This window comes from Desulfuromonas sp., assembly GCF_002868845.1.
Taxonomy (GTDB): Bacteria; Desulfobacterota; Desulfuromonadia; order Desulfuromonadales; family BM501; genus BM501.
In genome coordinates this window covers 1-54,719 of record NZ_PKUB01000002.1, presented here as the reverse complement: position 1 = coordinate 54,719, position 54,719 = coordinate 1, and the positions used below count along the sequence as shown (strand labels likewise).

56 protein-coding genes and 1 tRNA gene (1 of these 57 running past the window's edge) are annotated in these 54,719 nt (G+C 65.2%); 22 read left to right on the top strand and 35 right to left on the bottom strand.

Translation table 11 applies throughout. From position 1 onward, the window contains the following. Positions 1-230: the 5' end (the start) of a biosynthetic-type acetolactate synthase large subunit gene (gene ilvB, locus C0617_RS00400; RefSeq protein WP_291315038.1), read on the bottom strand. The gene continues 1,453 nt to the left of window position 1, outside the view; the window shows 230 of its 1,683 coding nt (coding positions 1-230); the start codon lies at positions 228-230; its stop codon lies beyond the left edge, outside the window. A 437-nt stretch (positions 231-667) separates the two neighbouring features. Between ilvB and C0617_RS00395 the strand changes: the two genes are divergently transcribed. Next, positions 668-1,711 carry a radical SAM protein gene (locus tag C0617_RS00395; RefSeq protein ID WP_291315037.1) on the top strand — a complete coding sequence of 348 codons (1,044 nt, stop codon included), beginning with the start codon at positions 668-670 and terminating at the stop codon, positions 1,709-1,711. 17 nt (positions 1,712-1,728) lie between these two features. Here the strand turns inward: C0617_RS00395 and C0617_RS00390 are convergent, their stop codons facing one another. After that, complete coding sequence (locus C0617_RS00390) at positions 1,729-2,073, bottom strand: helix-turn-helix domain-containing protein (RefSeq protein WP_291315036.1); 345 nt, start codon at positions 2,071-2,073, stop codon at positions 1,729-1,731. A gap of 157 nt (positions 2,074-2,230) precedes the next feature. On the opposite strand from C0617_RS00390, the gene C0617_RS00385 reads away from it, so the two are divergent. Together C0617_RS00385 and C0617_RS00380 are read left to right on the top strand one after the other, a co-directional pair. Then, positions 2,231-3,229, top strand: a complete 999-nt coding sequence (locus tag C0617_RS00385) for a YhdH/YhfP family quinone oxidoreductase (RefSeq protein ID WP_291315035.1) — start codon at positions 2,231-2,233, stop codon at positions 3,227-3,229. Between the two features lie 17 nt (positions 3,230-3,246). Further along, positions 3,247-4,029, top strand: a complete 783-nt coding sequence (locus tag C0617_RS00380) for an enoyl-CoA hydratase-related protein (RefSeq protein WP_291315034.1) — start codon at positions 3,247-3,249, stop codon at positions 4,027-4,029. Positions 4,030-4,483: 454 nt separating this feature from the next. Here C0617_RS00380 and modB read toward each other — a convergent pair whose 3' ends face one another. From modB to C0617_RS00320, 12 genes are all read right to left on the bottom strand, one after another. Beyond that, a complete protein-coding gene (gene modB, locus C0617_RS00375; RefSeq protein WP_291315033.1) occupies positions 4,484-5,170 on the bottom strand; it encodes a molybdate ABC transporter permease subunit in 687 nt (228 codons plus the stop codon). Between the two features lie 11 nt (positions 5,171-5,181). Further along, entirely contained in the window at positions 5,182-5,937 is a 756-nt protein-coding gene (gene modA, locus C0617_RS00370) for a molybdate ABC transporter substrate-binding protein (protein WP_291315032.1), read from the bottom strand. A gap of 19 nt (positions 5,938-5,956) precedes the next feature. Next, positions 5,957-7,015 carry a molybdenum ABC transporter ATP-binding protein gene (gene modC / locus C0617_RS00365; RefSeq protein WP_291315031.1) on the bottom strand — a complete coding sequence of 353 codons (1,059 nt, stop codon included), beginning with the start codon at positions 7,013-7,015 and terminating at the stop codon, positions 5,957-5,959. After that, positions 7,012-7,815, bottom strand: coding sequence for a TOBE domain-containing protein (locus C0617_RS00360; RefSeq protein WP_291315030.1), 804 nt, complete (start codon positions 7,813-7,815; stop codon positions 7,012-7,014). Before C0617_RS00360 ends, modC begins: the two co-directional genes overlap by 4 nt. 86 nt (positions 7,816-7,901) lie before the next feature. Next, entirely contained in the window at positions 7,902-8,771 is an 870-nt protein-coding gene (locus C0617_RS00355; RefSeq protein ID WP_291315029.1) for a radical SAM protein, read from the bottom strand. A gap of 440 nt (positions 8,772-9,211) precedes the next feature. Continuing rightward, positions 9,212-9,523 carry a NifB/NifX family molybdenum-iron cluster-binding protein gene (locus C0617_RS00350; RefSeq protein ID WP_291315058.1) on the bottom strand — a complete coding sequence of 104 codons (312 nt, stop codon included), beginning with the start codon at positions 9,521-9,523 and terminating at the stop codon, positions 9,212-9,214. Between the two features lie 247 nt (positions 9,524-9,770). Beyond that, positions 9,771-10,040, bottom strand: a complete 270-nt coding sequence (gene fdxB, locus C0617_RS00345) for a ferredoxin III, nif-specific (RefSeq protein ID WP_291315028.1) — start codon at positions 10,038-10,040, stop codon at positions 9,771-9,773. 90 nt (positions 10,041-10,130) lie between these two features. Then, positions 10,131-10,571, bottom strand: coding sequence for a nitrogen fixation protein NifX (gene nifX, locus C0617_RS00340; protein WP_291315027.1), 441 nt, complete (start codon positions 10,569-10,571; stop codon positions 10,131-10,133). Positions 10,572-10,670: 99 nt separating this feature from the next. Next, on the bottom strand, positions 10,671-12,131 hold the full coding sequence (nifK, locus tag C0617_RS00335; protein WP_291315026.1) for a nitrogenase molybdenum-iron protein subunit beta: 1,461 nt from the start codon (positions 12,129-12,131) through the stop codon (positions 10,671-10,673). Positions 12,132-12,228: 97 nt separating this feature from the next. Then, on the bottom strand, positions 12,229-13,671 hold the full coding sequence (nifD, locus tag C0617_RS00330) for a nitrogenase molybdenum-iron protein alpha chain (protein ID WP_291315025.1): 1,443 nt from the start codon (positions 13,669-13,671) through the stop codon (positions 12,229-12,231). 175 nt (positions 13,672-13,846) lie between these two features. Further along, complete coding sequence (gene nifH / locus C0617_RS00325; protein ID WP_291315024.1) at positions 13,847-14,728, bottom strand: nitrogenase iron protein; 882 nt, start codon at positions 14,726-14,728, stop codon at positions 13,847-13,849. 446 nt (positions 14,729-15,174) lie between these two features. Further along, complete coding sequence (locus tag C0617_RS00320) at positions 15,175-15,969, bottom strand: RMD1 family protein (RefSeq protein WP_291315023.1); 795 nt, start codon at positions 15,967-15,969, stop codon at positions 15,175-15,177. A gap of 127 nt (positions 15,970-16,096) precedes the next feature. On the opposite strand from C0617_RS00320, the gene C0617_RS00315 reads away from it, so the two are divergent. Beyond that, positions 16,097-16,534 carry a bacteriohemerythrin gene (locus C0617_RS00315; RefSeq protein WP_291315022.1) on the top strand — a complete coding sequence of 146 codons (438 nt, stop codon included), beginning with the start codon at positions 16,097-16,099 and terminating at the stop codon, positions 16,532-16,534. Between the two features lie 192 nt (positions 16,535-16,726). On the opposite strand, the gene C0617_RS00310 is transcribed toward C0617_RS00315, so the two are convergent. Next, the gene (locus tag C0617_RS00310) at positions 16,727-16,927 is read right to left on the bottom strand and encodes a dodecin domain-containing protein (RefSeq protein ID WP_291315021.1); all 201 of its coding nucleotides are present in this window, start codon (positions 16,925-16,927) and stop codon (positions 16,727-16,729) included. A gap of 646 nt (positions 16,928-17,573) precedes the next feature. On the opposite strand from C0617_RS00310, the gene C0617_RS00305 reads away from it, so the two are divergent. Further along, complete coding sequence (locus C0617_RS00305; RefSeq protein ID WP_291315020.1) at positions 17,574-18,785, top strand: GGDEF domain-containing protein; 1,212 nt, start codon at positions 17,574-17,576, stop codon at positions 18,783-18,785. A 292-nt stretch (positions 18,786-19,077) separates the two neighbouring features. Next, positions 19,078-19,728, top strand: coding sequence for a response regulator (locus C0617_RS00300; protein WP_291315019.1), 651 nt, complete (start codon positions 19,078-19,080; stop codon positions 19,726-19,728). Between the two features lie 24 nt (positions 19,729-19,752). Here the strand turns inward: C0617_RS00300 and cowN are convergent, their stop codons facing one another. From cowN to C0617_RS00270, 6 genes are all read right to left on the bottom strand, one after another. Then, positions 19,753-20,046, bottom strand: a complete 294-nt coding sequence (gene cowN / locus C0617_RS00295) for a N(2)-fixation sustaining protein CowN (protein WP_291315018.1) — start codon at positions 20,044-20,046, stop codon at positions 19,753-19,755. A gap of 25 nt (positions 20,047-20,071) precedes the next feature. After that, positions 20,072-20,500 carry an FKBP-type peptidyl-prolyl cis-trans isomerase gene (locus tag C0617_RS00290; RefSeq protein ID WP_291315017.1) on the bottom strand — a complete coding sequence of 143 codons (429 nt, stop codon included), beginning with the start codon at positions 20,498-20,500 and terminating at the stop codon, positions 20,072-20,074. Between the two features lie 128 nt (positions 20,501-20,628). Further along, a complete protein-coding gene (locus tag C0617_RS00285) occupies positions 20,629-21,072 on the bottom strand; it encodes an ADP-ribose-binding protein (RefSeq protein WP_291315016.1) in 444 nt (147 codons plus the stop codon). Beyond that, positions 21,069-21,380: a hypothetical protein gene (locus tag C0617_RS00280; RefSeq protein WP_291315015.1), complete on the bottom strand. Its 312-nt coding sequence runs from the start codon at positions 21,378-21,380 to the stop codon at positions 21,069-21,071. Before C0617_RS00280 ends, C0617_RS00285 begins: the two co-directional genes overlap by 4 nt. Before the next feature lie 33 nt (positions 21,381-21,413). After that, a complete protein-coding gene (locus C0617_RS00275) occupies positions 21,414-21,647 on the bottom strand; it encodes a hypothetical protein (protein ID WP_291315014.1) in 234 nt (77 codons plus the stop codon). Between the two features lie 208 nt (positions 21,648-21,855). Next, a complete protein-coding gene (locus tag C0617_RS00270; protein WP_291315013.1) occupies positions 21,856-22,518 on the bottom strand; it encodes a PilZ domain-containing protein in 663 nt (220 codons plus the stop codon). 488 nt (positions 22,519-23,006) lie between these two features. Here C0617_RS00270 and C0617_RS00265 point away from each other — a divergent pair, with 488 nt between their 5' ends. Next, positions 23,007-23,132 (top strand): hypothetical protein, encoded by a 126-nt coding sequence (locus tag C0617_RS00265; RefSeq protein WP_291315012.1) that lies wholly within the window; start codon positions 23,007-23,009, stop codon positions 23,130-23,132. A gap of 466 nt (positions 23,133-23,598) precedes the next feature. Here C0617_RS00265 and C0617_RS00260 read toward each other — a convergent pair whose 3' ends face one another. The 3 genes from C0617_RS00260 to C0617_RS00250 are packed head-to-tail and all read right to left on the bottom strand — an operon-like array spanning position 23,599 to position 26,578. Continuing rightward, a complete protein-coding gene (locus C0617_RS00260) occupies positions 23,599-25,746 on the bottom strand; it encodes a PEP/pyruvate-binding domain-containing protein (protein ID WP_291315011.1) in 2,148 nt (715 codons plus the stop codon). Beyond that, positions 25,731-26,165 carry a pyridoxamine 5'-phosphate oxidase family protein gene (locus tag C0617_RS00255; RefSeq protein WP_291315010.1) on the bottom strand — a complete coding sequence of 145 codons (435 nt, stop codon included), beginning with the start codon at positions 26,163-26,165 and terminating at the stop codon, positions 25,731-25,733. Before C0617_RS00255 ends, C0617_RS00260 begins: the two co-directional genes overlap by 16 nt. Before the next feature lie 26 nt (positions 26,166-26,191). Then, positions 26,192-26,578: an SRPBCC family protein gene (locus C0617_RS00250; RefSeq protein ID WP_291315009.1), complete on the bottom strand. Its 387-nt coding sequence runs from the start codon at positions 26,576-26,578 to the stop codon at positions 26,192-26,194. Positions 26,579-26,658: 80 nt separating this feature from the next. Here C0617_RS00250 and uvsE point away from each other — a divergent pair, with 80 nt between their 5' ends. From uvsE to C0617_RS00230, 4 genes are all read left to right on the top strand, one after another. Next, the gene (gene uvsE, locus C0617_RS00245; RefSeq protein ID WP_291315008.1) at positions 26,659-27,591 is read left to right on the top strand and encodes a UV DNA damage repair endonuclease UvsE; all 933 of its coding nucleotides are present in this window, start codon (positions 26,659-26,661) and stop codon (positions 27,589-27,591) included. Between the two features lie 142 nt (positions 27,592-27,733). Beyond that, positions 27,734-28,135, top strand: coding sequence for a hypothetical protein (locus C0617_RS00240; RefSeq protein WP_291315007.1), 402 nt, complete (start codon positions 27,734-27,736; stop codon positions 28,133-28,135). Positions 28,136-28,271: 136 nt separating this feature from the next. Next, positions 28,272-28,886, top strand: coding sequence for a 3',5'-cyclic-nucleotide phosphodiesterase (locus C0617_RS00235; protein ID WP_291315006.1), 615 nt, complete (start codon positions 28,272-28,274; stop codon positions 28,884-28,886). Positions 28,887-28,895: 9 nt separating this feature from the next. Next, positions 28,896-29,030 (top strand): hypothetical protein, encoded by a 135-nt coding sequence (locus C0617_RS00230; RefSeq protein WP_291315005.1) that lies wholly within the window; start codon positions 28,896-28,898, stop codon positions 29,028-29,030. Between the two features lie 7 nt (positions 29,031-29,037). Here the strand turns inward: C0617_RS00230 and C0617_RS00225 are convergent, their stop codons facing one another. Together C0617_RS00225 and C0617_RS00220 are read right to left on the bottom strand one after the other, a co-directional pair. Next, complete coding sequence (locus tag C0617_RS00225) at positions 29,038-29,838, bottom strand: sensor domain-containing diguanylate cyclase (RefSeq protein WP_291315057.1); 801 nt, start codon at positions 29,836-29,838, stop codon at positions 29,038-29,040. Between the two features lie 12 nt (positions 29,839-29,850). Next, entirely contained in the window at positions 29,851-30,090 is a 240-nt protein-coding gene (locus C0617_RS00220; RefSeq protein ID WP_291315004.1) for a hypothetical protein, read from the bottom strand. Positions 30,091-30,379: 289 nt separating this feature from the next. Here C0617_RS00220 and C0617_RS00215 point away from each other — a divergent pair, with 289 nt between their 5' ends. The 3 genes from C0617_RS00215 to C0617_RS00205 all read left to right on the top strand — a co-directional run bounded on the left by C0617_RS00215 (position 30,380) and on the right by C0617_RS00205 (position 36,481). Then, positions 30,380-32,212 (top strand): adenylate/guanylate cyclase domain-containing protein, encoded by a 1,833-nt coding sequence (locus tag C0617_RS00215; RefSeq protein ID WP_291315003.1) that lies wholly within the window; start codon positions 30,380-30,382, stop codon positions 32,210-32,212. A gap of 114 nt (positions 32,213-32,326) precedes the next feature. After that, the gene (locus C0617_RS00210) at positions 32,327-36,025 is read left to right on the top strand and encodes a tetratricopeptide repeat protein (protein WP_291315002.1); all 3,699 of its coding nucleotides are present in this window, start codon (positions 32,327-32,329) and stop codon (positions 36,023-36,025) included. Between the two features lie 51 nt (positions 36,026-36,076). Continuing rightward, positions 36,077-36,481: a hypothetical protein gene (locus C0617_RS00205; protein ID WP_291315001.1), complete on the top strand. Its 405-nt coding sequence runs from the start codon at positions 36,077-36,079 to the stop codon at positions 36,479-36,481. Positions 36,482-36,542: 61 nt separating this feature from the next. Here C0617_RS00205 and C0617_RS00200 read toward each other — a convergent pair whose 3' ends face one another. Next, complete coding sequence (locus C0617_RS00200; protein WP_291315000.1) at positions 36,543-36,803, bottom strand: hypothetical protein; 261 nt, start codon at positions 36,801-36,803, stop codon at positions 36,543-36,545. 213 nt (positions 36,804-37,016) lie between these two features. Here C0617_RS00200 and C0617_RS00195 point away from each other — a divergent pair, with 213 nt between their 5' ends. Beyond that, complete coding sequence (locus C0617_RS00195) at positions 37,017-37,682, top strand: DUF2959 domain-containing protein (RefSeq protein WP_291314999.1); 666 nt, start codon at positions 37,017-37,019, stop codon at positions 37,680-37,682. 17 nt (positions 37,683-37,699) lie between these two features. Here C0617_RS00195 and C0617_RS00190 read toward each other — a convergent pair whose 3' ends face one another. Beyond that, positions 37,700-38,230 (bottom strand): O-acetyl-ADP-ribose deacetylase, encoded by a 531-nt coding sequence (locus C0617_RS00190; protein WP_291314998.1) that lies wholly within the window; start codon positions 38,228-38,230, stop codon positions 37,700-37,702. Between the two features lie 226 nt (positions 38,231-38,456). Here C0617_RS00190 and C0617_RS00185 point away from each other — a divergent pair, with 226 nt between their 5' ends. From C0617_RS00185 to C0617_RS00175, 3 genes are all read left to right on the top strand, one after another. Further along, positions 38,457-40,514, top strand: a complete 2,058-nt coding sequence (locus C0617_RS00185; protein WP_291314997.1) for a cobalamin-dependent protein — start codon at positions 38,457-38,459, stop codon at positions 40,512-40,514. Between the two features lie 141 nt (positions 40,515-40,655). Next, positions 40,656-41,600 (top strand): Trm112 family protein, encoded by a 945-nt coding sequence (locus C0617_RS00180; protein ID WP_291314996.1) that lies wholly within the window; start codon positions 40,656-40,658, stop codon positions 41,598-41,600. Continuing rightward, a complete protein-coding gene (locus C0617_RS00175; protein WP_291314995.1) occupies positions 41,587-42,567 on the top strand; it encodes a membrane dipeptidase in 981 nt (326 codons plus the stop codon). The genes C0617_RS00180 and C0617_RS00175 overlap by 14 nt, the downstream gene beginning before the upstream one ends. 205 nt (positions 42,568-42,772) lie before the next feature. Here the strand turns inward: C0617_RS00175 and C0617_RS00170 are convergent, their stop codons facing one another. From C0617_RS00170 to C0617_RS00150, 5 genes are all read right to left on the bottom strand, one after another. Continuing rightward, positions 42,773-43,732, bottom strand: a complete 960-nt coding sequence (locus C0617_RS00170) for an aminotransferase class V-fold PLP-dependent enzyme (RefSeq protein WP_291315056.1) — start codon at positions 43,730-43,732, stop codon at positions 42,773-42,775. 201 nt (positions 43,733-43,933) lie between these two features. Next, the gene (gene draG, locus C0617_RS00165; protein WP_291314994.1) at positions 43,934-44,827 is read right to left on the bottom strand and encodes an ADP-ribosyl-[dinitrogen reductase] hydrolase; all 894 of its coding nucleotides are present in this window, start codon (positions 44,825-44,827) and stop codon (positions 43,934-43,936) included. An 80-nt stretch (positions 44,828-44,907) separates the two neighbouring features. After that, entirely contained in the window at positions 44,908-45,702 is a 795-nt protein-coding gene (locus C0617_RS00160; protein WP_291314993.1) for an NAD(+)--dinitrogen-reductase ADP-D-ribosyltransferase, read from the bottom strand. 8 nt (positions 45,703-45,710) lie between these two features. Next, the gene (locus tag C0617_RS00155; protein ID WP_291314992.1) at positions 45,711-46,274 is read right to left on the bottom strand and encodes a response regulator; all 564 of its coding nucleotides are present in this window, start codon (positions 46,272-46,274) and stop codon (positions 45,711-45,713) included. A 207-nt stretch (positions 46,275-46,481) separates the two neighbouring features. Then, the gene (locus tag C0617_RS00150; protein ID WP_291314991.1) at positions 46,482-46,946 is read right to left on the bottom strand and encodes a hypothetical protein; all 465 of its coding nucleotides are present in this window, start codon (positions 46,944-46,946) and stop codon (positions 46,482-46,484) included. A 384-nt stretch (positions 46,947-47,330) separates the two neighbouring features. Here C0617_RS00150 and C0617_RS00145 point away from each other — a divergent pair, with 384 nt between their 5' ends. Further along, entirely contained in the window at positions 47,331-49,436 is a 2,106-nt protein-coding gene (locus tag C0617_RS00145) for an ATP-binding protein (RefSeq protein WP_291314990.1), read from the top strand. Between the two features lie 89 nt (positions 49,437-49,525). On the opposite strand, the gene C0617_RS00140 is transcribed toward C0617_RS00145, so the two are convergent. Then, positions 49,526-50,041, bottom strand: coding sequence for a hypothetical protein (locus tag C0617_RS00140; protein WP_291314989.1), 516 nt, complete (start codon positions 50,039-50,041; stop codon positions 49,526-49,528). Between the two features lie 162 nt (positions 50,042-50,203). Beyond that, positions 50,204-50,280 (bottom strand) — tRNA-Met (locus C0617_RS00135). Positions 50,281-50,480: 200 nt separating this feature from the next. On the opposite strand from C0617_RS00135, the gene mnmH reads away from it, so the two are divergent. The 3 genes from mnmH (at position 50,481) to C0617_RS00120 (ending at position 54,525) form a co-directional block, all read left to right on the top strand. Next, positions 50,481-51,542 (top strand): tRNA 2-selenouridine(34) synthase MnmH, encoded by a 1,062-nt coding sequence (gene mnmH, locus C0617_RS00130; protein ID WP_291314988.1) that lies wholly within the window; start codon positions 50,481-50,483, stop codon positions 51,540-51,542. A 524-nt stretch (positions 51,543-52,066) separates the two neighbouring features. Then, entirely contained in the window at positions 52,067-53,209 is a 1,143-nt protein-coding gene (locus tag C0617_RS00125) for a hypothetical protein (RefSeq protein WP_291314987.1), read from the top strand. Beyond that, complete coding sequence (locus tag C0617_RS00120) at positions 53,206-54,525, top strand: multiheme c-type cytochrome (RefSeq protein ID WP_291314986.1); 1,320 nt, start codon at positions 53,206-53,208, stop codon at positions 54,523-54,525. Before C0617_RS00125 ends, C0617_RS00120 begins: the two co-directional genes overlap by 4 nt. Positions 54,526-54,719: the final 194 nt, after the last annotated feature.

The following is a 54,719-nucleotide window of genomic DNA, read 5'->3' as shown; positions in this document are numbered from 1 at the left end:
GCCCCCGGTCCCGAGGTGGTCAGGCACACCCCGACCCGGCCCGTGGTGCGGGCGTAGCCGTCGGCGGCGTGGGCCGCCCCCTGTTCGTGGCGCACCAGGACGTGGCGGAAGTCTTCGTTGCCGTGCAGGGCGTCGTGCACCAGCAGGGTGCGGGCGCCGGGGTAGCCGAAGATGGTGTCCACCCCCTCCTTCGTCAGGCACTCGAGCAGGATCTGGGCTCCGGTCTTCATTGTTTCCCTCCTTCTGTGTTGTTGGGTTATTCCTGCGTTCATCAAGGCTGTCCAAACGTAAAAAGCAGTCGCACCGTCGTTTCCCAAACGCCCAGAGAGAAAAAGGCCGCGGGGGATGCCCCCGCGGCCTTTTTTTTGGATAAAAAAAGGGAGCGCGGGGTTGGTGCCCGCGCTCCCTGTCGTTCTATGTCTTGGAACAGACCGAGGAGGCCGCGAGCCGTCAGGTTACGACGACTACGACGACCAGGGTCGGATTGTGGGAAAGGGAACGGATCAAGGTCTTTTCTCCTTTCGGGCAACGATAGCCGAGTCGTCGGGGGGTGTCAAGGGGTTCTTCCTCCCGGTTCGGCGTGAGCCTTCCGCCCAGGCCCGTTTTGGGGTAAGCTGTCGGCCAGACCGGGGTCGGGAGGTCCTGCCCCGGAAGGTCGGAGACCATGATGAGCAAGGCGTATCAGCCCGGCGAGCGCACTGTCTGCACCCGTCCCTTCGAGTGGTTCGAGGTCCACCCGGGGGGGGAGGTCTTCCTCTGCTGCCCGGCCTGGCTGCCCCGGCCCGTCGGCAACCTGCTGGAGGAGCCCGCCCCTGAGATCTGGAACGGGCCCCGCGCCCGGGAGCTGCGCAAGGCGGTTCTCAACGGAACCTTCCACAACTGCAGCCGCAGGCGCTGCCCGCGCCTCGCCACCGGCACCGGCCCGGTGCAGTCCCTCGCCGGGGTGCCCCGCGGCCCCGTCGGCACCGCCCTGCGGCAGGGGGAATCGGTCCTCGACTACGGTCCCCGGGTCCTCAACCTCTGCTTCGATCGCTCCTGCAACCTGGCCTGCCCCACCTGCCGGGTTGCGCCCTACCTCGCAGGAGGCGAGGAGGGAGCGCGGGCGGCGCGGATTCTGGAGACCCTCCGGGCGGAGGTCTTCCCGGGGGCGGCGGCGATCGTTCTCAGCGGCACCGGCGACCCCTTCGCCAGCCCCCTCTACCGGGACCTGCTGCGCTCGGTTCGGGCGGAGGATTTTCCCGCCCTGGAGCGCATCGAGCTGCACACCAACGGGTTGCTGTGGGACGCGGCCATGTGGCGGAGCATGGAGGCGGTCCACCCCTATGTGCGCGCCGCCGAGATCTCGGTCGACGCCGCCACCTCAGAAACCTACGCCGCCATCAGAAAAGGCGGGGATTTCCCCCGCCTCCTGCGCAACCTCTCCTATGTCGCCTCCCTGCCGCTTGACCTGAAGCTCAGCTTCGTGGTGCAGGCCGACAACTTCCGGGAGATGCCGGCTTTCGCCGAGTTGGCGCGCCGCTTCGGCGCCGCGGTCTACTTCAGCCGGCTCGTCAACTGGGGAACCTTCTCCCGGGAGGAGTTCGGCAGGCGGGCGGTGCACCGGCTCGGCCACCCCGAGCACGGCGAGTTCCTCGCGGTCCTGCGCCGGGTCGCGTCTCTTTCCCACGTCGATCCCGGCAACCTCCTGCCCCTCGTTGCAGGCGGCTCCTGAACCTTTTCCCGGCAGGCCTATTCCTCGGCGCGGCCGCGGCCCCACTCGCACATCAGGGACAGCAGGGGGCGCAGGGTCTCCCCCTCCGATGTAAGGGAGTATTCGACCCGGGGCGGCACCTCGGCATAGACCTCCCGGTGGACCAGTCCGTCCCGTTCCAGTTCCCGCAGCTGCTGGGTCAGCATCTTCTGGGTCACCCCCGGCAGGCGCAGCTGAAGCTGGCTGAAACGCAGGGTCTTGTGGAGCAGGTGCCAGAGGATCACCCCTTTCCACTTGCCGCCGATCGCCTCCAGGGTCAGTTCCACTCCGCAGCGGTAGGCGGGGGCGGGGCTCTCGATTTGCTCGGCAGGCTCAGGTTTCATGCATAGTTTCCTTTTGGGTACTACAGCACAAAAAGGTAAGTACTTGTCTTTCGGATAGTGCTTGATATTATAGGCCCTGCGTTATAATTGGCAAGGAGAAATCCGCCGGGCAGCGTCCCGGGGCCCGAAATCCCACAGACGAGAAGAGGAGCGAAACATGGCCGAGACCTTCACCGCCCTGCTGGTCGAGAAGAGCGAACCGAAGACATTCACCCGCCGGCTGACAACCCGCAGCCTGGACGACCTGCCCGAGGGGGACCTTGTCGTCCGGGTCGCCTACTCCTCCCTCAATTTCAAGGATGCCCTCTCGGCCACCGGCCACCCCGGGGTGACCCGCAAGTTCCCCCACACCCCCGGCATCGACGCTGCCGGCACCGTGGTCAGCTGCGACAGCGGCGCGTTCGCTCCCGGCGACGAGGTGATCGTCACCGGCTTCGACCTCGGCATGGAGACCGACGGCGGCTTCGGCGGGCTGATCCGCATCCCCTCGGCCTGGGCGGTGCGTCTCCCCGATGGTCTTTCCCTGCGCGAGAGCATGATCCTTGGCACCGCCGGCTTCACCGCCGCCCTTGCCGTGTTCAAACTGGAGCAGGCCGGGGTGATGCCGGGGGACGGCGAGATCCTCGTCACCGGCGCCACGGGGGGTGTCGGCTCCCTGGCGGTGGCGATCCTCGCCAAGTGCGGTTACCGGGTGACCGCCGCAACGGGCAAGGCTTCCGAGGCCGATTTCCTCAAAGGACTCGGGGCCACCGATGTGGTCGGGCGCGAGGCGGTCCTGGAGGGTGCCGAGAAGCCGATGATGAGAGAGCGCTGGGCCGGGGTGGTCGACTGCGTCGGGGGCGACACCCTCGCCGCGGCGATCAAGGCGACCCGCTACGGCGGGGCGGTGACCTGCTGCGGCCTGGTCGGCTCCCCCGACCTGCCCCTCAACGTCTACCCCTTTATCCTTCGCGGGGTCAGCCTGCACGGGGTCGATTCGGTGCAGTGCCCGATGGAGCCGCGCCTCGAGTTGTGGAAACGGCTCGCCGGGCCGTGGAATCCCGGGGGCCTGGAGGAGGTCGCCTCCGAGTGCTCCCTGGAGGGACTCGAGGAGAAGATCCAGGCCATCCTGAAAGGCCAGCTGCGCGGCCGGACGGTGGTCAACCTGAAGGCCTGACGGCAAAGGAGAAAACCATGCCCTTTAAGAACCTGCTCGTGGAGATCGAGGAGAGGGTCGCCACCCTCACCATCAACCGCCCCGCCACTCTCAACGCCCTCGACGAGGCGACCCTCGAGGAACTCGGACACGCCATGGGCGGGCTGGAGGCCGACGAGGCGATCCACGCCGTGGTCCTCACCGGCGCCGGCGAGAAGGCCTTCGTCGCCGGGGGGGACATCTTCGCCATGCAGCCGCTCGGAGCTCTCGAGGCGCGGCGCAGCGCCCTGCTCGCCCAGGGGGTGCTGAATCGCATCGAGGGGGGCAGCAAGCCGGTCATCGCCGCGGTCAACGGCTACGCCCTCGGCGGCGGATGCGAGCTGGCCATGGCCTGCGACCTGCGCATCGCCAGCGAGACGGCCCGTTTCGGACAGCCGGAGGTCAAGATCGGCATCATCCCCGGCTGGGGGGGGACCCAGCGCCTGCCCCGCCTGGTCGGCCGGGGGCGGGCCCTGGAAATGATCCTCACCGGCGAGATGATCGACGCCGCCGAGGCTTATCGCATCGGTCTGGTCAAACGGGTGGTTCCGCCCGGCGAGCTGCTGGAGGAGGCGCGGCGGCTGGCCCGGACCATCGCCGAGAAGGGGCAGGTCTCGGTGCGGCTGGCCCGGGAGGCGGTGCGCGAGGGGCTGGAGATGGACCTGGAGCGGGCCAACCTCCACGAGGCCGACCTCTTTGCCCTGTGCTTCGCCACCGAGGACCAGAAGGAGGGGATGCAGGCTTTTCAGGAGAAGCGGCCGCCGAAGTTCCGCCATCGCTGAAAATGGGGTTGTTTGGAGAGAAGAGGGCGGGGCCGGAAGGTTCCGCCCTCTTCTCTTTGGGAGGACTGTTGGAGGGCGGAAAAAATAGGGCTCATCAGGGCCTCTCCGGGAGACGTTATGTTCTTGCATCTCTTCTGGCGTGTTGCGGGGACTCGCCCCCGCAGGCGACCGGGGATTGCTCGCCCAATCCCCTGGACCCCAGGGCGCCACCATCACCTAGCCCGCTATCGCCAATGGCGATGGCGGGTTCCCTCCGCTCCGCAGGCGTCTCGGGGGCGGGCAAAAACTCGCTTCGCTGAAACATTTGCCCGCCTCTTTCCCGAAACGCCCGCTCCGCTCCGGCGGCGGAGAGAGGGGGAATTCAAAGTCACCTTTCGCCGAAACCATTTCAAGTCCTGGAAGAGCAAATCTTGGCTGCCCGGTCGCAAGCACTGTCAGCAATCAAGGGTCAGATTTAACCGTTCGTTTTGCGAAAGCGCCGCAGCGCCGCCTCGTTGAAAAGCAGGACGACGTAGGACAGGACGATCGATACCAGGCACAGGGAGAGGGCCCCGGCCTCGCCTCCGGGCGTGTTGGTGTAGTCGTAGATGGCCAGGGGGATGGTCTGGGTGACGCCGGGGATGTTGCCGGCGAGGATGATCGTGGCGCCGAACTCCCCGAGGCTGCGGGCGAAGCAGAGGGTGGCGCCGGCCACCAGGGAGGGGACGGTCAGGGGGAGCACCACCGAGCGCATGGTGTCGAACCAGCCGGCGCCGAGGGTGCGCGAGGCATGGAGCAGGTGGGGATCGATCTGCTCCATCCCAAGGCGGATCGAGCGCACCATCAGCGGCAGGCCGATGACCGCGCAGGCGACCACAGCGGCCTTCCAGGTGAAAATCATCTGGATGCCGAGGGAATTCAGCAGTGCCCCCAGCGGGCCCTGCCGCCCCAGGAGGAGCAGCAGCAGGTAACCGACGACCACCGGCGGCAGCACCAGCGGCAGATTCACCAGCCCATCGACCAGGGCCTTGCAGGGCAAACGGCTGAAGACCAGCAGCCAGGCGATGGCGAACCCGGCCGGCAGGGCCACCAGCGTCGCCGCCGTCGCGACCTGCGCCGACAGCCACAGGGCCTGGATGTCGGTTGGAGAAAGGGTGAACATCGCCGCCGTCCTTAAGGTGTGAGAAAGCCGTGGTTGCGGAAAATCCGCTGCGCTTCGGCGCTGAACAGAAAGCGGAAAAAGGCTTGCGCCGCAGGGTTGTCTGCGCCGGCTTCGGTCAATGCCGCCGGATAGTTTATCCGCGGGTAGAGTTCCTGCGGAACGGCAAGGAGAATTCTCGCCTGTTTCGCCAGCAGCGCATCGGTCCGGTAGACGAAGGCGCCGCCAACCTCGCCCCGGTCTGCGTATAGCAGAGCCTGACGGACATCCTTGGTCAGAACCAGTTTCCTCTCGGCGAGCAACTGGGGATAAATCCCTGCTGCCGTCAAGGCCTGTTCGGTATATTTTCCGGCCGGCACCGATTGGGGACTCCCCAGCGCGATGCGTTGCAGTGCGGGCAGGTCCTGCAGGGACCTGACGCTGCTCTCCGGCGGGCCGACCAAGACAAGGCTGTTAAACAGCAGCACCTGTTCCGAACCGGCGGCAATCAAACCCTTTTGCTGGAGGTATTCCATCCATTTCGGGTTGGCCGAGATGAAGATATCGGCGGGCGCACCGACAATGATCTGCTTGGCCAGGGCTCCGGAGGCGGCAATATTCGGCAGCAGTTCGACCTCCGGATGGGACTGCCGATAACCCTCGACCAGTTCCTTGATCGCATCGGTCAGGCTGCCTGCAGCTGAAATTCGGACCTCGGCAGCCAGCGCCGGGCCAAACGGCAGCAGCAACGTCAGGGCCAGGGCGAAGCCGATAATTCCAAGTCTTTTCATCGTTCTCATCCTTCATTGTTTACACCAGGCGGCGAAAGGCCGACGCCTTGATCGCTCCATAGACCTGCCCGCCGACGGACATTCCCAGTTCGAGGGCGGCTTCGCGCACCACCTGGGCGATCAATCGCTCACCTCCGCAAGAGAGGACCGCCCCCACCGACCCGCCCATAGGAATCAGTTCGGTGATCGTTCCTGTGAGCAGGTTCCTGGCCGATAGGGCGTGGGGATGCTTTTTGAACAGCACCACGTCTTTGCTGGAAAGCTCGAACAGCCCCCCCTGCGGATTGTCATGGTGGCTCACCAGCAGTTCGTTTTCTCCCCAGCGGTAGCCGAGCAGGCTGCCGACCTCCCGCGGGTCGCTTAACGTCAGATGGTTCAGGTAGCCGCCTCTGCTGCTGGTCATCCGCTGGCGGGCCAGGGTGTCGGCATCGGAAATCTCCTGCAGTTCGCCGTCGGCAAAGAGCAGGACCTGGTCGGTCAGCAGGCGCATTTCGCTCAGGGAGTGGGAGATGTAGAGGTAGGGGATGGCGAAGCGCCGCAGGGATTTGCGCAAAAAGGGGATGATCTGTTCCTTCAGGCCCCTGTCGAGGGCGCTCAAGGGCTCATCGAGAATCAGCAGGTCGGGGCTGGCCAGCAGCGCCCGCCCCAGGGCCACCCGCTGCTTTTCTCCGCCCGACAGTTCACCCACCCCGCGCCCGAGCAGGTGGCTGATGTCGAGGGCCGTGGCGACATCCTCGAGCGTCAGCTTGCGCCGGTCGGCCGGGGTGCGCCGGAAACCGTAGAGCAGATTCCGGCGCACGTTCAGATGGGGAAAGAGGTGGGCATGCTGGAACACCACCGCCACCCGGCGACGCTCCGGAGCCAGGTTGACCCGCCGCTCACTGCTGAAGAGGTCGCGGCCATCGAGCAGAATGGTTCCGGCGTCGGGGCTGAGCAACCCGGCCAGAAGGTTGCCGAGGGTCGATTTGCCGCTGCCCGAGGGGCCGAAGATCCCGATCCGCCGGCCCTCCACGGCAAAGCGGGCGCTAAAGGCGAAGTGCCCCAATCTCTTTTCCAGGTCGATGTCGAGTCTCATCATTGCACCGTCGCCAGCAGAATATCCGTGGCCTTGATCAGCGCACAGGCCTCGTCCCCCTCGGCGAGTCCCAGGCACTCCAACCCTTCCAGGCTGACCACGCCGCTGGCCGTGCTCCCCCCCGGCAGCTCAAGGGTCACGTCGGCCTGCGCCGGTCCCGCAACGATCCGCCGCACCTGCCCGGTCAGCAGGTTTTGGGCTCCCACCTGCTCGGGACGCAAATCGAGGCCAATGATGACCGACGAGGCCTTGGCCAGGGCCAGAACCTCGCGGCCGGGCGCAAGTGCGAGGCTGTTCAGGCTCTGCCGGGTGACCATTGCGCTCAGCACGGCCGGGCCCTGCAGGGATATCGCCACCTGCGCGTTGACCTGCCCCTGGGAAATCTCCAGGATCTCTCCACACCAGGCATTTCTCGCACTGAACTGCATGTTCAGCCTCTTCATCAGCGCCAGGTTCTTCTGGCCCCGGGCGGCACCGCCTTCGAGGTGCGACAGCATGCGTTGATACTCGCGATGCAGCAGCCGGTAGCGCTCGAGAAACTCCTTCCCGGCCCGGGTCAGCTGTGTGCCGCCACCGCCCCGGCCGCCGGTGCTGCGCTCGAGCAGCGGCTTCCGGGACAGGTTGTTCAACCGGTCGATCCTCTCCCAGGCCGCCCTGTAGCTCAGCCCCAGCATTTTCGCCGCCCGGTTGATCGATCCGCAGGAGCAGATGGCATCGAGCAGCTCCATGTCCGCATTGCCCTGCAACTGCAGACCGTCCCATTCCGGGCCGATCGGGACTTCTCCGTTTTCGGTCGGATTCATCTGTCGCCCTTCCGTCGTTATGTCCGTTGCGAATAACGCTGCGCAAAAAGCATCCCGGCGACCGTTAGGCCACCGGGATGCACGTATCAGCTGGCCTGGGCGTGCAGTTCTTCCAGGTCGAGGTCCTGGCCGACCAGCCCGGCGGCATCGGCCCGGCACTGCTTGCAGTGGCGCGCCTGGGCGAGGATCAGCTCGGCCTTGTTGCGCACCATCTCCATGACGACATCGCTCGGGGGTTCGAGTCCCTTGAAGATTCCGAGCGGGATCATCGGGATGATGTTCATGACGTCGGCGCCGAGGTCGCGGACCTTGACGGCCAGGTCGAGGGTCTCGTGGTCGTTGACGCCGGGGATGTAGACCGAGTTGACCTTGACCATCATGCCGGCGGCCGCCGCATAGCGGATTCCCTCGAACTGCCGCTTGAGCAGCAGGGCCGCGCCCGCTTCGCCCTCGAGCCGCACATCGCCGTGGCGGACCCACTCGTAGACCTTCGCCCCGGTCTCGGGGGTCAGGGCGTTGACGGTCACGGTGACGCTGTGGACGCCGAGGCTCAGCAGGCGGTCGAGGTGCTCGGTGAGGAGCAGGCCGTTGGTGGAGAGGCAGAGGTGCATCTGCGGAAAGGCCTCCCTGACCAGTTCGAACGTCTCGAAGGTCTTCGGGTTGGCCAGGGGGTCGCCGGGACCTGCGATGCCGACGACTTTCAACTTGCCGCCGACCTTGGGGTGGCGGCTGACCAGTCGCACCCGCTCCAGGGCCTGCTCGGGGGAAAGGATCTGGCTGGTCACCCCGGGGCGGCTCTCGTTGGCGCAGTCGAACTTGCGCTCGCAGAAGCCGCACTTGATATTGCAGCCCGGCGCCACCGGCAGGTGGATGCGGCCGGTATTGGCGTGGTCCCCGCCGAAGCAGGGGTGGTCGGTCTGTCTCTTGGCTTTCATCATCGGGCATCCGGTGGCCATGGCTTTTCTCCTTTCGCGGCCGCATAAAGCGGTCGAAACGCAAACCGGCGCTGACCCGCTGTGGGGTGAGCGCCGATGCTCGTGTGACTGGATAGAAAAAGCCCCGCGGAGAGATCTCCGGGGGGCTTCTTTGCCGTCTTCAGGGGGCGATACGGCCTTGTATCGCAATATCGATTGTCTCTGTCCTTCTTATAGCATCAGTCGTGCCAAGTGGGCCGATGGGGCCGGCCCATTCCGTCAATCCCCGTCAAGACGGGCCTTTTCGGGCGCCGAGGCGGCAGTGGGCGAATACAGTCGCCCGAAAAAAAGGAGGCAGGAAGGACCCCTCTGATCCTCCCTGCCCATGCCAAAGGCAATTGCATCTCTGGAAAGTCCCTTTTTTCGGCAGGAGCTGAAAGGGGAAAGTCTCCAAAGTCGTTCGAGGGCGGATTCTTATTGAATCAGGCCGAGTGAGGGCAGGGGCCGTCGGGGGACGGCTTTTTGCAGCCGCATCCGCATGCCGCGTCATGGGCCGCCTGCAGAGCCGGGATGATCGGCCCGGAGGCATTGACCGCGACCATGCCGGCTTTCTGAAGTTCCTGCTTCGGCAACTCGCCGATCTGGGCGGTGACCACCGCTCTGCAGCCGTCCAGGGCCGCAACGATGGCGTTGAACTGTTCGTGGCGGAAGGGGTGGTCGGGGTCGAAGGAACAGTATTTCTCCACCTGCACTTCCTTGACCTGCCTGGGGTTGCCCTTTTTGAAGTCGTAGATCAGGAACCGCTAGGCATGGCCGAAGTGCTGGTCGACCTCGGTGCCGTTTTTCGATGCGACGGCGATGAGCATGGTGAACTCCCTTCGGTCAGCTATCAGCTATCAGTTGTCAGTTGTCAGTTGTCAGTTGTCAGTTGTCAGTTGTCAGTTGTCAGTTGTCAGTTGTCAGTTGTCAGTTGTCAGTTGTCAGTTGTCAAGGTTTTGAGACTAAAAGCTGATAGCAGCAAACTGACAGCTTGCAGCTTTCTTAGACTTCCATCGGCTTGAAGGAGAAGGCCTTCTTGCTGCAGGTCACCCCGCAGCCGGCGCAGCCGATGCAGGCATCGTTCTTGACGATCTCCATGACCATGCGGATCGATTCGGACTCCTCGTCCTCCAGATCGAAGGGCCCCAGCACTTTGCGGGAGCAGGCTTTGTAGCAGCGGCCGCAGCCGATGCACTTTTCGTGGTCGATCGCCTCGACGAAGGTGGGGGTCCAGTCGGCGCCGCCCTTGGTCTTGCCGGTCAGGTAAGCCATGGTACTTCTCCTTATGATTGTGGCGTGTAGGGGCGAATCTCCTATTCGCCCTCCGCGTTCCGGGCGATCACAAGGATCGCCCCTACATTGTCATCTGTCCAGGAACCCCGGTCGCTCGTTCTTGAGCATCGCCTTGCGCAGCCAGGGCGGCGGGCTGCCCCGAAGGACCTCCTGCAGCTTGGCCACCACGTCGGTGATCGGTTCCTGCTCCTTGCTCTTTATGGGGTGGATCTTTTTCTGGACCAGGCGCGCGGCAGCAGGCCCGCCGATCTGGGCGACGTAGACCAGTGCGCAGGTATCGAGGCCGGCGCAGCGTGCTTCGATGCGGTCGGCTTCGTCGTCCCCTTCGGTCTTGACCTGGAGCACGCCCGTGAATTCGGCCTCTTCCGGCCCGACTTCATAGATGTAGAACGCCTCGGCCCTGCCGAAGTGCTCGTCAACATGAACTTTGTCTGTGCTGGCAAATGCCACCTTCATGGTCAATCCTTTCAGCTCCGGGCCGACGATCTCGAAACGTCTTGTTCTGATCATGTCTTCCCCTTCGGGGAGAAGTGACGAGTGACGAGTGACGAGTGACGAGTTAAAAGCATTCTTTACTTGTCACTCGTCACCTGTCACTCGCTACTGCCTTTAGCGCATCATCTCGAACCACTGGTCTTCGCAAGTCTCGTCTTTGATGTCGAGGAACTTGTTGGCGATCATGGTCAGGATGTTGATGGCGCCCTGGTAGCCGATCACCGGGGAACGGTGCAGGTTGACGCGGTCGATGATCGGGAAGCCGATGCGGAACAGGGGGGTGTCCGCGTCGCGGGCGGCCCACTTGGCGTGGGTGTCGCCGATGATTCCGTCGACCGGGTCGGTCACCAGCAGGGAGCGCATGTGCCAGAGATCCTTGTTGATGTAGACGGTGCATCCCGCGCCGAAAGGGGACGTTTCCAGCAGCGCATCCATCTCCTTCTTGAACTTCTTGGTTGCCCGCGAGCAGAGGACGTGGTGGGGGATCGCTCCCATTTCGAGCAGGAAGCTGACGATGCCGATCAGGTAGTCGGGGTCACCGGCCACGGCGAACTTCTTGCCGTGCAGGTACTGGTGGGCGTCGGTCATGGCGTCGACGGCCCGGCCGCGCTCAGCCTTGAGCTCCGCGGGGATCTCCTTGCCGAAGAGCTCGGAGAGCTTCATCAGAAACTCGTCGGTCTTCGCGATGCCGAAGGGCATGGGCATCACGGCCTTCTCGCCGCTGTACTCGGCGTCGATCCACTTCATGGTGGTGGCAGTTGAGTACTTCTGCAGAGAGATGGTCGCCTTGCCGTTGATCGACTCGGCGGCGTCTTCGAGCTTGGTCCCGCCGGGGTAAAGCTGGTAGGTCCCGTCACAGGGGGTGTCGAAGACCTCGGAGGTGTCAGCCATCACCGTGTAGGGGATCTCCATGGCCTCGAGGATGCGCTTGTACTCGCGGATGTTGCCGGTGTTGCCGTCAAAACCGGGGATCAGGTTGAGCTTGCCGGTGCACTTGCCTTCGACCTTCTGATCCTTGGTGAGGTACTGCAGGACGGAGCGCATCATCGCGTCGTAACCGTGGATGTGGGTGCCGTTGAAGCTCGGGGTGTTGGCGTAGGGGGTCGGCAGGTCCTCCGGAATATGACCCTTCTGCTTGGCGTTGGTGATGAAGGCGGTCAGGTCGTCGCCGATGACCTCGGGCATGCAGGTGGTGTAGACCGGCATCATCTTCGGCTTGTAGAGGGCGTAGGCGTTCTCCAGGCCCTCGAAGAGGTTGTTCTGGCCGCCGAAGACGGCGCCGTCCTCGGTCATGGCGTCGCAGGTGGCCGCAGCGGGCTCGCGGTAGTGGCGGCTGAAGGTGCTGCGGAAGTAGGACGCGCACCCCTGGGAGCCGTGGACGAAGGGGAGGCTCCCCTCGAAGGCGGTGGCCACCATCTGCGCCCCGAGAGGCTGGCAGGCGTGGGCCGGGTTGATCACCAGGGCGGTCCTGGCGAAGTTCTTTTCCTTGTATTCTTCAGTGTTTATCCATTCCTTGACCTTCTCCACCTCTTCGGGGGAGTGCTCGGTCACTTTTTTCAATGCGCATTCGCTCATGGCGATAACTCCTTTAAGGTCGGTGATGGGTGACAAGCAAAGCAGAGCAAGCTTTAGGTGCTTTCCGTCACTCGTTACCCGTCACTTGTTACTGCTTTTAATACGGCGCCTTCACCAGTTTCCAGGTGGGGCTGTTGATCGCCATGTCGATGTCGCGGGCGAAGATCTTGAACCCTTCGTAACCGTGATAGGGACCCGAGTAGTCCCAGCTGTGCATCTGGCGGAAGGGGATGCCGGCCTTCTGGAAGACGTACTTCTCCTTGATGCCGGACCCGACCAGGTCGGGCTTGAGTTCTTCGACGAACTTCTCGAGCTCAAATTCGGAGACGTCGTCGTAGATCAAGGTCCCTTTGGCCATTTCCGGCGCGGTCCGGTCGTAGTCGTCCTGGTGGGCGAACTCGTAGCCGGCGCCAGTGATCTGGATGCCGAGGTCCTCGTAGGCGCCGATGGTGTGCCGGGGGCGCAGGCCGCCGACGAAGAGCATGGCGGTCTTGCCGTCGAGGCGCGGTTTGTACTGGTCGATCACCGCCTCCATGATCGGCTTGTACTTGGCGATCACCTTCTCGACGTTCGCCTTGATGGTGTCGTCGAACAGTTCGCCGATGGCGCGCAGGCTCTCCTCGATCTTGGTCGGGCCGAAGAAGTTGTACTCGAGCCAGGGAATGTCGTACTTCTCTTCCATGACCTTGCACATGTAGTTCATGGAGCGGTAGCAGTGGATCAGGTTGAGTTTGACGGTGTGGGTGGCGGCGATCTTCTCCACCTCGCCGTCGCCGGTCCAGACGCTCTTGACGTTGAGGCCGATCTCTTCGAGGATCGGCTTGGCGGCCCAAACGTCGCCGCCGATGTTGTAGTCGCCGATCAGCGCGACGTCGTAGGGGCCGGCTTCGTCCGGGAACTCGTACTTGCCGATGATGTGGTCGCGGATCGAGTCGTTGGAGATGTGGTGCCCCAGCGACTGGGAGACGCCGCGGAAACCCTCGCAGTTGCAGGGCACGACCAGCTTGTCGAGTTCGCCTTCCATCTTCTTGGCGACAGCGTTGATGTCGTCGCCGATGAGTCCGACCGGGCACTCGGAAAGGATCGACATCCCCTTGTTCAGGGGGAAGAGCTCGTCCGCCTCGCCCAGCAGTTTCTCCAGCTTCTGGTCGCCGCCGTAGACGATGTCGCGCTCCTGGAAATCTGAGGTGAAGTCCATGGGGAAGGAGGTGACGCCAGGGGTCCCCTGCATCAGGTTGCGCCGGGTCCCCCAGCTGTAGACGCCGCAGCCGATGGGGCCGTGGGAGACGTGGATCATGTCGCGGATCGGGCCCCAGACCACCCCCTTGGCGCCGGCGTATGCGCAGCCGCGCTGGCTCATGACCCCGGGGACGACCTTTTTGTTCGACTTGACCGCGCAGGGCGAGGCGCTCGGCTCGTTGGCGCCCAGGTGGGGGGCGCGTTTCTTATGGGCCTTCTCCGGCATCGCCGCGAGGGTCTCCTCGATCAGCTTCTCGGTTTTTTCTTTGGTCACGCCCGCGATGGGCTTTCTTTCGGCCATATTGAACTCCTTTAATGCCTGATTCTTAGATCTCTTCGATAGCGCCGCCACAGCGACGGGCAAGTTGCCCTCAGATCAAGGCGCACAAGGGAGAGCTGGCGAGGCGTAGCGGAAGCTACGTCGAACCTGCGATCCCGCAGGGCAACGCCGAGCTGGGGGCAAATCGCCCGGTGCCTTAAGCCGCCCCTTCGACCTTGCCGACGATCGACTCGTCTTCGGCTTCCATGATGCCGAATTCCATCAGCAGGTCTTCGAGCTCTTCCATCTCCAGCGGGTTGGGGACGACGAACATTTCGTTCTCGCTGATCTTGCGGGCCAGTTCGCGGTACTCGTTGGCCTGTTTGTGCTCGGGGGAGTACTCGATGACGGTCATCCGGCGCAGTTCGGCGCGCTGCACCTGGTTGTCGCGGGGGACGAAGTGGATCATCTGGGTGCCGAGGCGCTCGGCCAGGGCGGTAATCAGGTCCGCCTCGCGGTCGGTGTTGCGGCTGTTGCAGATCAGGCCGGCCAGGCGAACGCTGCCGGAAGCGGCGTACTTGACGATCCCTTTGCAGATGTTGTTGGCGGCGTACATGGCCATCATCTCGCCGGAGACGACGATGTAGATTTCCTGGGCCTTGTTCTCGCGTATCGGCATGGCGAAGCCGCCGCAGACGACGTCGCCGAGAACGTCGTAGAAGACGAAGTCGAGGTCGGGGGTGTAGGCGCCCTCCTCCTCGAGGAAGTTGATGGCGGTAATGACGCCGCGGCCGGCGCAGCCGACCCCCGGCTCGGGGCCGCCCGACTCGACGCATTTGACGTCGCCGTAGCCCCACTTGAGTACGTCTTCAAGCTCCAGGTCCTCGACGGTACCGAGCTCGCGGACCTTGTCCATGACCGTCTCCTGAGCTTTGGCGTGGAGGATCAGGCGGGTCGAGTCGGCCTTGGGGTCGCAACCGATGATCAGCACCTTCTTGCCGAGGGAGGCGAGTCCGGCCACCGTATTCTGGGTGGTGGTCGATTTGCCGATGCCGCCTTTGCCGTAGATCGCGATCTGACGAAGTTTTTTTTCAGCCATTTTCTCTTCCTCTCTTTCTGTTGTTTGCCGGCAGTCCCTCCGGCGTCTCCCCGAGGCGGCATCCTCGTTGATGTGTCCGGGTCCTCCTGTAGGCACTGCCATTCTGTCGTAAATATAAAAGCCCTACCCGGGACGATTCCTCAGGTAGGGCTCCATTGCCCGGGCGGCTCCGCCGTGGCGCCGCCCATCTGCTGTAGATACAAAAAGCCCGAGGGGGATCGCTCCCCGTCGGGCTTCATCGCCTCTGTCGCGGGCACACATCCTCGTGGCCCATTGACGTCTGTCACTCTCTATCTAGCAGAGAGCGTGCCAATATATTGAGGCATGCATATTTGCCCGGGCTTGCGCCTTTTTCGGAGAGTGGGGCGCTGGGGCCGATGGTCCGGTCTGCCCAAAATCTGCACATCCGGGTGGCATCTGCTGCACAGAGGGTGGGCAGCCGCCGCTCAGGACAGCATCTCGTAGAGGGTGATCAGGATCTCCAGGACGATGAGCAGGGTGATGTACCACTCCACCCTCAGGGAACGTTTGTTCTGGAGGAGGCTGAGCAGGGTCTCGGCGGTGCGGGAGATGAGCTCGAGCTTGCGCTCCAGGGCCATGTGCCTCTCGCTCAGTTCGTATTCGTCCTCGAGGCGGGCGTAGAGGTGTTCGTGCTCCGGGTTGTCCCAGAGAAGTCCCGGTTTTTCCACGATCTCTACCCGCCCGACCATGCGCCCCTGGATGGAGAGGGTGTCGCCGATGTGGCGCAGCAGATCCCGTCCTCTGGAACCTCCCCGGCCCTTGCGCTGCAGGCTCTCCGCAAGCGGCTCGATGTTCTGGAAGCTTGTCGCCACGCTTTTCTCGTAGTGGGCCAGCACCACGCTCTTGGCCAGCACCTCCGCCACCAACTGCAGGCGTTCGGGGGTGAAGGCGTGCAGGACGATGTCCTGCTCCCCGGTCCCCTCGGGACGCCCGGGGTCTTGCGCCACTTGGGCCTCCTCGCTCTCCGGTTCGGTGAAGGGCCCCTTGAGAAAGGGCGCCAGGTCCTTGAGGAAGGTCACCTCCTCCATCGCGCTCATGCAGAACAGCACCACGCAGCCGTAGCGGAACAACACCGCGCAGCCCGCTTCTCCGGCGGTCACCGTCAGGGGGCCTGAGGCCAGCCGGTGGGTTTTTTCGAAGGCGCGCAGGTCGAGGCGCTCGCCCACGAAGAGGGCGCGGGCCTTGACGCTTTTCTGGTCGTTGAAGGGCAGAGGTGTCATGGCGTGATCCCGGTGGCGGAGGGGGCAGAGGGGTTTTAATAAGTATACCCGACATCGGCCGATTTGCCCCCGGGCTCGGAACGTGCTTATAATGAAGATCGAATTCTCAAGTAAAGGAGGAGCCGCCATGTCCCTGCAGTGGACCGAGGATCTGGCCGTCGGACAGCCCCAGATCGACAGCCAGCACCGGGAGATGTTTCAGAGGTTCGATGCTTTTATGGAGGCCTGCAGCAAGCGCCATGGCCTTGAGCATCTGCGCGAGCTCTTCGCTTTCCTCGATCGGTACGTGGCCGAGCATTTTCAAGCCGAGGAGGCTCTCATGGAGGACCAGGGCTACGCCGACCTGGAGGCCCACCGGCAACAGCACGTCCACTTCCGTCGGCGCCTGGCGGACCTGAGAGACGAACTGGATGCTGCCGGCCCAACGGTACATGTGCTGGTGCATACCAACAAGGTTCTGCTTTTCTGGTTGACCGAGCACATCAAGGCGGAGGACAGGCGCTTCGGCGAGCATCTCAGGAGGAAGGCCGGATCCGTCAGGGCAAACCTCTCGGAGTCCGGCTGACCGGAGACTTCCCCTCGATAGGAAGACCTGCTGAAAAAGAAAGGCGGACCCGCACGGTCCGCCTTTCTGTATTCACGGAGGGGCGGAGGCCCTTTCTTGGCGAGGGCCTCCTGAATTCCCAGCTGTTTCTGAAAGGGCAAGGGAGGGGCTTGGGAGGTCTCCCTTTCGTGCTCTCGGTCGTGGCGCCGCCCGTCAGGACTGGACGAGGAAGGTCACCTTGGCATTGAGCCGGTACTTGATGATCCTGTTGTCCTCCACGATGGCCTGGATGTCCTGAAGGTAGAGGTTCATGATGCCGTCGACGGACCGGGCCGTTTCGATCAGGGCCGCCTCGGCGGCCGCCTCGATGGATTTTCCTTCGGAATGGATTTCGATGACCTTGGCAACAGACATGGTGTCCTCCCTCTTTGGTTAATGGTGACGTTCGGCTTGCTCCTTAACTCCTACCATACGCGGACGCCAATGCAAGAGGGGGAGGGCCTGCCGTGGACCGAGCGGTTCCGGGTGCGACTCAGGGGGCGGGTTGGGCCGGTTCAGGGGCCGGGAACAAGTAAAAAAGGCGACGGCATGACCGCCCTCTTTGTTTCTGGCCGGTCGAGGTGAAGACCCCGGCCGGCCGCTCCCGTTTCACCATCCTTTGTTCCTGCCGGGAAACGGAAATCCTCGATGGGGAACGTGGGGATCACACTCCACCCTCACCTTTATTTCAGCGAACGTTTCTTGGCCCCTTTGGGGGTGATCTCCTCGCAGCTCTCGATCGACCAGACTCCCGAACCCTTACCGACCTTTAGATTGAAGTAGCCGTGGTTGCACATCAGCACTTTGCCGGTTTCGTTGGTTTTTGTGTTCAGGACGGTGTGTTTTTTTCGGTCTCGATGTCCTTACGGGGTTTTTCATCGTCGAAGGTTTGCATGGTGCCTTTCCTCTCTCCTCCTGTGGAAAAAGGTCACCTTCCGTACCACTCTTTAGAACGAAGCGGTTGCGGGGATGGGTGTGAATTTTCTTGCCGGTCCCTGCCTCTTGGCTTACCTTAGGCGGCATGCGGGGTTCGGTCTGGAAAATCGCTTGGCAACTCTTCGTCCCCGGCGGGGTGTTGGCCGCCGCGGCGGTGGTGCTTTTTCACGGAATGCAGCTGCCGGGCCGGGTGCAGGCCTTTCTGCCCTTTTATCCCTTCCTGGTCCTCGGCATCGGCCTTCTTCTCGGGTGGCGTTTCAACCGCAGCCGCCTGGTCTTCGTTCTGCTGTTCCTGGCCCTGGCAGACCGGGCGCTCGCTCTCGGGCTCTCAGGCGAGAGCGGGCGGATCGTCCGGGACGCCGTTGCTCTGCTGCTGCCTCTCAACCTGGCCGTCCTTTCGGCCCTGGTCGAGCGGGGGATATTCACCCCCTCGGGGCTGTTGCGCCTCGGGGCGCTCGCGGCCCAGCCCGTTCTCCTTGCCGGGCTGTACCGTTCGGATTACGCCGAGGTTCCGGAGTGGATACGTCGTCCTCTCGTCGATCTTCCCCTTCTCGAGGGGATTCCCCTGCCCCAATTATCCCTGCTCGCTTTCGCGCTCGGGATGGCCTATCTGCTCGTGCGTTTTCTGCGCCGCCCGGCGGCCTTCGAGGGGGGATTTCTCTGGGCGCTGCCGGCGGCGTGGCTCCCCCTTGCCGGGGGGGTGACCGGGTACACCCTCAGCTGGTGGTTTGCCACGGCCGGCCTGATCCTGGTTGTGGGGGTCGTCGAAACATCCCACCGCATGGCTTTTCGCGACGAACTCACCGGGCTCCCGGGGCGGAGGGCCCTTAGCGAGGCCCTGCTCCGGCTCGGGAGACGCTATACCCTGGCGATGGTCGATATCGACCATTTCAAGAAGGTCAACGACCGTTACGGCCACGATGTGGGCGACCAGGTGCTGAAGATGGTCGCCGTCAGGCTGGCGGCCGTCGGCGGGGGCGGCAGGGCCTTTCGCTATGGCGGGGAGGAATTCACACTCCTCTTTGCCGGCAGGTCGGCCGAGGAGGTCCTGCCCCGCCTGGAGGGGCTCCGGGAGGCGGTCGCCGGATCGGGGTTCGTTGTTCGCCATCGCAGCCGTCCGAAAGACAAGCCCCCGGTCAAGCCGAGCAAGGCGGGGCGGAAAAGGCTTTCCGTCACGGTGAGTATCGGGGTTGCCGAGAGCCAGGGGGAAAAGGTGCCCGCTTCCCAGGTGATCAAGGACGCCGACCGGGCCCTGTACCGGGCAAAAAGCGGTGGCCGCAACCGGGTTCGGAGTTAGAATCCCGTGCCGTTGGTTATTGAATCTTGTTTGGTTGTGCGCCAGCAACAAATAACGATAATGATGATTGGTCGCAGAACAAGGGCCATTGGCTGTCGCAAAAGGGGAACAAGACGAATTTCAGGGTTTTTCTTTGCGGCTTTGCGGCTCGAGTGAGCGAATGCGAACGGGCGAGAAGCCGATTTTGATTACAATCGTCCCTGTCGCTCTGCCCGATGGCAAGTTCCTGCAGCCTGTCGGAGCTCAATGTGAGCGAAGTGCATAACCAGATATTTATTCGGGGGAGACGCCGTTGGAAAGAATACTCGCCATCGAGGACAGCAAGGTCGTTCAGGCCCAGCTTGAAGAGATCCTTCAGGAGCGCTACCGGCTTGACCTCAGGGACGACGGGCCGTCGGGCATTGACGCCGCCCGCCGGGAGCCGCCCGACCTGATCCTGCTCGATATCTACCTGCCGAAAATGGACGGCTACGAGGTCTGCCGCTTGCTGAAACAGGACGAAACGACCCGCGAGGTGCCGGTCGTCTTTATCACGTCCCTCGACGCGGAAGGGGAGAAGGTCAAGGGGTTCGAGGCGGGGGCGGACGACTATATCGTCAAGCCCTTTTATCCAGGCGAGCTGTTGGCGCGGGTGAATCTGCACCTCGCCTCCCGGCGGGAGAAGCGGCTTGCGCTGGATCTCGAACGCTTGAAGCTGCTCCAGGAGATGGCGGTGGCCATCAGCCACGAACTCAACAACCCGCTGACCGCCATCTTCGGCCGCCTGCACCTGGCGGAAAGGGGACTTTCCGGCCATGGAGGAGCGGTCAGGGGGCACCTGGCGGAGATCCGGGAGGAGCTGGGAAAGATCCGCGAAATCGTCGCCAAGCTCGCCAACGCTTCGCGAATGGCGAAGACCGGGTATGTCATGGGGGAGGAGATGATCGATCTGCATGAGATCTAGGCACTCGGGCTCTCCACCTGAAGCCTAGCAGCACTCCTTCTCGATCTGGTCGAGAAGGGCCAGCGCGTCCCGGTCGTCGCATGCTTCGAAAAACTCCCGGATGTTGTTGATGTAGGCGTGGATCAGGAACAGTTCGTCCGGGTTCCCGGGCGTTCCGGCCCTCTCGAGCTTGGTCCTGAACTTTTCCCAGAAGGGGTCGGAATTGGGCGCATCGCCGATGTGCCCCAGCAGCATCGCCATCAGTTTTCTGGAGTTTCCCGTGCAATCGATCCCCGCGAAGGAGACGTAGCGGTCCGTCTTTTTATTCTCTTGGTTCAAATCGTCATCCTTTCGACCGCTCCGCTCAATCGATCCCGTCCAGGCGCAGTGCGAAGGTCAGGTCCATTCCCGCCAGGGGGTGGTTGCCGTCGAGGGTCACCTCTCCCTCACCGACCCGCGTCACCAGCATCACCCTCTCCTTGCCGTCCTTGAACTCGAGGCTCAGCTTCTGGCCGACCTTGATCTCCCTGTCCGCCGGGAACGCCTCGCGCCTCAGGGTCAGGACGTTCTCCTCCCGGCGGGGCCCGTAGGCCTTGTCGGCGGGGAGGAGGATATTCCTCGTCTCGCCTGCCTTCATGCCGACCACTTCCCGTTCAAGGGCCGGGAAGACCTCCTCGGCGCCAATGGTGAAGACCAGGGGGGTCTCGTCGGTGGTGCTGTCGAATATCCGGCCGTTGTCGAGGGTGCCGATGTACTGCACGGTTACCCGGTCGCCGCGTTTCGCCGTTTGCATCGCTTCTTCCTTTCGTCGGCCCGGACCAGGCCTGTCTGTTTTGGTCCATCGGGGAGAATGGGCACCGGCGTTTGCCTCTGGAGCGCGGAGACACGGAGGAGGCTCCGAGGTCTTTGCAGCAGCTTCGCTCACCTCGCCGAAATGACCAGGAACCGTTCGTCGAAATGCCTCTCCAGGATCGGCCGCACCTGCGCCCATTCCAGTCCGCCCCCGCCGCAGCCGGGGCGCGGCACGACGATCCGCTTCCATCCCTTCTGGTTCGCCAGGCTCACCAGCTCCCGGCAGGACTGTTCGATGAGGCGCGGCTCGGCGATGCCGAAGGGGTCGTCCTCCACAGGGAAGCTGACCATGCCGTCTCCCATGTCGTAGACGTGGTTGCCGCCGGAGAGGATCAGCGCTCCGAACCGCTGCGCCAACCCGGGGAATCGGTCCCTGGCCTGGCGGGCGCAGCCGCGCAGCATGACCGCCTCGCCCCGCTTGCTCACCCGGCCGCAGGTGGTGATCGCGAGGATCGCCCTGCCGAGGTGATCCCACAGTTCGCCGCGGATCTCTATCGTCCCGCCGCTGCTCATCCGGCCTGCCGCCGGCAGGCGCCGAGGATTCCCTCCATAGTGCCGAGCAGACAGTCGAAGACCTCTTCCCGGGAGGTGACGAACAGGGGGACATCCTCGTTGAGGACCTCCTCCATGCGGTGCAGCACCTGGCCGTCGATGGTCTCGAGAGCGTTCATCACCGCTTCGAACATGGGGATGACTTCGTAGAGGTCGTCCCGGTCGAAGGGGTTCGGGTCGGGCTTGCCTTTTAATTTGGGCCGTTCGCGGGTTTCTTTTTTCCGGGGGTATCTGAACTGCAGGTCCGAGGGTTTGATTATTATGCCCATGACTCCCCTTTGTGCCTTTCTTTTAAGCAGGCCTTAGCCGCAAGCGGAGCAGCCGCCGCAGGTGCCCTTGATCACCGCTCTGTCGTTCGGCTCCTGGCGGCAGAAGGCCTCCAGGCTCGCCATGCTGACCTGCCAGGTGCCGTCGATGTCGCGACCGCAGAGCAGCCCCCGTTTGATCAGCATGAGCACCTTGAGATGGGTTGTGTGCAGCACCTTGGCCGCCTGCTCGGCGGGCAGCCAACTGGCCTCGAATGTCTTCGCTTTCATCGAATTCTCTCCCTTGTCGCAGAGCTGGGAACAGAAAAGCCCGCGGAGAATATTCCCCGGGGGCTTCGTTGCGGGCAGGGAGCACGGCACTGTGCTCCGGAGATGTCTCAATGAGAAAGCAGGAATCAGGCCAAGAAGTGAGGGGAGGCCTCAAGATGCCGCGGGCCTCGCAAGGCGGTCCCTTTGAGCCGACCGGCCGGGGAGCGCCCTAACCGGCCGCGGAGAATTCCCGGCGGCGTTCGGCGTGGCAGAAGGCATTGATCCGTGCCAGGTTGGAGGCGGTGATCTCGTCAATGCGCACCGCGGCGGAGAAAAGAGGGTGTTGCCGACCGGTGCGCACCACGGTCCCGATGCATTCGACCGTGGCTTGTGGCAGGCGGATGTGCAACCGCAGCCTCTGGTCCATGGCCAGCTCCCGTTCGGATGGGAAATAGACGCCGCCGCCGCTGATGTCTCCCCATCCCCCAAGGACCTCGATCGGTTCGCTCTCCCCCTCCGGGGTGATGAGCCGGAAGCTCAGGAAGAGCCGGGTCTCCACCCGAAAGAAGATCCGTCGGCTGGGGAAGTCCCCCCCGTAGAGCACGGCCAGTCGGAGGCGCCCCCCGTCAAGGACCTCTTCGATGCGGGCGCTCACCGGCGGGTCGCTGCCCTGTCCGGCCAGGGTGACCAGGCAGGGTTTGTCCAGGGCGATGGATTCGAGGGGGAGGGGGCCGGGGAATGCCTCGGCCTCAAAACAGGGGAGACCGGTCGGCCGCGCCCTGCAGGCGACCCGCATGGTTCCTCCCGCCCGTGCGGCAAACTCGATGGCCATCTTCTGCCCGTCCTCCAGGTGTTGCAGATCCTCCAGCGGGTCTCGTGCGTACGCATTCATGCGGGTCCCCTCCTTGCTGCCGGCTTTCCGGTTTGGCGGTTGACAAAAAGCAACCTATTCAGCTCTCAGCAGGCTCCGGCGGTTTCTGTCCAGGCATTCATTTCCATGCCTTCTCCCCACGGCCCCTTTAAAAATGGCGAGCGTCTCCTTTTTTTTATATTAATTAAAGAGGGTTGTCAACGGGAAGCTCCTGTAACCGGTGGAAAAACCGCGCTTTCTTTACATGTTCGGCGTCAAAGGTGTTTCGGGTTACAAGACGATGTTCCAAATTTCCATGGGTGTAATTTTTTTCGATTTTTTTTGTTCACCCGCCGAGGGGAAGGCGTTGTGATTTTGAACCTTTATGCAGGAAAATCTTTTAAAAACAGTATTTTACGAATTTTCGGGTATTGACAGGCCGTTTGTGTGGTCATACCATTGAGCCAGGTTTGGAGCCGTCCCGTGGCGCGGGGCGGCCTGTCCGCAGGGCATAGCAAAAGGAGACCGTCATGGCAAGAAAGCTGAACACCATTTTTCACGATCTGCAAATAGGCCTGAAACAAAATGCCTACCGCACCATGCGCCGCCTGGCTCAGGGTTGGGACCAGCAGGGCCTGCTGCCCCCGGGCCGCTAGGCAGCAGGAGAACCCGGTGCAACTCCGGAGGGGAGGGCGACGATAACGGTTCGCTGGCTCCGGGGCGATGGCGCCGTGATTCGCGCCGGGAAACCCTCCCCCGTATCGGAAGTGTTCAAATGACAACGCCCGACAGCGTAAGCTGCCGGGCGTTTGTATTTGATGCCGGACGGGCAGGGGGGCGCGGGCCGGGGAGTGAAATTCACTCCAATCGCGCAAGGGCTGCTGGAGAAGTGCTCGGCGCTGGCCCACGCCCTTGCGAAGAGTTTGCGTGACCAGAGCTCAAGCATCCCTGCCTCCCTGCCCGTTTCGCAACGTCCGTGATTGCCCCGTTTCAGTCTGTCCTGCAATTTTAACAGGAGGTTCCCCAGGGGAAAGGACACGGCGTTTATGTCGGGGGCCCTGCAAGCCTATTGGCCGGACTCTATCGGTCCGCAAGCCATAGGGCCCTGGACGTTGTAACCCCTCAAGGCAGGCGGGAGATCGTTACGATTCCCAGGTAGCCGTCGACCGTGACCCGGTCTCCCGTGCGGATCCGGAGGGTGGCCTCGGGGACTCCGGTGACGCAGGGAAGGCCGTACTCCCGGGCGATGATGGCACCGTGGATGAGCATGCCGCCGCGCCGCTCGACGATCCCTGCGGCCAGGGGGGCGAGGAAGGTCATGGTGGGATCGATGGCGTCGCAGATCAGGATTTCTCCCGAGCGGAAGGTCCCCATCCCGGCCGCTTCGTCGATCACCCGGGCGCTGCCGGTGGCGACCCCGGGACCTGCGGGCTGGCCCTGCAGCTGGCGGGCCTGTACCTGGCCCAGCCGCGGGGCCTCTCTCGGCGCCGGGCCCGGCCCCCCCTCTTCGGCCGGAAACAGTCCTTCCAGGGCCGGAACCGGCTTGGCTGCCAGGCGCCGGCGGGCCTCGTCCTCGGCTGCGGCGAGCTGGGTGTGGATCTTCCCGAGGCTGATGTTGTCGTCGTCGCGCAACCTGTAGCTGGCCCTGGCCAGGTCGAGCACCTCCTCGGCCATGGTCCGCTGCTCCCCTTCGAACTTCTCCAGAAACGCTCTCCGCAGTCGTTCGGGAGAGGTCTTTTCCGCGGCGCTGTCTCCTCCGGCGGCCGGGGCAAGCTCCAGGATCAGGGGGGCGAGGCGGAGGCGCAGGGCGACGGCTTCGGTTGCGCCGGGAAGGAGACCGAAGAATTCAGCCAGCAGCCGCTCCAGCTGCTCTTCCAGGGGGCCCGGCCAGGGCTGCTCCGGAGTCCTGCGCAGGTGCTCGGCCCATTCGGGGCGGTGGCGCAGGGCGGCGGCCATCTGCTCGAGGCCGCGGTTGCGATCGACGGCCCGCATCCCCGTCCCCCCCAGCAGGGCCAGGAAGTCGAAGGGATCCTCGGGGTGCAGGGCGTCGTTGAAGAAGGTTCCGAAGAGGCGGACGCCGTGGGCCATGGGGATGCACTTGTCGCGGTAGGTCTCCTCCCACCCCGCCACGATCTGCCGGCGGCGGCCGATTTCCGCAGCGAGCTCCCGGTCGGGAAGCCCGGCCGGGTCGATCACGGCCAGGGCCGCGGCCTCGGTTTCCATCCGCGGCAGCAGCTCCTCCTCGATGCTGCGGCGGAGCCGGCGCAGGTTTTCCACGCTGCGGTGCAGGCTCAGGTACCAGCGGCGGGAATCGTCCCCGGCGGCGGTGGTGATCGGTCGGGCCTGGAGCAGGATCAGCTCCTCGCCGCGGAGGGTCCACTCCACGTCCTGGGGGCGGCCGGAGAGGGCTTCCAGGTCCCGCGCCGCGGCGGCGACCCGCAGCACCTCCCCATCGGCCAGGGGCGCCATGGATGACTGCGCCGGGGGCAGGGGTTCGCTCCTCACCCCGCCGGGGCCGGGCCGCAGGGCCGCCTCCCGGGAAGGGGCGCGGCGGGCGACGATGGTTTCGCCGTGCTCCACCTCCCAGTGGTCGGGTTCCACGCTGCCGTCCACCAGGCCCTGGTTGAGGCCCCAGACCGCCTCGACCACGGCGCGCTCCCCGCCATCGGGGGCGCGGCTGAAGGCCACCCCGGAGCGCTCCCCCTCCGCCAGTTCCTGGACCAGCACGGCCATGGAGCTGCGTTCCACGGCCAAACCCAGCTCCTGGCGGTAGAGCAGGGCCCGGTCCGACCACAGGGAGGCCCACACCTTGCGCACCCCCCCGAGGATCTCCTCTGTCCCCCGGAGGTTGACGAAGGAGTCGTGCAGGCCGGCGAAGGAGGCCCCCGGAGCGTCCTCCCCCGGGGCCGAGGAGCGCACCACCACCGCCTTCCCGGCGAAGGGGGCCAGGGCCGCAGCGGCCTGTTTCCCCAACTCCTTCGGCAGGGGGGTGGTGAGGAACAGGGCGCGGATGCGCAGGGAGGCGTCCCACAACTCCTCCCAGCGCATTTCGGACATCTCCTTGCGCCCCAGTTCCATGCCGATGCGGTCCCCCAGGCCGGTCTGCCGCAGGTAGCGGCGGTAGAGTCCGATCGTCAGGCAGAGGGCGGGGGGGACCGAATGGCCTGACTTGAGGAGGAGGGAGAGGGCCCATGCCTTGCCTCCGACGAGGGGGCGTTGGCGCGGTGCGATCTGATCGAGGGACAGGGCCCAGTTCACGGTTCCAGGCACAGTTCCTCCACCTCCTGGAAGCGGCGGACCAGGCAGTAGCGCCGGACCGCGACCCGCAACAGGGTACAGCTGGGTGAGGCGACGAATTCGCGCAGGTAGGGGTGTCTGGCCAGGTAGAGCGGGAGGAGGGCCTCCCGTTCGGGGGCGGAGGCCTCGACGGCCGTGCCGAGGGCGGTGACCGCGGCCGCCTCGCGGAAGTCGGCGGCGCTCCCGGTGCGGCTGTCGACCAGGAGGGAAACCCGGGGGTCGGCCTCGAGGTTGGCGAACTTGCGGGTTGCGCTGGTGGTGGCGAAGACCAGGTGGCGCAGGTCGTCGCTGGCGGCGAAGGCTACCAGGGTGGTGTAGGGGTGGCCCTCCAGGCTGGTGGCCAGCACTCCCAGTCTCTGCCCCTCGAGCAGTTCCCGAACGGCTTCCTCCATGACCTTTTCCTCCTTCGGGTGGAGGCTCATCTTTTCGCCCTTTCGGCCAGGCGGGCGATGCGGCCCGCGGCAAGGCGGCAGACCGCGGCATAAGGAGCGGCCCAGAGGGGGACGATGAAGACTAGGCGGCAGCGGCCCCGGCCCTGTGGTTCTACCCGGTGGCCTGTGGCCGGCACCCCCGCCACCTTCCAGGCCCAGGATCGTCCGGGTTCGAAGGCGGTGACGGTGAAGGTGAGCCACACCCCCAGGGGGGTGCGCACCGCTCCCCGGCTTCCGCCGCGGATGTTTCGCTCGGAGCAGCGCACCTCCGCCACCGACGGTCCCCAGCGGGGCCACTGGCGGGTGTCGGTGAGCAGCGCCCAGACCGCCGTGGCGGGTGCGGAGATGTCGCGGGTGATCTCGATGCCGGCCATGGCTTCTCCTCCCTTTAAGCCTAGACCCTCGGGGGAAAGATGCAAAGTCGGCCCCGCTTTTCTGCTACAGTTGGCAGGAGATGTTGCGCTTCGGCCTGTGCTGCATATTCCGAGAGGAACCGATCCGCTTTCGGGCGACCACCGCCAAGGCTTTGCTGAGCCTCGACCGACGCGCCCGGCTGGCGAAGCTGTCGCGGCTGGCAATGGAGAACGCCTCCAGCCTCCTGGCGGCGCTGGAGGCGGTGCGACGCCTCGGTTTCGGCGCCTTCCGGGTCCTCTCCCCCCTGCTGCCCCGCTATACCCATCCCGAGGTCGGCTACCGCTTGGAGGACCTGCCCGGTGGGGATGCGATCACCGCCAAGCTGAGAGAGGCCGCCGCCTTCCGGGCGCTCCACGACCTGCGTCTGAGCTTCCACCCGGACCAGTTCGTGGTCCTCAGCTCCCCGCGCCCCGAGGTTGTTGAACGCTCCCTGGCGGAACTGGAGTACCAGGGACTGATGGCCGAACTCGTCGGCGCCGAAACCATCACCCTCCACGGTGGCGGCGGCTACGGCGACAAGGGCCAGGCCCTGGCCAGGTGGCGGAAGCACTTCGCCGAACTCTCGCCCGGGGTGCGCGGCCGCCTGGCCCTGGAAAACGACGACGTTACCTACACGGTGCGCGACCTGCTGCCGGCCTGCGAGGCTCTCGGAGTCCCGCTTGTCTACGACGTCCACCACCACCGCTGCAATCCAGACGGGCTTTCCGTCGCCGAGGCCACGGCCCTGGCCGCCGCCACCTGGCGGGAGGCCGGCCGCGAGCCGTGGTTTCACGTCTCCTCCCCCAGGAACGGCTGGGGGGGGAACGCCCCCAAACCCCACGCCGACTATCTCGACCCCTCTGATTTCCCGACGGAGTGGCTGGGGCTGGATGCGACGGTGGACGTGGAGGCCAAGGCCAAGGAACTGGCGGTGGCGCGGCTGATGAAGGAACTGGGGGCGGAGCCCTGGATGGGAAAGGGGAGGGGGGGATGAGCCGGGCAGGCCGTGGACGCAGACGGTTCGACTCTTCCGGCCCGGCCCCGGGACGCGATACCCTGGCCAGGCGGCCGCGTCCGTGTTATCCTGCATCTTCCGATTGAGCGTGACCAGATTCCCGTCATTCCCGATGTTCTCTATGGAAGCCTTCGATCCGCAGATGTGCAGTCAGTGCCGGGGGCTGTGCTGTCAAAGCCACCCCGGCGTTTGGGCCGATCCTCACCGCTTCGCCTCGATCTTCTTCGGGGGCGAGCGGGTCGTTCTCGAACGCCTGCGCCGGGAACTGCCCGAGCTGGGGCTGACCCTTCGGGATTACAGCGGGGTGCCCGTCCCGGCGCCCCAGCCCGGCCCCGGGGGATGCTCCCTCCTCTCGGAGCAGGGCTGCAGCCTCTCCCCCGAACAGCGTCCCTGTCAGTGCCTGGCTCTGATTCCTTCCATCGAGACCCTTCTCGACGGGGAGGTCCGCTGTCATCTGCCGGGCCCTTATACCTACGGGGCGGTCCGGGAGCGTTGGAGGGCCTACTGGGCGGTGTCGGCTTGATCCCTTCCCTGCGGAAAAAATCCTTATTGAAGACCGGGGAGTATGTTATGTTGGGGGGACTTTTTCATGAGGCTGACTGGCCGAGGGGAGGGGGGCGCCCCGGCCCGATCTGGCCATCGATGTGCGGGAGGGACCGATGCAATTGCGTGTTTTGGGGTGCGGCGGGGCAGAGCTTCCATACAGCCGGCCGCCGGCATTCCTTCTCGATGGTTCGTTGCTGCTCGATGCGGGCACGGTCGGGGCGGTCCTCGATGAGCATGAGCAATGCGACATCAACCACGTCCTGCTCACCCACGCCCATCTCGATCATACCCGGGCCCTGCCTTTTCTCGCGGACAACCTGAACCTGTGTCGCTGGCCCAAGACCCTTGAGGTCCACGGCAGTGCCGACTGCCTGCAGGCGGTCCAGACCCACCTGATGAACAACGTGATCTGGCCCGATTTTTCCACGCTCGGCCTGATCGGCAATCCGGCCATCGCCTACCGGGAGTTGTGCGAGGGCCAGACGGTGCACCTCGATTCCTTCGAGGTGACGGCCTACCCCGTGAACCACGTCGTTCCGGCGCAGGGCTACCTGGTACGCAAGGGGGGCAAGTCCATCCTCTATACCGGCGACACCGGTCCCTCCGAAGAAATATGGAAGGGCGCGGCGGACCTGTCCCTGCTCTTGGCCGAGGTGTCCTTTCCCAACGACATGGAGGACGTGGCGCGCCTGACCGGCCACCTGACCCCGCGCCTGCTGGTCGAGTAACTGAACAAGATGGAAACCCTGCCGCCCCGCATCCTCGCAACCCACCTCAAGCCGCTCTTTCGCGAGGCCATCGCCGCGGAAGTCCGCGCCCTGGGCATTCCTCAGATGGAACTGGCGGAGGATGGAGCGGTTTACGAACTGTAGGGGGGACTCAGAGGCCTCTGACCGTGTCCCGGCTGGATTGCTTGGCCTCGTACATGGCCTGGTCGGCGAGCCGGATGAGGTCTTCCTTGCCTCCGGCGTCTTCGGGGAAGGAGGCGATTCCGAAGCTGGCCGTCACTTCGACGGGGCTGCCGTCTTCGGTGAGGAACTCGAGGGTCCGGATCTTGCGACGCAGCTTGGTGGCCACTTCGAAGGCCCCCTGCTTGGGGGTGGCAGGGAGGATGAGGACGAATTCGTCGCCGCCGTAGCGGGCAGCCCGGTCGACCCTGCGGATGGATCCTTTGAGCAGGTCTCCGATCTCGGCGAGCAGCTTGCTGCCGGACCGGTGACCGTAGGTGTCGTTGACGGTCTTGAAATGGTCAAGGTCGAAAAAGACCAGCGACAGGTCGCTACCCACGCGGGCGCTTCGCTCGATCTCGTATTCGAGAAGAGAGTGGAAGTGGCGGGCGTTGAACAGCCCCGTCAGGTCGTCTGTGACTGCCAGGTCGCTGATCTTTTCGAAGTTGCGGGCGTTTTCGATGGCGATGGCTACGAAATCGGCGATCGAGGAAAGGATGGAGAGGTCGGCCTTTCCGAATTCCCCCTCTCCGAGGGGGTTGATGAGCTGGATGACCCCGAGACTTCTTTCCTTGCTCTTGATCGGGACGCAGACGACTGAGTGAGTGGAAAAGGAGACCGCCCGGTCCACCTCGCGGGCGAAGCGGGGATCCTTCTGCACGTCGTTGACCAGCACCGGCTCCCCGTGCTTCGCAACCCACCCGGCGATGCCCTCGCCCGGGTGGAGCCGAATCGCCCGGAGTTGTTATGCGGCCGGGGAAACCGCGATCTCGAAGGTGAGTTCGCCGCTCGCTTCGTCAACCAGGAGCAGGGACCAGATCCGGCACCGAAGGAGGCCTCCCACCTTTTCCATGACGGTGCGGAGGATCTCATCGAGTTGGAGGGTCGATGTGAGGACCTTGCCCACCTCCAGGAGGGTCTTCAGTTCGTCGTTCCGCCGCTGCAGGACCGCGAGGCGGGAACGGTTGTCGTCGATACCTTTCATGAGTTTCATCCGTTGCTCGGTTAGGCCTTCTTCTTATTCCTCGGCACTGATCCTGCAAAACATAAGCAGATAATGAGGCGGAAGGGTGCCGGGCCGTTAAAAAGGTCAAGATAACGACACCCCCCGGTTCTCGGTTGCGGGGCAGGGGTATTCTAAACCCTGTGGCTCGTTTCGCCAAGGAATTGTTCAAAACCGGGTTGAAGGCCGAGGGCTGACCCTCTCGGAAGGCCCTTCGGACTCCCTGCAGGAAGGGGTCAGGGGGCGCGCCCCATAGAACTCTGGTGCAATTGTGGACAAGCTGTGCCGCATCTGTCTTTTGCTCACCGCCGGGACCGTCTTCCTGGTCATCCTCCTCTATTACCTGCAGACGGGTCTTTTGGAGAGCATCGAGGCCAAGACCTTCGATCTGCGCCTGCAGACCCTGCGGGACGGGCGGCCCCCCTCGGACAAGCTGGCCATTGTCGCCATCGACGAGAAGAGCATCGAGGCGCTGGGACGTTTCCCGTGGTCCCGCAGTCATTTCAGCCGGTTTCTTGACGCCGCCGCGACGGCCGGGGCCCAGGCGGTCCTTTTCGATGTGCTCTTTCTCGAGGGGCAGAGTCCCGAGGTGGACCGGGAACTGGCCGACGCCATCCGACGCTCGGACATGACGACCCTGGCGGCTGCCGTCGAATTCGCACCCGACGGCGGCGTTTCGGCTGTCCGGCGGACCTTTCCGATCCTCGGCCGGGCCGCCCGGCGTTCGGCTCACATCAACATCCTTCCGGACGAGGACGGCGTGACCCGCTGGACCCCCCTGCTCCTTCCGACGGGGGACGGCTACCTTCCCTCCCTGGGGCTGGCGACGGCCATGGACGCCCTGGGCGTGCGCCTGTTCGAGGTCGGGGAGTACGAGGTGCGGGTCGGCGACCGGATCATTCCCACCGACGGTCAGCATCGCATGCTCATCGACTACACCGGGCCGCCCGGGGCCTATCCGCGCTACTCCCTGGTGGACGTCCTGGAGGGCCGGGTCGGGCAGGAGGAGCTGCGTGGCAGGGTCCTGCTGGTGGGCGCGACGGCACTTGGGCTGCTCGACATGCGGGTCACCCCATTCTCCAATAACAGCCCCGGGGTGGAGCTCAACGCCAACGTGGCCGACACCATCCTGCGGGGCGACTATCTGCGCAGGGGGGGGATGGAGGCCCTTCTCGACCTGCTGCTCATTGTCGGTCTCGGTTTTGCGGTCTCGGTGGTCTCCTTCCGCTTCCGGGTGGCGGTGGCCTTCCCCGTCACCGTTCTGATCGCCGTCGCCTGCGTCCTGCTCGTCGGCGAGGCGTTCGTAGCCGGGCGCTGGTTGAGCCTTGTCTACCCCCTTCTTGCCGTCACCCTGGTCTACGCCCTCATTTCCTATCTGCGGTTCATGCTTCAGGACCGCCGGGCGGCGGCGGTCCGCGCCATGTTCTCCAGCTATGTTTCCAAGAAGGTGGTCGACCAGTTGGTGAAAAACCCCGAACTCGCACGGGTCGGAGGCGACAGCAAGGTTGTCACGATCCTGTTCGCCGATATCCGCAACTACACTTCCTACAGCGAAAAGCGCACTCCCCGCCAGGTGGTCAGGATCCTCAACGAATACCTGGCGGCGATGACCGAGGTGGTCCTGGAGCACGACGGGACCGTGGACAAGTTCATGGGGGACGGCATCCTCGCCTACTGGGGCGCCCCCCTGGAGCAGGAGAACCACGCCGAGCTGGCGGCCCGCTGCGCCCTGAAGATGCTCGAGCGCCTCAAGTCCCTGCAGAAGCGCTGGGGCCAGTCCGGGCAGGAGCCTCTCGAGTGCGGCATCGGCCTCAACTCCGGCGAGGTGATCGCCGGCAACATCGGCGCCCAGGGCAAGAAGGTGGAGTACACCGTCATCGGCTACACCGTCAATCTCGCCTTTCGCATCCAGAGCGAGGGCCGGGAGCGGAACCGTCCCGTGATCACGGCGTCCACCTTCGAAAATATCCGCCACATGGCGCATTGCGAACCGATGCCGGCGGTCCGGGTCAAGGGCAAGCAGGACCCGGTGCCCCTCTATGCCCTGCTCGGCCTTCAGTCCGAGGCGCTTCCCGCGCGCGGTGCGGCGGTGCGAACGGCGTGAAGAATGAGAAAATTTGCGACTTGGTCTTCTGTAACAGACAACTGTCCCATCCGCCGGGCGCCTCGGGACCTTCCCGATGCCCGGCAGAGCAAGAACGATGAATGGAGGAGTTTGATGCCAAGGCTGTACCTGGCGATGGCCCTTTTGCTGAGTTTCGTTTCCGCGCCCGCCCTGGCCCTGCAGCAGGTCGATCTGCTCGGGGAGGTCTCCTGCGGGACCCCCCTCGACGTCGCCCTAGACGAGACGGGCAACGTCATCACCGTCCAGAAGGGGGGGACGGTGGTGATCGCGACCGCCGAGGGGCGCACTCTGCGCACCCTCGGGGGCAAGGACGCCGCCGGCAAGCTCCTGCTCAAGAAGCCGACCGGGGTGGCCTGGGCCCAGGGTCAGACCTACGTCGTCGACCGCTCCGCCGGGCAGGTGGTGATCTTCTCCGGGGAAGGGTCTCTTCTCTCCCGCTTCGGGCGACGCGGCAGCGGCCCGCGGGAGTTCGACGATCCCATGGGAATCGCCGTTCACGGGGGCGTGATCTACGTGGCCGACCGGGACAACGGCCGGGTTCAGGTCTTCGGCCCCAACGGCGTTTACCTGCACTCCATCGGCTCGGAGGGCCCCGAGGAGACTCTGCTTAAGAAGCCCGTCGACGTGGCGATCGACGGGAGGGGCTTTCTGTTTGTGGCCGACGGCGGCCACCGCCGGGTCATGGTCTACCGTCCCGACGGCGCGTTTCAACAGGCCATTGGCGAACTGGGCGATCCCCGGGCCATTGACCTGGTTTCCGACGGCCTTCTCGTCGCCGATGCCAAGAAAGCCCAGGTCGTCAAGTACAGTTTCGAGGGGGAGCGTCTCTTCTCCTTCGGGTCCAAGGGCAAGGGGCGGGGCCAGTTCCTTGCCCTTGGTGGCATTGCCGTCGGGGGCGACGGCCAGATCTACGCGGCCGACAGCAAGAGGGGGACCCTCCAGACATTCCAGGTCAAGACCGATTCCGAATCCGGCGACGATTTCAGGGCTCCCCCGCCCACCTCGGAGCTTCTGACAAAGGTGCTTCCCGTGGCCGCCGATCAACTCGCCTGGGACCGCCAGGGGCGCCTTCTCGCCCTCGACAGGAAAGGGAAGAAGATCCTGGCCCTCGCCGACGGCCGGGTGGAGAGAGAAATCCCACTTGCCGGCTTCAAGCCGGTCGCCTTCACCCAGGACGCCGCCGGCAACCTCTGGGTTCTGGACCATGCCAAGAAACAGGTGGTAAAGCTTGACGACGGGGGCAATTCCCTGTTCGCTTTCGGGTCGTCGGGCAGCCGGGAGGGTTCCTTCTCCTGGCCCAAGGACCTGGTCGTCTCCAAGCGCGGTGCCGTCATCGTGGCCGACACGGGCAACGGCCGGGTCCAGATATTCAACTCCGACGGTCTATTCCTGGAGACCCTGGGCAAAGATTCGGGCTCCATCTTCGAGCGGCCGACGGCCCTCAGCCTCGACGGCCGGGACTCCCTCTACGTCCTCGACGAGGGGCGCAAGGTGGTTTCGGTCTTCTCCGCGGAGGGGGTGCCCCTGCTGGAGTTCGGAGGGGCGGGTTCCGGGCCGGGCCGGCTGCTCGACCCGGTGGACGTCGCCGCCAACGGCAACGAGATTTTCGTCCTCGATGCCGGCAGCTGCTCGGTCAAGGCTTTCGACACCAACGGGGCCTTTCTCAGGGAGTTCGGCTCCAAAGGGGAGCAGGAGGGCGAGTTCCGCCGGCCAACCTCCCTGGCCCTTCAAAGCGATCTGGAACTCTGGGTGGCCGACCCTGAAGAGGAGCGGATCCAAGGCTTTACGAGCCTCTATACCCCGGCGTCTCCTGAAAACATCTCGGCCCGGGCCGGGATGCGGGAGGTCCGGCTGAGGTGGGACAACAGCCCCCAAACCTATGTGAAGGCCTATCGGGTCTATCGCAGCGACTTCGGGCAGAAGGGGTTCGAGAAAATCGCCGAGGTGTATCGCCCCGCCTACCAGGATGCTCAGGTCAAGCCCGGCCTGACCTACACCTATCGGGTCACGGCCGTGGCAAAAAAAGGGCAGGAGGGGCCGCCCGGCGACGAGGCCAGGGCCAAGGCGACCAAGTTCCGACCCTCGGCTCCGAGGGATGTCAGGGCCAGCGCCCTGCCCTGGGAGGTGGCCCTGTCCTGGAGGCCCAACCGGGAGGAGTTTGTCGATCACTACGCGGTCTACCGTAAGGGCGGCGGAGAACCGCGCCTCGTGGGCGAAACCCGGGAGCCTTCTTTCGTCGATGTCGCCCTCGACCCGGAAACCGCCTACACCTTCCTTGTCGCGGCGGTCAGCACCGACTCCGAGGAGAGCACACGGACGGCGGTCACGGTGACAACCCCGGTCGCCACCCGGCCCCCCGTGGAGATCTACATCCTGGAGATGCAGGACATCTTCTCGAGCAACTACAAGATCTACGAGAACGAGGGCATCGGCCTGGTCCGGGTCACCAACAACACCAGCGACCACATCTCCAGGCTGAAGGTCTTTTTCACCATCAAGGATTTCATGGACTTCCCCTCGGAGGTGGAGATCGAAGACCTGCCGCCCGCGCAGGGCGCGGATCTCGCTCTGCGTGCTGTCTTCAACAACAACATCCTCGGCGTCTCCGAAGACACCCCCGTCCAGACCGAAATCCGGGCCAGCTATTTTCGCAACGGGGAGGACAGGACCTTTTCCCGGCACCACACCCTGAACCTCTACGAAAAGCACCGCATGATCTGGGACGTGGAGGAGCGCTTCGCCACCTTTATCAACCCCAAGGACCCGCTCCTGCTCGATCTCTCCCGGGGCGTGGCCGTCCAGGTCCCCGCCGCCGAGCAGATTCTGCCCCTGGGAGGGGCTCTCTTCGAGACTCTGGGGCTGCTTGGCCTCACCTATGTCCAGGATCCGAGCAACCCCTACCAGGTGGCCTCCGGCAACACCCGGATGGTCGACTACGTCCAGTATCCCAGGGAAACTCTGGAGCGCCGCTCGGGAGACTGCGATGACCTGGTCGGCCTGTACTGCGCCCTGCTCGAGAGTCTGGGCATCCGTACCCAGGTGCTGGCCTACCCCGGGCACATGTTTATGATGTTCGACACGGGGCTCGACCCGGACGCTGACCTGGGGCCGGCCCGGGGGCTGCTGGTGGAACAGGCCGGGACCCTCTGGGCTCCCCTCGAGGTCACCGAGGTGGGTGCTTCCTTCATGACCGCTTGGGAGTCGGGGAGCAAGGCGTACCGGATGTGGGAGGGGCGGGGCCTGACCCGCATGGATATCCGTCAGGCCTGGGAGCGGTTCAAGCCTGCAAGTCTCCCCCCGTCCGAGTGGCGCGCCGATCCGGTCGCCTGGGAGGACCTGGAGAGGGAATTTCCGGGGGAGTTCAAGTCGCTGCAGAAAATCGTCGTGCAGAGCGCCGTCTCGCGCTACCTGGCCCGGGTGAAGGAGAATCCCCGTGATTTCGAGGCCCTTCTGCAGCTGGGGGTCAAGTATGCCCGGCAGGGTGAACTCGGCGAGGCGATCAAAAGGTTCGGCGAAGCCGCCCGGCTCGACCCCGGCAACGCCGCGGTCAAGAACAACCTGGGCAACGCCCATTTCCTGGCCGGAGACTACCGCAAGGCCCAGAAGGCCTACCAGGAGGCAGCCGGGCTCGACGCCGGCGATGCCCGCATCTGGGTGAACCTGGCCCGGGCCCACCTCAAGCTGGGGAGTAGAAAACAGGCCGAGGACGCTTTCGGCCGGGCTGAGCGCCTCGATCCCGGCCTCAAGGTCGAGTACCGGACCATCGCCCTGGAACTGGCCGAGAACTATTAATCTTCCGGCGGTCGCAAGGACTGTCGGTCAACCCACTACGGGAGGGGGACTATGAAAAAGCTTTTGAGTCTGTTGCTCATCGTTCTGCTGGCATCCTCCGTCGCTCTGGCCGAGGAGAAAAAGCCGGAGGCGAGCGGTGATTTCTGGCAGAAACTGATCAAGAAGATTGAGGACATCAAGCCGAACAAGTCCGGGCCGCCGACCACCGCAGTCGGGGGGGTGCGGGGAAGCAACTCGTCATCGGCCGCGGACACCCTCTACTGGAAGGGGGAGGAGGTGCCCGTAGATGTGAGCGCCGGGGAACTCGAGAAGTTCCGCGCCGCCCTCTCTCTGGCCGCCGACGGGCAGAAGGAGGAGGCGCTGTTCTTCTTCGGCGAGTTTCTCGACGCATACCCGCAGAGCGTGTTGCGAGGGGACGTCCTGCTGGCCCAGAAGAGGCTCTCCGGTCAGCCATAGATATCAACGACCGGCACGGTTTCCCCCGGGCGGCGCCTGCGCCGCCCGGGGAGGACCATGGTCAGGGGCTCTCGCGGCTCTTCAGGACCCAGCCCTTGCCCGTCATGCAGGCCTGGAAATCGTCATCCCAGTCGTAAACGGCCGACCGGGTGAAGAAACCCCAATCGGGTCGGTTGTCCATGACCTCGAACTCGCAGTCCTCCCTGTCGAGGTAGAGGCCGACCGGGAGGGCGCCGTCGGTTCGTGTCCAGGTGTAGCTGGGCGGGGGCAGAGAGCATCCGGCCAGCAGGAGAATTCCGACAAACCCACCGAGAGTTTTCACCGCTTCTCACCTTTTTCCCATCGGCGTCTTCCGCCGGTTCATTTCAGCCGGGCCCAGTGCGGTCGCACCCCGGCTGCGATCTGCTACACTTTAATAAACCGAAACCCCTGAGCTTGGCCGACCAATAGAGCGGGTCCTTGAACTCATCTTCACGGTTCCCGGTCAAAGGCCCCACGGGGGGGACCGGAACCATTTTTCCACCAGGAGGATTCCATGACCGGAGCCGTTGTCCGTTTTGTCCGCATCGTCGGGGTGCTGCTCTTCGCATCCCTTTTTCTGGCCGGCTGCCAGAGCGCCTACTACTCGACCATGGAGAAGTTCGGGGTTCACAAGAGGGACATCCTCGTCGATCGGGTCGAGGAGGCCCGGGACAGCCAGCGCGAGGCCAAGGAGCAGTTCTCCTCGGCCCTGGAGCAGTTCAGCGCCGTGCTCGGGTTCCAGGGTGGAGAACTGGAGGAGAAGTACGACAAGCTCAAGGCCGAACTCGATCGCAGCGAGGAGAGGGCCGCCGAGGTGCGGGACCGGGTCGACAGGGTCGAGCACGTGGCCGAGGCCCTGTTCGACGAGTGGAAAGACGAACTCGACCAGTATTCCAGCGCAAGCCTGCGTCGTTCCAGCCAGCAGAAACTGGACCAGACCCGGCGTCACTACGCCAAGCTGAAGAAGGCTATGCGCCGCGCCGAGGCCAAGATCGACCCGGTCCTCACTCCCCTGCGCGACCAGGTGCTGTATCTCAAGCACAACCTCAACGCCCGGGCCATCGCCTCGCTGCAGGCCGAACTCGGCACCATCGAGACGGACGTCGCGGCTCTTATCCGGGAGATGGAAGCCTCGATTCGCGAGGCCGACGCGTTTATCTCCGCCATGGAGGCCCAGTAGAGAGAGGCCGCGCCCGCCTAGCCCGGGTTGTCGCTCGGCTCCCCGAGAACCCGGCGGTAGACCCGGGCGTCTTCTTCGGAAAAGCAGGCGAACAGAACCCTGCGCAGGCTCGTCGGCCCGGCCAGAAATCGCCGGGTCTCCCCGAGAGCGATGCGGCAGGCCCGCTCCAGGGGGAAGCGGTAGACGCCGGTGCTGATGGCGGGGAAGGCGACGCTTTCCAGCCCCCTCTCGGAGGCGAGGCGGAGGCTGCTGCGGTAGCAGCCGGCGAGCAGGTCGTCTTCGCCCCGGTCGCCGCCGTGCCACACCGGGCCGACGGTATGGATGACGTAGCGGGCGGGCAGTGCGTAGCCCCCGGTGATCTTCGCCTCCCCGGTGGGGCAGCCCCCGAGGGTGCGGCACTCCTCCAGCAGGCCCGGCCCCGCGGCCCGGTGGATGGCCCCGTCCACCCCCCCGCCGCCGAGCAGCGAGCTGTTGGCGGCGTTGACGATGGCGTCCACCTCCAACCGGGTGATGTCGCCCCGCACGATTTCCATCCGATCCCCGCCCATTCTTTTCCTCCTGTTTCCCGTTTTCCTTTCTTCTCCGGACGTTTCCATGACCGGCGGCTCTGCTCTTTATTGTCCTTCTTGATCATGGGGCTGTTTTCGAAAGGATGACAAACAAACCGGGTCCTGTCCAGCCCGCCTCGATCAAACCTCCCGGAGCGCCGGGGCGAAACTCTGCTATCCTTTTAGATCGAAATTCATCGGCATCTCCCCCCTTGAAAGGACGGTCATGAACGTCGCCCTGGTCTTTCCGCCTTTCTACCATCCCGACATGTACAACCTGCCCCCCCTCGGCCTGATGAGCCTCGGGACGGTCCTGCGGCGGCGGGGGCACCGGGTGGCGCTCTTCGACATGGTGCTGGCCTTGCGCCAGGGAAGGCTCCCCATGGGGCCGGACCTCTACGGCCGGTGCGCCCGGATGATCCTGGACGAAGAGCCCGACCTGGTCGCCTTCTCCACCCAGTGCACCACCTATCCGCCGACCCTGCAGATCGCCGAACGGGTCCGCAGGGAGCGGCCGCAGGCCCGGATCGTCCTCGGCGGGCACAACGCCTCCTTCGTCGCCGGGCAGACCCTTGAGGCCTTCCCCTGCATCGACGCGGTGGTGCGCGGCGAGGGGGAGGTCACCTTCGCCGAGTTGGCCGGCGCCTATGCCGCGGGGAGGGGACCGGAGGGGATCGCCGGGGTCAGCTGGCGGCGGGGGAAGGCCGTCGAGGCCAACCCCGAGCGGGACCTGATCGACGACCTCGACACCCTGCCCCTGCCCGATTACCGGCTGGCGGCCCCCCTGGAGGAGTACCGCAGGGCCTGCGGCCTGCCCCGCAGCATCGCCATTCTCGAGGTGGGTCGCGGTTGCCCCCACGCCTGCGTCTACTGCTCCGAGTCGGTGATGTGGCGGCGCCGGACCCGGACCTATTCCGTTGAACGGCTGGTCGGGGAGATGCGCCAGCTGCGCGAGGAGCAGGGCGCCGGGTGCTTCCTGCTCGCCTACGACCAGTTCACCGCCGAGCGTTCTTTCGTGGAGGCCTTCTGCCGCCGGGTCCTCGAGGAGAACCTGGTCACCCCCTGGTACTGCATCTCCCGGCTCGACTCGGTCGATGCGGAGCTCCTCTCCCTGATGCGCGAGGCCGGCTGCGAGTCGATGTGCTACGGCATCGACTCTGGCTCGAAGAAGACCCTGGCCTTTATCCGCAAGCGCATCGACCCGGGCATCCTCCCGGAGCGGGTGCGCCAGACGACCGAGCAGGGGATGGTGCCGACCCTCAGCTTCGTGATCGGTTTTCCCGAGGAGGAGCGGCGGGACATCGACGCCACCTTGACCTTGGCCCTGGAGACCGGCAGCCGGGGGGACACCAATCCCCTCCTCCAACTGCCGACCGTCCTGCCCGGGACAGAGCTGCAGAGGCGCTACGGCCAGAGGCTGGTAAGGAGTGTGGACACCTACTTTTCACTGGGGATCGAATTTGACGATGGCCGCAGGCTGGCTGCGGACGAGAGGTTGATCGACGCGCACCCGGCGCTGTTCGGCAGCTTTTTCAACCTCCCCTGCCCGGGGATGGAACTGGAGGAACTCGACCTTCTGGCCCGTCATTTTCCCCTCGTCGTGAATCTCTACCCGAGGAGTTTTCTTCTCCTCTGCCTGGCCCTGGAGATCTCCCCGAGCGTCCTCTTCGGGCGCTTCCTGGAGACGGTGCGGCGGGCCGGGGAGCGCACTGAGCCATCCCTGAATCCGGCGGACTGCGATCGCCATTTCGGGGGGTTCGCCGCGCGCCTGCTGAAGGAGGCCGGGGAGGAGGGGTGGGCCCACCTCGCCGAGGTGGTGGCCTACGAGAGCCGGGTCCTTGACGTGGCCCGATTTGCCAGCAGCCGGATTGCGTGTAACATAGACTTATGTCGTCTCGACCGGTGGCGCCCGCAGAAGCCGAAGAACGTTCTGCTGGCGGGTTTTCGCTACAACCTGCCGGCGATCGTCGCCGATCTGCGGGAGGGGCGTTATCCGCGGGATTACCCGCAAGAGCCGGTCTGGCTGGTCTTCCGGCAGGGGGAAGACGAACTGGAAGTCACCGAGGTCAACGATTTCGGCCGCGATCTCCTGGATCAGTGCACCGGGGAGGCGACGGTCGATGAAATCGCCGCACGGCTTTACCCCCGCTACGGCCGGGAAATGGAGCGCGCAGAATTTTTCGCCGCCTGCCGGGAGGCGGCGGGCGACCTGTCGGAGTTGAAGTTTCTGACAGGTGATCAACCCCCGGACCCGACAGATGGAAGGGAGGTGGTTCCATGCTGAAGACGAAAGGTGTCGAGGTGAAGGTGAAGCGTCCGGTCCCGCAATGACACGGGCCCAGCTAGGTCCGGTTCGGACCTCAACTGACATGAATTCTCATTGAGCGGGACGACCGGCCGGTTTGCCCGCTTTTTTAATGGTCCCATGAAAAGAAGACTTCTCGACATCCTGATCTGCCCCGCCTGCCTCCCCGGCGAGCGGCCCCTGGGCGCCTCCGTTGCCCGGGAGGAGGACGGGGAGATCGTCTCCGGACGCCTCGACTGCAGCACCTGCGGCAGTCGCTATCCCATCGAAGACGGGACCGCGCACCTGCTACCTGGCCCCGGTGGCGGCCCCGGCGGCCAGAGCCGCTACGAAGAGGAAGCCGCCGCTTCGGCCTATCTGTGGAGCCACTACGGCGACGTTTTCGACAGCCCCGGGGCCGGTGACCCCGAGGCCGGCGGCGCCTACCGGCGGTGGGCGGGGCTCCTTCCGGAGCGGGCCGGCCTGGCCATCGACTTCGGCTGCGCGGTGGGGCGGATGAGCTGGGAGATGGCGGCCCGGTCCGAGCTGGCGGTGGGCCTCTACCGCTCCCGGGCCTTCGTCGGCCTGGCCCGCCGCCTCGCCCGAGAAGGGACTCTCGATTTCGGCCTGAGCGTCGAGGGGACGCTTTCGGAGCGGCGCACGGTTCGCCTGCCGGCAGCCTGGCGGGACGCAAACGTGGAGTTCGTCGTCGGCGACGCCCTGGCTCCCCCCTTTCCCGCTGGGCTCTTCGGCCTCGTCGCCTCTCTCAACCTTCTCGACAGGGTGCCCCGTCCACTGCGGCACCTGCAGGAGGTCGGCCGCGTCGCCGCCGCGAAAGGGGCTAGGCTGGTCTTCTCCGACCCTTTTTCCTGGTCGGCCGAGGCGGCCGACGAGTCGGAGTGGCTGGGGGGAAGGGACGAGGGACCCTACCCGGGCAGCGGCCCGGACAACGTCCGCCGGATCCTCGAGCGGGAGACCCGGCCGCCCTGGAGCGTCTCCGAGGCCGGCGCCCTCTGGTGGAAAATCCGCAACCACCGCAACCATTACGAGCTGATCCGCAGTGAATACTTCCTTGCGACCCGCTGAGCCGCCGCAGGCCTTTCCGGTTTTCGACGGCCACGTCGACCTGGTCTACGCCATGATGGAGCGGGGGGACGAGACCCCCTTCGCCGGACTGGCCGCCGGACCGGTCACCGCCTCCTCGCTGGCGGAGGGCAACGTCCGGACGCTCGTCTGCGCCCTGTACTGCGCCGACGCCCACAACGGCCCCGGCACCGCCCTGGAGCATCTGCGCTCCCTGCAGGGGTTCGCCGAACGACGACTGTCCGGACTGCAGCGCATCCATGGGGAGGCAGAGCTCGAGGCGTCTTTCCGGGGAGAGTCGCAGACCGGGGTGCTCTTTCTGGTCGAGAACGGCGACGCCCTGCTCGAGGCCGACCTCGATGCGCTGCGCAGCTGGGGGGTGACGGCGGTCGGCCTGACCCACGCCGGGCGCAACCGCATCGCCGACGGCAACGGGGTCGTCTCCCCGGGGGGGCTGAGCGCCGCCGGAAGACGCCTGGTGGGCGAGTTGGAGCGGCGGGGGTGGGTCATCGACGTCGCCCACCTGGCCGCCCCCGGCTTTCGGGAGGTGGCGGAGATCTTCGGCGGGCCCCTGGTCTGCTCCCACACCGGCCTGCGCCCCTTCTGCGATCGGCCGAGGAACCTGGACGAGGCGCAGGTCCGCCTGGTGCTCGATCGGGGCGGGGTGGTCGGCCTCGCTCTCGCTCCGGAGATGCTCTCCATCACCGGTCGGGCGGGGATCGAGGACCTGTTCCGCCAGGTCGACTGGCTGGTGCAGAAGGTCGGACCCGACGGGGTCGGCCTTGGGACCGACCTGGGGGGATTCGACGGGGCTTGCCGGGGGCTGGAGGATCACGGCAGGCTGGGGTTGCTGGCCGAAAGGATGCTTGGCGCCGGCTACGGGCGGGAGGCGGTCGCCGGGATCATGGGGGGGAACTGGTACCGGTTCTATTCCGGCCTTCTGGCCGGGGGGACCGAAATCCCCGGGTGATGGTGACGGAGCTGGAAGGCCTTTGCTGAAAAAGAAGCGATGAATGTCTGAACGCAGCGAGTTTTTCCCCTGTTGAAATTCGAAACGGGTTGCGGGGTCTCGCCCCCGCAGGCGACCAGGGGATTGCCCGCCCAATCCCCTGGACCCAAGGAGATGGGGGCGGAGCTGCAGACCAAAGCACAAGCACGGATCCCGGGATGCACCTTCAGCGGGGCGTTTTATCCAGGACCCGGAAAAACCCCTCCACATCGTCTTCGTTGTTGTAGAAGTGGGGCGCGAGGCGGATCAGGCCGCCCCGCAGGGAGACCTGGACCCGGTTGGCCATCAGGTGGCGGAAGGTGGCGGCCGCTTCGTCCTGCGGCCGGAAGGAGAGGATTCCCGAGCGCTCCCCCGCCGAGAGGGGGGAGGCCAGCTCCAGTCCGCGGCCGAGCAGCCCCTCCGCAAAGCGGTCACAGAGGGCGAAAATCCGATCCCGGACGGCTTCCGGTCCCACCTCCCGCAGCAGCTCCAGGGAGGCTCCGAGCCCGAAAATCCCCGCAAGGTTCATGGTCCCAGGCTCGAATTTCTGAGCGTTCTCCTTGAGTTCGAAGTGGAGTTCGAAGTTCTCCTCGTCGGCCACGCTCTTCCATCCCACCAGGGGCGGGTCGAGGTCTGGGGTGAGGGCCGCGTCCACGTAGAGCATCCCCGTCCCCATCGGGCCGAGGAGCCACTTGTGGCCGCCGGCGGCGAGAAAGTTGATGCCGCACTTTTTGACGTCCAGCGCCAGGACTCCCAGGCTCTGGATAGCGTCCACCCCGAAGATCAGACCCTTTTCCCGGCAGAAGCTCCCGAGGGCTTCCAGGTCGGTTGCGTAGCCGCTGGCGAAATCGACCGTGCTGGCCACCGCCATTCGTGCTTCTGGGACCAGGGCCCGGGCGAAATCGTCCGCCGTCAGGCGTCCCTGGCGGCGCCGCACGAAGCGGATCTTTACCCCTTTGCGTTCCAGGTGCATCCAGGGATAGACGTTGGCGGGGAAGTCGGGAACCGGGACCAGGACCGCGTCGCCGGGGCGCCAGGGGAAGGCTTCGGCCACCATGGCGAGGCCCTCGGAGGTGTTGCCGGTCAGGGCGACCTCCTCCTCCCCTGCGCCGAGCAGAGTCGCGACAGAGCGGCGCACCCCGGCCAGCCGTTCCTGCCAGTCGAAGTAATCGGCGCTTCCCCGGGCTGCGCACCCGTAGTGGAAGGCCGCGGCCGCCTCCGCCGCAGGGGTCGAGGGCGGGGCGATGGCGGCATGGTTGAGAAAGACGAACTGTTAGGTGACGGGGAAGAGTCGGCGGCAGCTTTCCGGGGTCATGGTCTCTTCTTTCCGGTCTTCGGGGTGGCGGGGTCAGCCGGTCCGGTTCCAGGGCGAAAGTTCCACCAGGCGTCCAGCCAACGCGTCGGCCTCGGCGCGGACCTCCGGGTCCAGCTTCCGGAGCCATCTCTTCGGGAGCGCCCCGGACCCGTAGAAGGCCCCGGCGATCATCCCGGCGATGGCCCCGGTGGTGTCGGCGTCTCCGCCCTGGTTGACCACCCCCACGAGGCACTCCTCGAAGCTCGCCGTGGAGAAGAAATAGTGGAAGACCGTCTGCAGGGTGTCGACGACGTAGGCCGTGGCGTTCCCCGAGTATTTATTAAACCGGAAAGAGGGGCATTCGGCAACCAGTTCGCGGGTCTGGGCGTGCAGGGCGAAGCGGTCGCAGCCGAGAACGGCCTGCTGGACCATGCGCCCGATAGTGAGGCAGGCGGCGTCGGAGAGGGGATGGTGGTGGGTGAGGCGGGCCTGCTCGAGGGCGCACCGTCTCAGCAGGTCGTCGTCCCCGAGGGTGAAGAGGGCCACCGGCGCCATGCGCATGGCCGCGCCGTTGCCGGCGTCCCACTCGTTGTAGGGCACCTCCAGCTCGCCCCTGCGCATGTAGCGGCGGATGCCCCGGCGGCAGGTCTCGCCGATGTAGACGGGGCGGCCCTTGAACCAGGCGACGAAATGATCGGCGACGGCTCCCAGGTCCCAGCCGCCTGACTCCGCCACGGCCCGGGCGATGCACAGGGACATCTCGGTGTCGTCGGTGACCTTGCCGGGCTTGAGGTAGAGCCAGCCCCCCCCGACGATCTTGCGATGCACCTTGTACTTGGCCCGGATTTCGGCCGGGGTCATGAATTCGGTGGTGGCGCCCAGGGCGTCGCCGAGGGCCAGGCCGAGAAAAGCGGCCCGGGCCCGGGAGAGGATGTCGTCTCGGCTCATGGTGTCTTGTCTGGCCCTTCAACCAGGGTCCGAAGTTGACTTGCCGGAGTCAGTAGTCAGTAGGAGGCTGATAGCTGCCCCTACCCCCCGATCAGCACCTTGACCTCGTACTCCCCGCCGAAGACCATGACCTCCCCCTCCCCCTTGAGCAGGGAGGAGGGGAGGAGGTCGCCCCGGAAGAAGATCTTGGGCAGGGGGACCTCCGTCTCCAGGACCCGGCTGCCGAATTCCCAGGCCCGCTCGAAGTCGGTGGTGAAGGAGGCGAGGTTGTTGAGGCGCACCAGGTGCCGGTTCTTGCCGAACGTCTCGAGGATGCGCTGCTCGTCGAAGTCGTTGATGCCCCGGTATAGGGTGAAGTGGGTCTCCCCCGGATGGCGTCGCTGCAGTTCGTACTGGGTGAATTCGTAGAGCACGTCGAACTGGGCGTCGAGGGCGCTGGTGCGGGCCGCCCCCTTCATCCGGTCGACGGTGTAGAGGAAGTAGGCCTCCGAGTGGATGTCCTCGATCGGCTCGCGGTGAAAGGAGGGGTGCAGTCCCAGGCGGCTTTCGACCCATCCCTTGAGGACCGCCCCCTCCAGCGCGTTGCTGTCGAACATCCAACCGCGCAGAAAGCGCAGGTAGCTGTTCTTGAGGCTCTTGCGCCCCCGGGCGGTCTCCTGGCTCTCCCACTGGTGCAGCTGGAAGGTGACGTCCATGTAGTCGTGGAACAGGGCGCCCCGTTCGGCAGTCGACTCCAGGAGGTCCAGCCGCTCGAAGAGGAGGCGGTTGGCGCGGCGCACTCCCTGGATCTCCAACGGCTTCGGGTGACGGTTGAAATGGCGGGAAGCGATGGCCCACGGCGGGAGGTTGCACAGGTTGAGGGGGGTCGCTTCCATGGCCGCCGCTACCCCTCCATGAGGAGGATCGCTTCGGCCACCTCTTTGAGACTCTTGCGTTTGTCCATGGCGATCTTCTGAATCTTGCGGTAGGCCTCCGGCTCGCTGAGCCCTTTCCTGATCAGGGCCGCCTTGGCCCGCTCCACCGTCTTGCGGGTCTCCAGCGTCTCCTTGAGGGCGGCCACCTCGTCGCGCAGGGTGGAGACTTCTACGAAGTGGTGGATGGCGAGGTCGACCGCCGGGTAGAGCTGCTCGTCCCGGAAGGGCTTGACCACGTAGCTCATGACCCCGGCCAGGCGGGCCCTCTCGATCGTCTCCGGGTCGGTTGTGCCGGTCAGGAGGACGATCGGGGTCGGGGCCTTTTTGCCTATTTTTTCGGCAGCCTTGATGCCGTCCAGAACAGGCATGGAGACATCCATGACGATCAGCAGGGGTTTGCGGCTCAGGGCGATATCGACCGCCTGGCTGCCGTTTTCCGCCTCGAGGATCTCGTCAAAGCCGTAATTGACGAGGGTTTCCGCCACCTGGCGGCGAAGCAGGGGTTCATCGTCTACAACCAGGGCGACTTTCATTTATGGCTCCTTCGATAGGTTCCGGTCCGGTTTCGAATTGGTTCACGGGGGGAGACGTTGCATAAGGGATGCCGTTTTGTCCGGCGCAGGGGGATCGGCTCTTTTGTCGGGGGAGGGAGTGCGGGCGCAGGGGGCGTGTACGAAACATCCCGCCGGAGGGGAGGCTGATACGGGTGGTGCGGGATTTGTTCCTAAGGGGGGGAAGGTCTAGAAGACCATCCTGAGGCCGATGGAGATGCTCGGTCCTTCGATGGGGGCGTGGAAGCCGCTTCGCCTTTCGGAGACCGGCAGGAGATTGTACCCCAGGGCGAGGGTCGTCGATTTGCTTTCGAGGCAGGGGACGCTGGCGTCGCTCCAGTGCAGGAGTTTTCGGATCAGGCAGCCCACGGCGCTCGTCTTGACCATGTTCAGCCAGCGGCGGGCCTTGGTGACGCTTTCGGCCTCCCGGCGCAGCTTGATCACGCCGGCCGGCCGGCGCAGGTCGCCGGCGAGATCGGGCACGGTGTCGGGCAGGAGTTCCTTGTCGTACTCGAGGGAGATGTTTTCGAGCAGTACGTCGCTCAGGCGGAGAAGGGAAAGGTGGCGGTCTGACTCGGGTTGTTCCATCGCCAGGACGGAACTGCCCGAGGACAGGAAGATAGACCAGAGCAGGATGGCGAAACACATCTTCATGGAGGGTCTCCAGGGAGGGTCACACTGTCTTGTTTACAGAGCAATAGCCGTGCCACGGCGGTGTCGTCGGCCGGCCGAATCAGCAAGGGCGCCGGTTTCCGCCCGGACCCGGCGCTGCGCGGGGTGGGCAGAGTCGCCTGTTTCGCCTCGGGGGGGAGCGTCCTGCCGGAAACTCCGTGAAATAGCCAGACACCCGGAGCGCTCTGGGCAGGGGCGAAACGGGTTCACCCCCGGGATGGGGACCGACCAGTGAAACGCCGGTCAGTATCCACTTTCCTGGCCGGGGAAAATGGTGTAATCTGTCCCGTGACGTATCCGCGCGTCATGCTCCAAAGGGCACCGCCGCGGCTTTTCTTTACGCACTCTTCCATACAGGTGTGATCCATGCTCCCCCGTACCATGTCGTGCCCCACCCTCATCGACGAGGACCCTGCAGCCCTTCGCGCCGAAATCGAGCGCCTGAAGGGGGAGAACGCCCAGCTGCGGGAGCGGGAAGGGAAGGACATCCGCTATATCCGGGAGAAGGTCGACCAGCTTCTGGCCACCATCGGGACGGCTCCGCTGAAGGCGGAAGAGCTGGACGACGAGACCCTCCTGACCCTCGACCCCATCGGGATCATCAACGACGCCTTCGTCCAGGTCCTCGACCACCTCCGGGAGGCCAACCGGCAGATGAGCGCGGCCCGGGACGAGGCCCGAGCCGTTCTCGACACCGCCGCGACCGGTATCCTCGTGCTCGACCGGCGGCGGCGGGCCCTGACCTACAATCACAAGTTCCGGCAGCTCTTCCTCGAGGAGGGCGACGAGACGACCGGCTGGAGCTGCCGGGAGAAGATCTGCGGCGGCTCCTCTCCGCCCCCCGTCTGCGTTTTCGAACGGGTCATTGAGAGCGGCCAGACGGAGGAGCGCAACGACTGGGTCTTCGAGGACCGCTGCTTCCAGGTCGCGGCCAGCCCGATCCGCGACGGCGAGGGGGCGGTCGAGAGGGTTGTACTGGCCTTCAGCGAGATCACCGACAAGCAACGGGCCGAGCGCCAGCTGCTGGAGGCCAAGGCCCGGCTGCGGGCTATCCTGAACGGCATTCACGCCGGGGTGCTGGTCATCGATGCCCGCCGCCACGTCATCGTCGACGTCAACCGCAGCGCCGCCGAGATGATCGGCGAGTCCGAGGAGCGGATCCGGGGCAGCGCCTGCCATTCCTATGTCTGCCCGGCCGAAGAGGGCAAGTGCCCGATCACCGACCTGGGGCACCGGGTGGACAACTCGGAGCGGGTCCTGCTGACGGCGGACGGCCGCTCCCTGCCGGTGCTCAAGACGGTGCGCCCGATGATGCTCGGAGACGAGGAGTACCTCATCGAGAGCTTCGTCGACATCACCGCCCGCAAGACCGCCGAGGAGGGCCTGCGCCTGGCCCTCAGCGAGGCCCAGGATGCGCGCACCAAGATCGACGGCATTCTCAGCTCGGTGACCGACCCCCTCTTCGTCGCCGACCTGGCGGGCAGGATCGTCCTCATGAACGAGGCCGCGGGGTACCTGCTCGGGGTTCCCCGCACCCTCGTCCTGGGCCGCCCCCTGGCCGCGGTGCTCGGCGACACCGCCCTGCGGAGCCAGCTCGAAAAGACCCTGGCCCGGGGGGAGGAGGGAGAACGGTTCGATTTCACCCTTCCCGGACAGGGGGAGAGGGACGGGACGGTTTTCCAGGGCCGCACCTTTCCATTGCGCGGCGCCGGCGGCGGCAGGTCGGGAACCGTCGTCTACATTAACGACGTGACCCGGGAGCGGGAAGTGGAGCGCATGAAAAGCGAATTCGTCTCCACCGCGGCCCACGAGCTGCAGACCCCCCTGACCGCCATCTTCGGTTTCGCCGAACTGCTACTCGAGCAGGAAGACCTGGCGCCGGAATTGCGCCGGGAGAGCCTGACCTTTATCTACGAGAGGTCCGAGGCCCTCTCCAAGATCGTCGACGACCTCCTTGACACCAGCCGCATCGAGAGCGGGCGCCGGCTCGACCTGCACCGGGAACCCTGCGACTTCACCCGCCTGCTGAAGGATGTCGTAGGACCCTACGACCTGCGTTCTTCCCGGCACCGCCTGGAGCTGGACCTTCCCCCCGACCCGGTGGAGCTGCCGGTCGACCGGCGCCGCATGGGGCAGGTCCTGGAGAACCTGCTCAGCAACGCCACCAAGTACTCCCCGGAGGGAGGCGTGGTCCGGGTGAACGGGCATCTGGAGAACGAATTTTACCGGGTGACGGTGGAGGACGAGGGGATCGGCATGACCCCGGAGCAGGTTGAGCGGGTCTTCGAGAAATTCTACCGCGGAGACGCCTCCAACACCGCCATCGGCGGCACGGGGCTGGGGATGAGCATCGTCAAGCACATCGTCGAGGCCCACGGCGGTAAGATCCGGGTCGAGAGCGAGCCGGAGGAAGGGACTCGGGTTGTTTTCCGGGTTCCGCTCGGCCCCGGGGCGAGCGGCCTTTCGGACTGACGGCGGCTCATGCGCCGGATTCCCGGTCGAAAACGTAAAAAGGCTAGCCGCAGTGGCTAGCCTTTTTGGGTTGAGGCTGTTTCGTCGGGTCAGAAGGCCACTTTAAGGCCCAGGGAGATGTTGTGACCGTCTCCGGGGGAGTCGCCGCCGTCGGAGGGGATGTCGAACACCAGCAGGGAATCGGTCTTGTAGCGGTAGCCCAGGGCGAGGGAGGTCGCCTTGTCCAGCTCGCAGTCGAAGCCGACCCCCAGCTGGTAGGCCAGGGCCTCCTCGTCCACTTCCTCGTTCGAAATCAGGACGACGTCCGGTTCGGGCTTCTCGGCGGTGGCGCCGAGCCCGGCCCCGAGGTAGGAGGTGATGGTCGATCCGGTCTTGAAGCAGACGGAGGTGATGTCGCGCTCCCAGTCGATTCGGACCTTGGGCGTCATGCCCTTGGGCCGGGCCGTTTCCATCTGCGCGGAGGCCAGGTTCGGGGTCAGGTTGTCCGCTCTCCCCCCGAGGCGGGGAGTCAGTGCGTCGCTCTTTGCGGAAGGGGCGATCTCCGCCCCGTACAGCCCTGCCGTCGGCAAAAGTAGCAGCCCGAGCAAGAGAAGGTAGGTCGGCACGTTTTTAAATCTCCCATGTAGGCAATCAGACAACAATGAACATGATAGCTCGGGTAGGGAATTTTTTTCAATAAAAAAAGAAAGGTATATCAGGGTGTTAAGGAAACATGTCTCATGAGGAAAAAAAAGGGACCCGCCGTTTGGCGAGTCCCTTTGCTTTTTTGGTTGCGGGGGGAGGATTTGAACCTCCGACCTCCGGGTTATGAGCCCGACGAGCTACCAGACTGCTCTACCCCGCGACAAGTCCGGGCACAATACAGAACCCGGGGACCTTTGTCAACTCTTTCTGGTCCTTAATTCCAAAACGGGGAGGATGCACCGGTCCGGCAAGGCCGGTCCCAAATCCCAGCACCAAATCCCTGTTGTGCCGGAGGGTGTTTTCTGATAGAAAACGGGCTGTCTTTAATGGGTCGTTTTTCCGGGGTTTTTTGGCAGGGCCATGGCTTTTACCACCATAAACATCGATGACGCTCTCGCCCTGCGCGAGCGGGGCGCCCTTCTCGTCGACGCCCGCTCCCCGGGCGAATTCGCCGCGGCGACGGTCCCGGGGGCGGTCAACGTGCCGCTGCTCGACGATGCGGAGCGGGCCCATATCGGCACCGTCTACAAGGAGCAGGGCCGGAAGGACGCCCGCCGCCTCGGGGTGGAGCTGGTCGCGCCCAAGATCCCCGGGCTGATTCGCCAGGTGGAGGCGGCCCTCGGCGGGGCCCGGGCCCCGGTGATCGTATTCTGCTGGCGCGGCGGCATGCGCAGCCGCGCCCTGACCGATTTTCTCGACCTGGCCGGCATCCCGGCGCGCCAGCTCGAGGGGGGGCACAAGGCCTTCCGCGCCCATGTCCGCCGCTACCTCGAGGAGGAAGCGTGGGGCCGCCTGGTCGTGCTGCGGGGGCTGACCGGGGTGGGCAAGACCCGGCTGCTGCTGCAGCTGCGGGATGAGGGCTATCCGGTCCTTGACCTGGAGGGGCTGGCCAACCACCGGGGGAGCGCTTTCGGGGCCCTCGGGCTGCCCTCCCAGCCGTCCCAGAAGATGTTCGAGTCCCTCCTCTGGGACGAGTTGCGGAAGATCCCGCCCGGCGGCTACGCCCTGTCCGAGGGGGAGAGCCGGCATATCGGCCGGGTGGTGCTGCCGCCGCGGCTCTACGCCGCGCTGCAGGTGGAGACCTCGGTCTGGGTGGAGGCCTCCCTCGAGTACCGGGCCCGGGTCATCCTCGAGGACTACCCGGCCAAGGACCGGCTCAAGGAGCAGTTCGTCGCCCCCATCCGGGCCCTCAAGGCCCGCCTCGGCGGAGAGACGGTGGAGCGACTGGTCGGCCTGCTGGAGGCGGGGCGCTGGGAGGAGCTGGTGCGGGATCTCATGGTCCTCTACTACGATCCTCTCTACGATCACACCAAGCCGCAGCGGCGCATCGAGGTCGATATCGAGCCGGAACAGGAGGGGGTGGCGCGCCTGCGGGCCGCCATCGACCGGGTTCTGGCGGAAGGTGGCGGCGATGAAGCCTGACGATAAGACGGGGGGCTGGAACCCTCTCTGCGCGAAGTGTATCCGGGGTTGCAGGCAGCCGGTCGGGTCCCTGCTGCTGTAGTGCCCCCGCTTCCTGCCGCCCCCCTTCAAGGTGGAGCGGCACCGATTCGATCAGCTTGATCTTTTCGGCGGGAAGAGGAAGACGAAAAAGTAGACGGAAGACAAGGGCGGAGCCGGATGGCTGCGCCCTTGCTTTTTGGCGCGATCGCCGGGAGCGGGCCGGGTTTCTGGAAAGTGGCGCTCCGGGGTGTGACTCCGGCGACCTTCCAACGGGCGACTCTGTGCGCAGGATTGACTCATGCAGGGCAAAAGAATGAGAATAAGTGGTGTGGGTTCGTGGGGGTGAGCAAGATGGGGTTGCATCGTTGCGGGGGCGGGTCAAGGGGGCGGGAAAATGCCTCGGGGAATTGGTATTATTTCCCCTGGGACTTCGCATGCCCGCTTTGATCCCCTGCCGCCCCTTCCGAATCCTTCCCTGCATATGGCCCGGAGGTGCCTTTCGAGTGTTCCCGACCCTGTTACGGACGTTCAAGTGCCTTGCGCTGCCGGTTTTCCTCTTGTTTCTCTCCGGGTGCGCCCCGCAGATATTTACAGACCCCCTCCCCCCGGGGGTGACCGTCAGGAGCTTCGGCCCGTCGGCCCCCGGCTCCCCCCTGGCCTGGGACCCTTCGGGGCAAAGGCTCGCCCTGGCCTCCGGCGGCCTGGGAGTCCGGGACCTTCAGGGAGGGGACACCCCCCTGTCTTCCGGACGTCCCCGCGCCCTCACCTGGTCCCCCTCCGGGGACAAGCTGGCGGCGGGGTTCGACGCCCCTGGGGGCCGCAGCCTGCTCCGGGTCTACGCCATGGCCGGAGGGATAGTCGGGGAAACCTCGCTGGAGGGCCGTGTCGGCGGCCTGCACTGGAGCCCCGACGGCACCGTCGTGGCCGCATGCCAGGCGACGACACCCTTCAGTTTCGGCACCGGCCTGAAGGTCATTCTTTACCTGTGGGACGGCGCCGGCGCTCCGAAAGGCCGCACCCTGAGGGAGTCGGTCGTCAGGCCCGCGACGTTGTCCCGTTCCGGGGAGAAGGGCCTGCCCGACCTTCACCTGAGGCTCTCGCCCTGGGGGGACGAGATCCTTTACACCCGGCTGTACGACCCGCCGAATCTCCAGGCGTCCCTCCAGCTGGTTCTCGCCCGGCTGAACAGCCCCGAAGAGCGTATCCTGGCACAGGTGGCCACCTCCTCGGGGGGCGGGCTTTTCTCCCGGGACGGCGAAAGCGTCCTCTACGGCGACGGGGTGGCGAGCACTCTTCTGCACAACCCCTGGGAGGGGGGGGAGCTGGTGCTCTTCGACCGGCCCGGAAGGCGTCTCGCCCTGTCGCCTTCGCAACGGTACGCCCTCGTGGACGGGACCCTCTATCGGGACGGGACCGAGATCGCCGCATTGGCCGAAGGGGTTCAGGGCTTCTTCGCTCCCTCCGGGGAGCGCCTCCTTTTGCGCAGAAACGGACGTCTTTTCCTGGCCGAGGGCCTGGAGGGGGCGGGGGACGCCGGCTCTTTCCGGCCCGCCGAGTCCCTGCGGACCCTGCGCGACTGGAGAAGCAGGGGCCTGATTTCCCACGAAGAATACCTGGAACGCAAAGAAAGGATGCAGACGCCTTGAAAACATTATTCCACCTGACGCTTGCGGTCGTTGCGGCGGCCCTTCTGCCCCTCGGGCAAAGCCTGGCCGCCGAGGACTGCCTTCCCTGCCACCGCGAGAAGACCCCGGCCGCGGTGCGCCAGTGGGAGGAAAGCGCCCACGCCGGGGCCCGGGTCGGGTGCGCGGCCTGCCACGGCGTCGACCACAAAGCGATAGAGGCGGGAGAGGCGCCCGTAGACGCCGATGTCTGCGGAAAATGCCACCGCAAGGCCCTGCTGGAGCACCGGACCAGCCGCCACGGCATGGGGCTGCACGCCGGGTGGGGCTGCACCCGGAACCTTCCCGAAAGGGACCCCGCGGAATGCCGGTTCTGCCACCGGAAGGGGAGCGAAGAGCCGGTTTCGCAGGTTCAGTGCGCCCGCTTCCTCAAACAGAGCAGCGAGATGGGGGAGCTCGGGTGCAACCGCTGCCACCAGGTGGAAAACAACTGCGGGTCCTGCCACGGCAACCATTTCACCGATCTCGCCATCGTCCGCGACCCCGCCTCCTGCGCCAAGTGCCACATGGGCCCCGATCATCCCCAGTGGGAGATGTGGCAGACCTCCCAGCACGGTACCCTCAACGGGTCCATGGGGCCTGCCGTTGGCCCCGACTGCCAGAGATGCCACATGCCCGAGGGGAGCCACGACGTCTCGAAGGGGCTCACCGCCCCCCCGAGCGGCAAGCCGTACCCCGAAGAGGAGCTGCCGGGGCGGCGGGCGGAGATGCTCCGGATCTGCACCGGGTGCCACGCCCCGGCATTCGCCCGGCAAGAGCTGGCCCGGGGCGATGCCGTCCGCGCCCAGAGCCTCGCCCTGGTCCGGGAGGCCGAGGCCATCGTCTGGGACCTCGCCGACCACGGTCTCCTCGACCCCATGCCCGAAGAACGGCCCCCCCACCCCCTGAGGGGCGAGGTCCTGGTGACCGACGGCCAGATGCTCTACGAGGACACCTCCCGCATCGAGCGCCTGCTGTTCAAGATGAAGAAATTCGATTTCGCCAAAACCATCAAGGGGGCCTACCACCAGAACCCCGCCTACACCCACTGGTACGGCAACGCCGAGCTGAAAATGGACCTGGTCGACATCCGGGCCGAGGCGAGCAGGCTGAGGGAGAGGGGGGAAGGGGGGAAGGCTTCAGAAAAAAAAGTGGCCATCCCCCGGGGAAAAAAGGATGAGGAGGCCCTGGAGGCGCTCAAGCGCAAGTTCGAGCGGGGGGCGATCAGCCCGGAAGAGTACGCCCGGCGGAAGGCCCTGCTGTTAGACGCCTTTCTGGGGGAAGGGAAGGCCCTTCCCTGACCTGTGTCTGGGGAAGGGGATATAGTTCAAAGGCAAGGGCGGAGCCGGGTGGCTGCGCCCTTGCCTTTGGGGGTCATTGAAGCGATGGCGGAGAGAGTGAGGAGTATACCGGCTTACTCGAAGGGGGCGGGGCAGATCTTGCATTGCTACTTTTCACTTTTTGATGTGGCTTGGCGAAGGGCGCTGGCGGCAAG

Excerpts from the sequence above, each read along its gene's own strand:
- C0617_RS00180 (WP_291314996.1), top strand. The coding sequence starts at position 40,656 with ATGAAAAGAAGACTTCTCGACATCCTGATCTGCCCCGCCTGCCTCCCC.
- mnmH (WP_291314988.1), top strand. The coding sequence starts at position 50,481 with ATGGCTTTTACCACCATAAACATCGATGACGCTCTCGCCCTGCGCGAG.
- C0617_RS00290 (WP_291315017.1), bottom strand. The coding sequence starts at position 20,500 with ATGCAAACGGCGAAACGCGGCGACCGGGTAACCGTGCAGTACATCGGC.
- C0617_RS00240 (WP_291315007.1), top strand. The coding sequence starts at position 27,734 with ATGGAAGCCTTCGATCCGCAGATGTGCAGTCAGTGCCGGGGGCTGTGC.
- C0617_RS00305 (WP_291315020.1), top strand. The coding sequence starts at position 17,574 with ATGCGGGGTTCGGTCTGGAAAATCGCTTGGCAACTCTTCGTCCCCGGC.
- C0617_RS00250 (WP_291315009.1), bottom strand. The coding sequence starts at position 26,578 with ATGGCCGGCATCGAGATCACCCGCGACATCTCCGCACCCGCCACGGCG.
- C0617_RS00220 (WP_291315004.1), bottom strand. The coding sequence starts at position 30,090 with ATGAAAGGTATCGACGACAACCGTTCCCGCCTCGCGGTCCTGCAGCGG.
- C0617_RS00320 (WP_291315023.1), bottom strand. The coding sequence starts at position 15,969 with ATGACACCTCTGCCCTTCAACGACCAGAAAAGCGTCAAGGCCCGCGCC.
- uvsE (WP_291315008.1), top strand. The coding sequence starts at position 26,659 with ATGTTGCGCTTCGGCCTGTGCTGCATATTCCGAGAGGAACCGATCCGC.
- C0617_RS00270 (WP_291315013.1), bottom strand. The coding sequence starts at position 22,518 with ATGAATGCGTACGCACGAGACCCGCTGGAGGATCTGCAACACCTGGAG.
- C0617_RS00355 (WP_291315029.1), bottom strand. The coding sequence starts at position 8,771 with ATGGCCACCGGATGCCCGATGATGAAAGCCAAGAGACAGACCGACCAC.
- C0617_RS00160 (WP_291314993.1), bottom strand. The coding sequence starts at position 45,702 with ATGGAAGCGACCCCCCTCAACCTGTGCAACCTCCCGCCGTGGGCCATC.
- nifK (WP_291315026.1), bottom strand. The coding sequence starts at position 12,131 with ATGAGCGAATGCGCATTGAAAAAAGTGACCGAGCACTCCCCCGAAGAG.
- modA (WP_291315032.1), bottom strand. The coding sequence starts at position 5,937 with ATGAAAAGACTTGGAATTATCGGCTTCGCCCTGGCCCTGACGTTGCTG.
- C0617_RS00395 (WP_291315037.1), top strand. The coding sequence starts at position 668 with ATGAGCAAGGCGTATCAGCCCGGCGAGCGCACTGTCTGCACCCGTCCC.
- C0617_RS00255 (WP_291315010.1), bottom strand. The coding sequence starts at position 26,165 with ATGGAGGAAGCCGTTCGGGAACTGCTCGAGGGGCAGAGACTGGGAGTG.
- C0617_RS00310 (WP_291315021.1), bottom strand. The coding sequence starts at position 16,927 with ATGTCTGTTGCCAAGGTCATCGAAATCCATTCCGAAGGAAAATCCATC.
- draG (WP_291314994.1), bottom strand. The coding sequence starts at position 44,827 with ATGAGCCGAGACGACATCCTCTCCCGGGCCCGGGCCGCTTTTCTCGGC.
- C0617_RS00275 (WP_291315014.1), bottom strand. The coding sequence starts at position 21,647 with ATGAAAGCGAAGACATTCGAGGCCAGTTGGCTGCCCGCCGAGCAGGCG.
- C0617_RS00185 (WP_291314997.1), top strand. The coding sequence starts at position 38,457 with ATGAACGTCGCCCTGGTCTTTCCGCCTTTCTACCATCCCGACATGTAC.
- C0617_RS00205 (WP_291315001.1), top strand. The coding sequence starts at position 36,077 with ATGAAAAAGCTTTTGAGTCTGTTGCTCATCGTTCTGCTGGCATCCTCC.
- C0617_RS00190 (WP_291314998.1), bottom strand. The coding sequence starts at position 38,230 with ATGGGCGGGGATCGGATGGAAATCGTGCGGGGCGACATCACCCGGTTG.
- C0617_RS00280 (WP_291315015.1), bottom strand. The coding sequence starts at position 21,380 with ATGGGCATAATAATCAAACCCTCGGACCTGCAGTTCAGATACCCCCGG.
- C0617_RS00315 (WP_291315022.1), top strand. The coding sequence starts at position 16,097 with ATGTCCCTGCAGTGGACCGAGGATCTGGCCGTCGGACAGCCCCAGATC.
- C0617_RS00210 (WP_291315002.1), top strand. The coding sequence starts at position 32,327 with ATGCCAAGGCTGTACCTGGCGATGGCCCTTTTGCTGAGTTTCGTTTCC.
- C0617_RS00195 (WP_291314999.1), top strand. The coding sequence starts at position 37,017 with ATGACCGGAGCCGTTGTCCGTTTTGTCCGCATCGTCGGGGTGCTGCTC.
- C0617_RS00380 (WP_291315034.1), top strand. The coding sequence starts at position 3,247 with ATGCCCTTTAAGAACCTGCTCGTGGAGATCGAGGAGAGGGTCGCCACC.
- modB (WP_291315033.1), bottom strand. The coding sequence starts at position 5,170 with ATGTTCACCCTTTCTCCAACCGACATCCAGGCCCTGTGGCTGTCGGCG.
- C0617_RS00360 (WP_291315030.1), bottom strand. The coding sequence starts at position 7,815 with ATGAATCCGACCGAAAACGGAGAAGTCCCGATCGGCCCGGAATGGGAC.
- C0617_RS00265 (WP_291315012.1), top strand. The coding sequence starts at position 23,007 with ATGGCAAGAAAGCTGAACACCATTTTTCACGATCTGCAAATAGGCCTG.
- nifH (WP_291315024.1), bottom strand. The coding sequence starts at position 14,728 with ATGGCTGAAAAAAAACTTCGTCAGATCGCGATCTACGGCAAAGGCGGC.
- C0617_RS00385 (WP_291315035.1), top strand. The coding sequence starts at position 2,231 with ATGGCCGAGACCTTCACCGCCCTGCTGGTCGAGAAGAGCGAACCGAAG.
- C0617_RS00230 (WP_291315005.1), top strand. The coding sequence starts at position 28,896 with ATGGAAACCCTGCCGCCCCGCATCCTCGCAACCCACCTCAAGCCGCTC.
- C0617_RS00235 (WP_291315006.1), top strand. The coding sequence starts at position 28,272 with ATGCAATTGCGTGTTTTGGGGTGCGGCGGGGCAGAGCTTCCATACAGC.
- C0617_RS00145 (WP_291314990.1), top strand. The coding sequence starts at position 47,331 with ATGCTCCCCCGTACCATGTCGTGCCCCACCCTCATCGACGAGGACCCT.
- C0617_RS00150 (WP_291314991.1), bottom strand. The coding sequence starts at position 46,946 with ATGAAGATGTGTTTCGCCATCCTGCTCTGGTCTATCTTCCTGTCCTCG.
- C0617_RS00155 (WP_291314992.1), bottom strand. The coding sequence starts at position 46,274 with ATGAAAGTCGCCCTGGTTGTAGACGATGAACCCCTGCTTCGCCGCCAG.
- C0617_RS00285 (WP_291315016.1), bottom strand. The coding sequence starts at position 21,072 with ATGAGCAGCGGCGGGACGATAGAGATCCGCGGCGAACTGTGGGATCAC.
- modC (WP_291315031.1), bottom strand. The coding sequence starts at position 7,015 with ATGATGAGACTCGACATCGACCTGGAAAAGAGATTGGGGCACTTCGCC.
- fdxB (WP_291315028.1), bottom strand. The coding sequence starts at position 10,040 with ATGGCTTACCTGACCGGCAAGACCAAGGGCGGCGCCGACTGGACCCCC.
- C0617_RS00390 (WP_291315036.1), bottom strand. The coding sequence starts at position 2,073 with ATGAAACCTGAGCCTGCCGAGCAAATCGAGAGCCCCGCCCCCGCCTAC.
- nifD (WP_291315025.1), bottom strand. The coding sequence starts at position 13,671 with ATGGCCGAAAGAAAGCCCATCGCGGGCGTGACCAAAGAAAAAACCGAG.
- nifX (WP_291315027.1), bottom strand. The coding sequence starts at position 10,571 with ATGATCAGAACAAGACGTTTCGAGATCGTCGGCCCGGAGCTGAAAGGA.